The following is a 57,671-nucleotide window of genomic DNA, read 5'->3' on the forward strand; positions in this document are numbered from 1 at the left end:
GTATTACCTACTTTAGTACGCCAAGTGTTACCAGCCACGAAGCGTATGATCATTGGAACGGTAAATGGTTTCGTAAAACCAAAGCCTGTAACGATCCTGAATTTGCTATTGATGTTAGCCATAAAAACTTAAAGCACGGCTTGCTGTGTGAAGACGGTATTTGGCGCCAAATGCTCACTGTGCACGATGTGGTGAATTCAGGCTTTGACCGCATTGATATCAGTGTACTTGAAAACGAATACTCGCTAGATGAGTTTAATAACTTGTTTATGTGTAAGTTTATTGATGATGCACACAGCGCGTTTAACTTAAAACAATTAATGAACTGTGTAGGCGACTCAACCAAATGGACTGACTTTGATTTAGAGTATGAGCGCCCTTATGGTTTAAAACCTGTCGTTATTGGGTTTGATCCTGCCCGCTTTGGCGACAAAGCCAGTGTTGCCGTACTCAGTGCCCCCATGAAGCCAGGCGAAAAATTCCGCCTGCTTGAAGCAATCGATTTAAGCGGCAATGACTTTGAAGCCATGGCCGCTGAAATAAAGCTCCTCACCGAAAAATACAACGTGGTCCATATTGGCGTAGATACCACCGGCATAGGGTACGGCGTGTGGGAGCTTATCACTAAGTTTTACCCTAACGCAGAGCCTATTCATTACAACCCAATTATTAAAAACCGCATGGTGATCAAGGCAATCAACGTTATTCAAAACCGTCGCCTTGAGTTTGACCAGGACGCGGTAAATATTGCCAGCTCGTTTATTAATATTCGCCGCAAAGTGGTTGGCGATCAAATTACCTATGCCACAAACCGCACCGCCACCACCGGCCATGCCGATATTGCATGGGCAATTATGCACGCCATGTTATTTGAACCACTCGACGGCAACGCCCTTAACCGTCAAACCTCTGTAGGAATTGCAGCTTAATGACCAAACCACGATTACAAGTAAGTAACGGCCAAGCGCCTAACTACAATCAACGCACCGCAATGACCGATTCATTTAGCTTTGGTGATCCTGAGCCCTGTTTAGATAACCGGCTAACCGATTACGTTGGGGTATTTAGCGACAGCAACGGCATTTATGCACCGCCCATTAGTTTGCACGGCTTGGTTAAGTTGCTGCGAGTAAATGCCCAGCATGGGCCAATACTCTACTTTAAGCGCAACATGATCTTAAAGTGGTATAAACCAAACCCGCTATTGAGCCACCAAGCCCTTAGCAAGTTTGCGTTTGATTTACTGTGGAGCGGTAACGCGTATTTACAGATTATTAAAAACGCCTTTGGGCAAGTCATTAAACTGCGCCATTTGCCCGCCCTCACTATGCGCTATACAGATAAACGCGGGGTGTATGCGCAATTAAGTAACCAAAGCCATGAGCCTATTTATTTTAATGCCGGTGAAGTTATACACGTAAAAGAGTATGACCCCGCCCAAGGCATTTACGGCATGCCGCAATATTACGGTGGTATTCAATCAGCGTTACTCAATGAAGATGCCACGCTATTTCGCCGTCGCTATTACAAAAACGGCGCGCACATGGGCTTTATATTTTCAATGGCTGACCCGTTCATGAGCCTAGAAGATGAAAACGCACTAAAAAAAGCCATTCAAGACAGTAAAGGCGTGGGCAACTTTAGGAGTTTATTTTTAAACTTTAGGGGACAAAAAGCCGATGCTGAAAAGTCATTAAAAATAACCCCTGTGGGCGACATATCAACTAAAGACGAATTTGAGCGCATTAAAAAAATCACCCTAAACGACATGCTCAGTATGCACCGGGCACAAGAAGCACTAAGCGGCCAATCATCTGGCGACAGCCCCGGCTTTGGTGATTTAGACAAAATCACCCGCGCTTATTACAACAACGAAGTTGTGCCCCTGCAGCAAGATGTTTTAGGGATCAATAACTACTTGCCTACTGCACAGCACATTGATTTTAAAGAGCCTGAGTATTCAGACCTAAACCCAACACCTAAGGAAAGCGCATGAGCTGGATTGATGTTATCGAATTTATAAAACAATGGGGGCGATTACTTATGTTGAGTTTTTTAGCAGCCGCAATCCAAATGTATTTGAGCAAACGGCAATTTACGTTTTTTCATTACTTTATGAGTGTATTAATTGCGATATTTGCAGCCTACCTATCAGCCATGTTTTGTGAATGGCGCGGGTTTGATGAAAACCTAAAAACAGGCGTGATTGGGGTAACAGCCTACGCTGCCCCGCACTTGCTTGAAGGGTTCGACAAGCTAATAAAAGCCTTTAGTAAAGACCCTAAAGCGTTTATTAAATTGATCAGGGGGATAAAATAATGGGATGGTTAAAAACACTGGTTTCATTTATCACAGACCCAATAGCCGATTTAACCGGCGGCTATGTTGAGCGTAAACGCATAGCGGCTGAAATGGCCGCTGATGTAGCACGTGCTGAAAACAATTTCAAAATTGCCCAGTTTAATGCTAAAGCAAAGCGCTGCATGCAAGCCGAGCAAAACGACGCGGACTATGACTTGCTGGTGCTGAAGAACCGCGACAAAACCATCATGGATGAAGTGATCATTTTATTCTTTTTGGGTTTGTTTGTGTGCCATTTTATACCTGCCATGCAACCGTATATGCAAAAAGGCTGGCAAGCCATGGGCTATAACGGCGCGCCCTGGTACTTTGAATTTGTGATTGTCGGTATTGCCGTTTCAACGCTTGGGCTAATGCGGTTGTTTAGAGCGTTTTGGGGGAATCGGGATAAAAAGCAAAGCGCTACTAGTTAGCGCTTTTAAATATAATCCCCTTGAGTTATTTTTTCGGCAAAGTCTGATATAACTTCGCTATCCAAGAATCAAATTTTTTGCCTTGTTCATATAGCATCACATCATACATTTCAGGATTTAGTATTAAAAATGTCTCCTTAAACAAACTAAAATCAAGGTCATCCATTTTTTTATCTTTTTTTATTCTTAAAAATATTTTTGTGAAATCTTTTGATTCGTAACCAATATTTTTCTTCCCTAAAGATAATGGTCGCCCCTTTTTTTCTATACCAAACGACTGAGCCACTTTAAATGCCTCTTCCTTCACTTTAAATACTTTGTCGTGTAACGCAAGGCGAGTAATTACATCTATTGATTGTTGGCATTTAAAATGTTTTAAAGCTTGTAATGCTGAAAGGCGTTTTTTCCAATCATATTTACAATTAGCATTTTTAACTAACTCTTGTATGTTTGCTGGTGTTTTATTTTGTATTTCCATTTTATTCCTTTAAATTATATAGTTACTAAAAAGTTATATGCCTATTGATTAACCTAACCAAGCTCTTTCTTTCAACCTTTGGGGCAATCGCATTAAATAAGTCTGCGCTCTAAGCTATATTCGCATAGCATGAAAAATAAGCCTAATGAACGTAAGTAGCATCAATGTGACAACCAACTAAAGTTAAGGAGTTCAGTAACTCCCTTATAATTTTTCTGTCAGATGATTTGGGCTTTAGTATCGTAAAACTAATTTCATAAAAGTCACCTCTAACATCAGACTTTTCAAAAGATACTTCTGGTGAGGTGGTGTTTGCTCGATAGTTTTTAACGATCAATCCTTTTAACTCCTCTAACTCTTCTTCATTGGCTTGAATGTTATAAATGTTTACATCTAATTTAGCTTTTCCATCTAATGCATTATTCATTGTAACTCCTGTGATGTAATTGTTATTTACGCATATTAATAATAGCCTAACCGCTGGATATTAGGTAAAAATACTTAGTTGTAATTTGCGAATAAGGAGTAATTAGCTCCCTATATGTAACAGGCATTTACACAGTTTTTTTACATCCATCAAGTAACAATCTAGTCAAAATTTACTACTTATAAATTTCATAAAATATAAAATTAATTAGGGATTTGGCTTTTCCAATGTTCAAGCACGTCTATACAGTCGATAAATTTTTCATCTACTTGTTCATCTTTATTCTCTAAAATATTTAACGCATCGCCATATGCTTCAACCAAAAATAAATGCTCATTTTCAGTAGTGCGTTTACTTGTACCTATATGGTTTATTTCAAGTTTCAGTCTTTTAACTATCCTATCATTATGAGTCTCCCACTCTGCATCTGAAAAATCCTCATTAGGTAACAGTAGGTTTAACTCAACCAATAAAGCGTCGACTCTTTCTTTTATTAATTCTAATTTCATATCCTGCCTTTTTGAATACCATTCAATTTCTAATGCATGTTCAAATTTACCTGCAACAACTTCCAGTCGGTTAAGTGCCCTTGTGAAATTTGGCCCCTTCACACCATTAAGCGTTGCTGCATTGGTCTTGCTGATACCGCGAACCAAGTAATCACTGAGTGCCGCTTTTATATCTTCGCTGGTACTTTTACCAAACGATAAAAGTGCATCTAATCGCTCTTGGCTTTGTGAGCCTTTGTGTAAATATTTCATAATTTATTTATCACTTAACTGATAATAAATTAATGATATTTCAATATTAGGTAAATCACCAGCTATTTGATCTTTTTGTTGTCACTTTATTGTCAAACATTGTCACTTTTTGACAATGCGATCTTTTTAAAATCACTTACAGATCCTTTTACTGGGCTGGCTGGCGATTAATAGTATGTCACTGGGGTTGTCAATTTGACGCGTTTTTTGCACGAAAGCGGAAGGCGAGGAGGAGTGAATTTTTCGCCCTTTTGGTTCTCAGCAGCTGGCCTTTCGAGTCAACTAAATATAATGCTTTGTGCTTTAGAGCGGGACTAACCCGCTAATTAAATTAATGATGGATGAAGTCGTAAGGAATACTGAGGTTGATAGTAAAGCCTACAGTCAATTTAAACTATTTATAGGCATTTATTGTTCAATTCAACTATATGTTGCGTCTGAATTTATATGTGGCTTGTAGTCATAATGATATGTAATTATTTCACGCGCCACAGCAGGAAACTCTATAGCTTCATCTTTCTTTCCCATAAAACAAATTGCTGCTACTTTGCAGATATCTTTCTGTTGTCTTTGGATGTACACATCTGGTGGTTCAGAAATATTGCATTCACCTTCATCAGCCCAATCACCCTCAAGGCTTATTTTTTTTACATACACGTCAAAGCCCTTTTTCAAACCAAGAGCCTCACGAACTTTTAGTAAGCATATACCTTCCACTATCAGATATTTCGATTTTTCATTAATAGCTTGACTAAGGCTATCTAACTTTAAACTGCCAAAGTAAGAACCCTGATTCGGGACCAAGTAATCATCAACATGAATAACATTGTACTTTAATTTTTTTGCTAGCTCTGTTGCCAAATAACTCTTTCCTGAGCCATCCTTTCCATCAATCCAAATTATTGTAACTGCCGATAAATATCTAATATGCTTAATTAGATCTTCCATGCCTTACTCACTCATAAATATTGCTGCATAATGCTCCCTGCCACTAACTACCTTAGACACACTTAAAGTGAAGGGCCTGACTTACTATTTAATAATTTTCTTCTTCTAAATCAAGATTAATATTAATGTGTTTTGACTTATCAGGGTTAAACAAACCATCAGCAATATATTCACAATAGTCTGGCTGCCAATGGATTTGACCAGTTTTAACTCTTTCACCCCATTCATCCCATTTTTTCTTATTATCTGATGCATCATAAGCTTCACTAAAACTAATACCGTGAATTTCTTTAAATCGCTTGTTAAATTCGATGTTCAATAATCGCGCTTTATCATCTTCGAGTTTTCTAATTCGTTCATCTTTTGCACCAGAGTCTTTAACCGCTATATAAATAATTAAAACAATAAATCCAAAAACAACAGCTTCAATAATCCAACCCATATTTAGCCCTTTGAATTAATATAAATTATGCTCATATTTTACAGCTGCTTTATGGTTTGTCACAAACTAAATCACTGTATATAATAACAGTGTATTTTATTAACGATTGGTAGTTATTATGGCGCGGGTTACTTGTCCAAATTGTGAAGCTAAAGCAATAATTACGTCACGCGAAAAGCAAAGCGCGCATGTTGTTAATTTGTATTGCTCATGTACCAATACAAAAGAGTGCGGGGCTACGTTCCGCATTACCCAATCGTTTGATCACTTCTTGAACCCACCATGTAAAACTACTGCGCAACTTGCCGCGGCGCTTATTAAAAATTTACCTCGAGAACAACAATTAGAATTGATAGGACTTTAAATATTTTGTTTTCAATTGCTTATGCTTTAACAATGTAAACACCTAAAATTTAAGTTGCACAGCATAGACATCCAAAATATTCTAGTTTCAACATTGAAACAAAGCAGTAATACATCAATGGAAGGACTGCCCCATACATGCAATATGGGACAGTGAAGTCACTTGCTAAGATTTCAGCGAAGCGCTTATGTTTGCAAAAAAAGCTTAGCTGATTCTGGAATTTTGAGCAAGCCACATCTAAAAATTGGAGGATAATAAATTGAAAATCAATTTATCCTTAGAGATTTCAGATCGTGCAATTATTAATGTTACACACTTAATAATTGCAGTCAGTTCATTGTTCGCAATGTAATTAATTAGGGCTAAATTTATTTAGCCCTTTTTTTTTAATACTTTGCTAACTGATCACCTGCTTGGCCTAGTGGGGCTAAAAATCGAGTGTTGTCTGGTGTAGGGTGGCCGTAGAGTTGGGCGCGTTTTTTGGCGTTAAACTCGCGTATGTAGCCTTCTTTAATATCGGCGCCTAGGTTTAGGTCCATCATTAAAAAGGTTAGGCCGTCTTTGGTTATGTAAAAAACAAACTGGCCGCTGGTTATGTCCCCTATCAACTCCGCGCTAAAGTTGCTGTATTTAAAATCGGTTGAGCATTTTAAGTTACGTATTAAATCAATTATTTCATCATGTGGGCGGTCAAATATACGTGCCACGTTTAAAGAGCATGTGGCTATGGTGCTGCCCAGTTCTATGCAAGGATCTTTTATTGCCAGTGCTTTGGTGTGGTTAACATTGCTAAAAGCTACATCTGTATCAAAATATGGGTGTGGTGTATGTTGCGGCAGTGCTGGGGTAATTGGTTTTGTTGGTAGACCGTAGAGTTTATTAGCCATTTGGTTAAACGCATTTATGTAGGCCTCTTTAATCAGGGCTGCTTTTTTGCCCGTAAAACCCATGACCAAAAACATAAAGCCGTCTTTCGTCATTTGATACACTTTTGATTTACGCTTTACCGCGCCAGCCTGCACCGTTTCTACGTGGGCTGAAAAGTTAGCCGACGCAAATTTATCTGAACAATCTAAGTTTTCAATCTTTTGAATTACGTTTTTATGTAGTTTGCCAAACGCTTCTGCAACTTTACTAGACGCGGTTAATAACTGGTTATTTTCGTTAGTGATGGCATCACTAGGCAGAATATAAATATTAGTCATGGTATGACTCCTCGAGTAAAAATCGAAGTTCATCACCAACTTTCCACGATTGGTGGTGAACTGAACAAGGGTGGAAATACCGTACTCAAGGAAACGGCCCGCCGAAGCGGCCTCGCCCAGCTCACCATAATATAGGTATGCTAAAGCCACGCATTAAAAAACCAGCTAAAAAGCTGGCGACTATGCGCCTTGAGATATGCGGATTTCCACGTCCGGCACTGGATTTTGCCAGTGCCTTTTTACTATAGCCCCGCACAAGGCGCACTGTCAATTACAAAAATGCTCTGATCAAATACCAACAGCAAGCTTATGAATCATCTCTGCGTATTTTTTATGCTCTTCTTGTGACAAGTCATTATTGAAATGATAAGTCCTTCCTCTTATATTTATGGGAAGGAAGTCGTCTTCATTGTAAATATCAATTTGAGTTTGAGAAACAAAAATTATACCTTTAACATTATCTGCCATCTTTATTGGAGCTGGCATTTTTGAATAAATAACGGCTTCCATTTCAGACGTAAGATAACTCGATACAATTTTTTCAAAGTTCTTATCCGAAGCGATGCATTTCAAAATTGCCAGCGGATCATCAACTTTTTTATACATCAATTGATAATTCTGAATAAAACGTTTCACTAAGAAATCTGTAAAACTTAGTAATTTATCTTGGTTAATTAGTTCGGAAACATTCATAGCAACAAATCCAAACTTTGCTTCTTTATCGTCAACCCTTGTATTTATTTGTTTTGAAGCTTCTGAAAATCTGGTTTTCAATTTGTTTTTACTACTAATATACTTACACTCAATGGCAATTTTTTCATCAATAATTAAATCGCTTTTACCTATCATACTTATACTTTTAGTTTCTTCTAAACCTAAAGCGAAACTTAAGGCCGTAGTAAATTCGAATAAGTAATGGTTATACTTATGCTTACTATCTGAATCTTGACAATATGAGCCTCCAATAATCTCAATTAGGTCTTTTATCTCGTATTTAATTTTTATATTACTAATAAACATTTGATTTATTTGATTATATTTATAAATCAACTTAATTAGATAGAGCTGATTTTCATATTTCAGAGCCTGAAAATTATCTAAATCCTTTTTAATTTTCCACATTTTTGTTCTTCTAATATCAAAACCCTTTTCTTCTTCCTGAACCACTTTTTCTAAATTATTTAAGAGTGAATTAAAAGACTCTTTTAAACTTTCAAAAGTGTCGGTTTTGTTACTGGAGCTCATCATATTATTTTCCTTACATTAAAATGACTTATAAAACATCAAGCCATCATGTCCATTGCCCACCAGTCATTATCACTGATGGCCGTTGCTTCACCGCTCAATACTAATCGAGCTAAATCTAAATCACCAATAATGTCGGCGTGACCGTGTTTAAATTGAGTGCTTGATGGTGCGGTTCGGCCATCAATTTGAGCGTATGAATACGCTAAGTCGTAAAGTTCGCGCGCATAAGTAAAGTGCTGTTCGCTTACGATTACTTGTATTGTTTTTTGCGGCTTGGTTAAGTCGAGCTTTTCAAAGCTGTATAAGTCGTTGCCTTGCATGTGATACACGCGATCCCCCATAACCACTGTTCCGCCTTGGTTAAGGGTTTGGGTTTGCTGGGTGTTGAGGAGGTTAAACGCATGGTTACACTGTATTGATTCTTGCTCGCCCGCTAATTTGTACTGTTTTTGTGCCTCAGTGCGCGCTATTGACTCAATAGACTGGCGGCGATGCTCTTTAAGCTGTGCTTGGGCGTCCAGTATTAGCAATTTACCGTCTTGTATTAGGTAAATTTGGCCGTTTCGCCTGATCCTTTTACCTGCTATTAGATCCTTTTTAACGTTAATGATCTCTTTTTTAGAAAAACCGATCATGTCTAGCAATAATTCGTCTCTATGCCCCACGCTGCAAGGCGTACAATTATTCCCACTAGTCCAAGCTAGGTCAGCTGCGCTGACGGTGTTGGCATCCTGCCCATCAATTACAGCTGTGTCGCTATTTGCTGCGGTGCCTATGGTTTGCTTAGACCAGGTATGTAAACGAGTTACCAACGTGCAAAGGCCTGTTGTATCTTCAACGCCTTTTAAGCGTTTGGTAAATTCGGCATATTCGTTGCCGTATTCCGTACATTGATAAGCGGGTTTAAAACGGGCATCGCGGCCAATACCAAAGCCACCCATTAAGGTAACAAAGGTTTTAAAGTCGCCTTTGTCTGCCGCTTGGCGAACTTGCTCTAACTGCTCGTTGCCTTGCACTTCTTCGCGCACTCGGCGCAACTCGCGCCAAATGGTAATAGAGGGTGATTTTTGAAACTGGAATTGCCTAATGCCCCACGTGCTGGCCCATGCTTTAACCGGGTTAACTGCTTGGGTGAGTTTTTCGCCTGTTTCTGCGTCGTATTCGTTTGCCAGTGCAAAACCGTCAATATTCTTACTTACGTACTTGGCAACATAGGCCGCCGCCCCGCCCGACTTTTTGCCGTCTTTACCGACTTTTGCGGGTAGCATTTTAATGGCGGTATAGCGTGGGCTACTTGGGTTATAGTTTTTAATTGGCTCGCGGGTGTAAACACCTTTTGATTTATTTAAACCCCAAATACGGCGCGACTTTGTGTATTGCGCACGGTATTTTTTGCGGTTTTTAAATCGCTCAAAAAACACAGCGCGGTCATCGCGGGTAAAGTAGCGGCGTAGCAAGTGGTTAACTTTGTCGTAGTAACGGGTTGGCATCCATAAAAGCATGTGCCAGTGGGTGCAACCGTCGGCGTGTGGTTCGGCTACACGTATACCAAAATACGGTATTTCAAGGCGGTCTAACTTGGCGCGGGCTTGTGAATATAACCAGTTTAAATACTGGCTTGCCTCTTTGGGTGTTGAGCCGTCCCACGTTGGCGAATTTGCATGAAAACGACTTGGCGCAGTAATGTTATAAAAGCCACCTGTGTAGCCCATTTCGTCGGCGAGTTCTTCGGTTTCGCGTATGCGCAGCATTAGCTCGTTTCGCATATTTTCAGGGTTGGCAATACCTGCTTCAACCGCTTTCATTAGCGAGATCACATCGTTTTTTTCATTAACGAGTTCAAGGCTTTCTAGGTAGCGCTGGCCGCGTTCGCGGTTGGTGGTGTATTCAGCAAGGGCTTGTTTTGAGCAATAGGCGTTAATGCCACGGCGTTTATTTTTAGTGCCGTGTTTTTTATCGTGAGTGGCGAATAGATCTTTGCCTACTTCGCCGGTAGCTATTTCTAAATGTTCAAGGTAACGGCTGCGAATAGTTTTAAGCTTACGCGCCCACCATTTATGATCTTGTGCTTTTAAAAGCGCTACTTCGGCATCGGGGATTGTTAAGTATTCGGCCTTTTCTGCAAACTGGAGTTGTACGCCAAATTGCTCAGCAAACTCGCTTACTTTGTCGTAAAAGTCGGTTGCGTCCCATGTTGTTTGTTCAAGTGCAAGGTCGCCTAATATCTCGGTTACTTGGCGAGACAAAACACCTGCGTGTTTTTTGGTTTTGTCTGCATTGGCGAGTATGTGCCAAGGCAATGGCATATTATTTACAATTCGCTCGAGTATTTTTAGCCGTGGTTTTAATGTGTTTACAGTGCGGCGTAACCAGTCATTTGCGCCAAATTGGCTGCGTAAACTGGTGGTGTCGTATCTATCAATAAACCGTTTAGCTACGCGCATTTGCAATGGTTTAGGCACATTGCACAAGCACTTATAAACAAAGGCCACTTGCTCGGCGTCATCGATGGCAGTAATTACAGACATAGCCGCTTTTGAAACCTGACCATTTACCAGCTTTTGTAAAAGAGCGGTGTGATCGGCCTGCGGCTCGTCCTTCTTTTGCGCTAATACCTCGCGGTGCTTAGCGGTAAACTCTAACCCTTGGGCACATTGGCGAACAAAACTGGCTTGTATGCTGGGCGCGCGTTTACAGTCGATAATGTCTTTTACTATGTAATTATGGTGGTTGTTGTTATGCACTTTTTTAAGTGCCGACTTTGCCGATTTACTTAGTTTTAGGTCGGTAACATCTATGCGGTGTTCAATACTTTTAAGCGCATCATAAAACCAAATGTGGGCTTGCTCACTTGGGTTTATGGGCTCGTTTTTATACCAGGCATCATCAGCGGGCGTGATTTTAGCAAGGTACTGTTTAACCATTTTATATTGGGTATACGCAGTAAAACGGCTAAGGCCGCTTACTAAAAATGCTCTGTGCTCTGAGTCGTCAACGGCTTTAACCAAAGTTAAAGCCGCTGTGCATACGTCAAAGTGAGTTATGGGCCATAAGCTCACGGTTAATTAAACTCGATTATCGCACACTCAATCAACGCGGGTTCGCCGTGAACTTGGGCGGCATCAAGTGCTGTTGCCATTTGGTCATACACTGGCGCGTATTCAGTATGATCAACGACAATCATTTGTACCACTGGCATAAAGTCAGTAAGGCAGTTTTCACATTCCATGAGCATCGCAACTGTTGGGCGTTTGTTTAAATTGCGAATAGTAAAATTAACTTGGTCTACAGCGTGTAAAACAATCTTGATTAGTAATTGCTGATTTTTATATAGATCTTGGTCTTTGATAGTGTTCATTTTTAGTATTCCTTTGGGGTTAAAACGGAATGTCGTTTAATTCGTTGGGTAAGTGTATTTGGTGAAAAACTTCTACATGCTTGACGTTATGATGATCTTGAATCATGTATTCTTTATATGAATAGTTAAGCCAATTATCTTCACGCTCTGCCTCTTCTATTGATTGTGATGAGCCAATGCAATCAAACCGCGCTGATATTTCTGGCGCGTATTTTTCAAGTTCTTCGGTTGCTATCTTGTGATCAACAGAAAACAACTTTCCATAGTTCCACGTTTTCTCACAATCAACTAAATACCTAAGTGCCGCTTTTGCTTTTGGGTGTAGTTTCATTTTCAGCAGTTCCCAGCGTTAAATTACAAAAAGTTCAGGGGCGTGTTCATAGCCTTTGCAAAATACAAAGTGGGCGTATTCTGTTGAGTCGGTTTTACTTGGTTTTTTTGGGTCAAAGCCCGGGCGTTTACTGTGAACATAAACGGCCGCTAATGGCAGTTTTTGCCACATGGGCTTGCGTTTTTGGCTACCTAGCCAATTAAGGCGTTGCAGCATAATGACTAAACCGCCATCAAAAACCATTTCGAGTGCATGTTCGGTGAACTCTTGTGCTTTGTTGAAAGGTGGATTGGTGATGATCATGTCATAAGGTGCAAAAGGTTTAACTGCAAGGAAGTCGATACCCTTATCTTTTGCGCGTGAGTCTTCGCGAATATCCCAGCTATTAATATTAAAGCCGTGTTTTTCTAATACGGTTGGATAACTCATTGGGTATTTATCACACCCGCCCGCACTTGGGTCTAACACTAATGGGTATTCTTCTGGGTCAAAGCGAAAACGGCAGTTTTCACTAAACGCTGCTATAAAATCTTCAATTAGCCAATGCGGTGTTACGTAGTAATCATCTGCATTGCGCTGGGTTCCGCGATTAGTTGAACTCATGATCAATCCTTAGTGTGAACTAACAGTTAAGTGTGAATAGTCGGTGTTGGCATTTTCACGCGGGGCGTTTTGCACAAACTTAGCCGGTGCCATGGCGTTGGCATCGGTGAATGCTTTAACCAGTTCTTGTAACTGCAAAATGGCTTTGTGAATTTTTAAGCGGGTTTCGGCGCTAAAATTGGCAAAGCCTTTTTCAAGGTCATGGCGTTTTAGGCCTGCGGTAAAACACACTATTGTGCGCTCTTGCTCACTTAATACTTGAGTGTAAACATATTCAGGTGTGTGGCGTTCACTGCCCATAAGTGCTTTTATTTCAGCAAGGCCTTTAGGAATAGAACGACCTTCAACCGCTTTTAACAGCGTGCTTTTAGGTTGCTCTTTTTCTTTGGTAACACCACGATTTTTAATAATTTCTAGTGCTGTATTAGCCATGATTAACCTCCTAGTTTGCTTGTTGTTTGCCGTAGAACTCGTGGAACTTCTCAGCGCCTAGGCGCATCCACTCTTCAATATCTTCTTCAACCCATACCACACGGCCGCTTGATGCTTTGTGTGATTTAGGAAACTCGCCGCGTTCTATTAAGCGGTAGATTGTTGAACGGTGAATGCCGCATTTTTCTGCCACATCGGCTGGGCGTAAGTAACGGTCGTTAATAGTGATAACTTCACCGCGCAAATTTGTACGGTAGTGTTTTGATGCATCTACTTGGCTCATGCTGTTGCGCCTTCACCTAGTTTTTGTGCTTTAATTTGCTCGCCGTACTCGGCAAAGAAATGCTTAGTGTTCATTGAGCGCCATAAATTGATGTCTGATTCAAGCCAAACGGCACTGCGGTGTGATACACGCTGCGACTTAGGAAACATGCCTTTGTTCATTAGGTAGTACAGGTGAGAAAGTGAAATACCGCACATTTCTAGCACTTGTTTACGCTTTAAGAACTTTTCATCTGGGCCAACCACTTCACCCTGTAAGTTTTTTCTGTATTTTTCAGTATCCATAATTGACCTCTATCTTTATTTGTTTGGTTCCTAAACGGGCTATAATTGTGCTAATCTTTATTGTTAGGGCAGGTTATTAAGCCCAAACATATAGAAAGAACATTAAAAGAATCATTTGGTACACTATTGTATCTGAGCTAATAATAGGATCTTATAAGAACCATGTCAAACACTATTGGGCTTAAAATTAAAGCTATTCGTGAATCACTTCATTTAAGTCAGGCTAAGTTCTGCGAATTACTTGATATTGGGTTGAGTGGTTACAAGAAATATGAGTCAGGAATCTCTGAGCCTGGAGCTGGTAATTTAGAAAAAATTGCTAACCACCCACAGACAAAAATGTATTTAATGTGGTTGTTTACAGGTGAAACTAACCCAGCTGCTGGGCAAATTGCGCCAGGCGATCTAACCAGTCAACAAGGCATGTTGGATGAAGAAGAGTTTGAAAAAGAGTTTATTGATACTTCAATTAAATCGTTAATGATGTTCTTTCATCTTGATTGGTTTAAGGTAAACCCAGATAAAAAGATTGATATTAATGACTGCGGTAAATTACTGCTAAAAGACTTAAAACCAGTTATTGACGCACGCGCAACCAAACCCGCCAACAGCCAAAAAACAGCATAAAAAGTAGTCTTAAATAGTTTCATATGAGTCTTAAATAGTTTCATATAGTCTTATTTATAATTTCCTTATAACAAAATGGTATTGGCGGTGTGGTCAGTTATGCAATAGGATCGTTAATAGGGTGGTTACAGAGGTTGATTACTTATTGGTTATCTACTTCACCCCATTGCCATTTTGGTTAGCCCAGTTGCTACGCAAGAATGATCTGCCCCGCTTTATGCGGCTGAGGCCTCAAGCATTAATTTAATAATTAATGACTTGGGGCCGAATACTTTATACCTTCCAATTACCGTCTTGTCGCTTCTTTTGGTGCTTTTATATGCTTGGATTGTTCTTTCACATCTGTAGCAATTTTAAAAATAGAGCCACTTTTTCCCGGTTTATTTTTACTCATACTCTCTTCATCTAATACAAAAGCGCTTGTTACGTGAATTCTAGCAAGTCTATTCTCTTTAAATATGCATAAGCAGATTTTACACAATTGCTCTTTATCTTCGAGAACAATTTTAGATTCAAAAATGAAATGTTTATTTTGGGCGGTTTGGTAAATATCATAACCAGCATCAAGCTTTTCTATTATAGACCTTAAAGCTTTAGATAAAGTATATCGTTCAATGTTAAAGTCCCTTTCTTCATGACTGTCTGAAACTTTAAACGGTATAGAGTATTTCTGATCATTCTTAGCAAAGCAATGGAGCCCATAGGTAACTAAAAACCTAAAGTCCTCTTTTTTCCCTTTGAAAATCACTTCATGAACATCTAAATGTTTTAAACAAATATCTTGGCCATTAATTGAAACACTTTGCCAATATTGCCTTGCTTGTACGTGATATTTTTTCAAGCCAGCTTTGCTACTTATTAAATTAGTTTGTAAGAAATTAACATAATTATGATTGTGTTTAAAACAGTTAGGAATTTAAATGCAAATAAAAACCCGCAGTAGCGGGTTATTTAACAATTTTGAATACTGGCCGTTCTTGGCGTTGAGGGATTTCTGTTGGCTGTTTTAATGCTTGACGCCTAAAGCGAATTGCTCGCTTATGCATTACGACCATTGAGTCTATTTTATCAAAGTTGTCTGGCTGTGCTAACACTTCCCCTAAGTCCATTACAATTGAATGCGCAACACCATAATCATCTTGTTGTTTTATGTAGCGCTCTGGCAAGTAATGTTTGAGCTTATGCTTTAGCTTTGTTTCAATTGCGTTTGTGTTGTGACCGCGTAGCAGTGAAAATGCTGTTATGTAGAGCATCATTATCATGCATATACTCATTACAAATAATAACGACATTAGATTTCCTCTTTCCTTATTTTACTCACTATTGTTAGTGGGTAAACAGCAATGACGCCAAGTGATGCTATATTGAGTAGCACAACGGCAACACTGTAAAACGGTGATAGCGTGCTGTTATCTAACATGCCACGCATGACAAACTGCATCATTTGTAATGCGGCTTGTGCTATCGCTAAATACAAGCATATGCGCGCTACTTTTGAGAACGTACAACCACGAATAGTGTGCAAGAAAAATAGCGTTGCGGAAAATGCTACTGAGCAACTAAACATTGAGAAGTAAAAAAACTGCCTAAGCTCTAGTTTGCTCATTTCGATAGTTAAAATGTATTGCGATAAGTGTGAGCTGACAAAGTGAAACACCATGACTGTGAGTGCTGCAATAAAGCATGAATGCATTGTGTGATCATCTGTTGAATTTAAATTGCTTTGCCCGCCAAAAAAAAGAGCAAGCCGATGCTGTTTAAATAAATACAGTATGTTTAAAACAATGGCTAGTTCAAGTATACGGATAGTCCAGCTTGTTGCTGTAAAAAAATCAATCATGGCAATTCCTTTGGGTGTTATTAACCAGCGTAAACGCTGGTTAATTTGGTCTTATTCTGCTGATGGAGGCTCTACACCATCGCCACCGCCACCGTTGTCATCACCACCAATGAATGTAGATAATAATTGCAGTGCTTTTAGTGAGCGTGTGTTTTTCATGATATTTCCTTTTACTGATTTATAGGGTTTGGGTAAGCTTTGCATTGTAGTCACATGTAAATAATGCGGCAACAAACTACTGTATATTTATACAGTATAATTTAAGCTTTTCCTATAATCCTTTTTATTAACAGAATGGAAAGTATCATAATTTTATATGTTTGCAATAAAAACTTACTTTTTGTAAGTTTTTTAAAATTAATGGCTGTTTTAAAAATAAAACTCGTTTAGTATTAGGGCAGTTCAATAAGGATGATTAGATGCTAGGCAAAACGTTAACAGCAGAACAGCAACAGGTGAGTGATATTTTTAAGCGCTTACGTGATGCCTATGGTGTTAATAAAAATGCGGCACTTGAACGACACTTATCATTAAGCAATTCTTTTTGTACCAATACTATTAATCGTGGTTCTATCCCTTATCAACTAATACATCAAACTTGTTTGGCAACTAATTTTAGTTTTGATTATTTGCTTAATGGTACTGATGATCTTGATTTAGTGACTATTGAGAATGGGCTACTTAAAAGTTTGAGCGCATTAGCAGGCAGTGGTTTTATTAAAGGCGATAACAATAATGTTGGTGCGTTGCGCAAGCTTGCTAAAATTCAATGTGAATATGTTGAAAAGGAATTTGCTATACAAAAAGACAATAACTAATTAGTTATTGCCTTCGTTATATTTTTTGTAGATTTCAGCAATTTTATATTTTTTATCGTGCTGCTTTAGTAGCTGACCTAAGCTGAGTTCTTCAGTTTCTTCCTTGTTGTTTATTTCTTCTTTGTTATTTGTTACTTCTTCGCTTATTTCATAATGTGCCATTGCTGGATTTTTAAGCGTGATTGCCGCAACTTCATTTTTTAGTTTTTGGGCTGCTGCAAAGAAACTAAGTGACTTTTCAATGTCTGGTTCTTGCTCTGCTTGAATTGTTAGCCAGATTGCCTCTACTGATTTAGCTCTCACTTGCTCGGCAAATATATTTTTACGCGCTACTAACCAGGTGCTTAAAATAAGTAAAACAGCAAATACGGCTATGGCTATATAAATTAACTCAAACATCGCGATTCCTTGGCAAACTTAACGTGAATATACACCCAAACTTAGTGCTTAGAACATAGGGATAAATCATTATAACAGCCAATGCACCGCTGATATATAGAACAATAAAACTGTATAGGTAATGAAATTGTGAATATTCTTGCTGCAGGTTTAAGCCAACTAGTTTTACCCACAACGCAAAGTGAAAAATACTTAGTATTATAAATAATTTGTTTACTGCTACATACAATGGGGTAAATACATAACTGAGGATCACGTGGGCTTTGTACATTAAAAATAATGTTAAGACGTTGGCGATCACAAAACCTAGATACACATTTTGGGCGCTGGCGGCAGATTCGTGCCGTTGTACGTAATCTAATACGTATTCCATCATCAACGCTGTTAGCAGGTAGTTTGCACAAACAAATGCGATTGTTATGAAATTACTGAACAGCTCGTTTTGCTTTAATGCTTTACGTAGTGAGTTTACAAGTGCGATTAAAAATGCGGTGGCAATAATTGCTTGGGATGAAAAAACGCTGGTGTATGGTTTGATTACTAGCCATTTCTCATAGAGTTCTTGTATAAAATCCACTTTTAAAACCCTTTACTTTTTAAGACAATGCTAAACCTTTAGGCACAAAAAAACCAGCATTTAGCTGGCTTACTTTTGAGTGCATAACTATTTTGGCTTTTTTGGGTTTAGGATGATAATTCCGCCCGAGTTTTGTATTTTTTCTTTTTTCTTTGGATTTAGGATGATTATCCCACCTGAATTTTCTAGTTTTTGTACGCTTGGCGTTGGTGTTACATCGAAAGAAAGTGCGCTTAGTAATAAGATTGAAAGTGTCATTTTATTGCTCCTTGTAAATAAGAGCTACATTCAAGCAATATTTAAGCCAGATTAATAAATATTTTTAAATTATGGTTAAATCTAATATAAAGCTTTCCCATGTTTTAATGCTTACTTGCTTTTCTTTCATGTAATCATACCTGTCGTAATGTACGCTCGATACATCAAACTTGTTATGTTGCTGCAGTATGTCGCGGTTTATTTTATCGATACCCGCTTTACCCATAAGTGTTTTACACGTTCGGCGTAGGTCGCGTGGGTTAAAATTTGGCACGTCGTTTTTCCCGCACCAACGTAGTATTGCCATTCGTATTGTTGATACGTGAGCGGTGGCTGTTGGGTTGTCACGATGAGGGAACATTTGCCCTGCTTTTCCGCTATGTTGCATTAACTCTTGGATGATTGGTATTACGGTTTCACATAGTGGCACTATGTGATCGCCCCGCTGTTTTACCTTTATACGGTTTGCGGGTATGGTGAATGTTTTGTTCTCTATGTCAAAGTCACTTACGTACGAGCCATAAACTTCGTTGACTCGTTGACCACCGAGCAACAATGCAAGCTTTATATATTGCTGGGTGTAATAAGGTAGGTCGTCAGCATTCCATACTTTTTTAAGTTCAGCTTCATTTAACCAGCGTTCGCCTTTGTTTTTTGGCGTTTCAAAATTAATGTCTCTAATGAAATTGGTTTTAATATCGTAAAGGTTGGGCTTTTTGTATTGCTCTGGTGAGTTATCAAAATCTATGGCGAATTTTAATATACTCATTAATGTACTGCGAACCAGGCGCGATTGCTCTTTTGCTCCACGGTTGTATACGCGGTAAATAATGTCGCGGGCCATATCAATAGTAAACTCATCGGGCATTAAGTCGGTTGCTATAAATGGGGTGATGTTTCTTTTTATTAGTTTATCAGTTCGGCTTATTGTTGACTCAGCCCAGCGAGTACTTATAAATACATTAAATTCATCTAGCATTTCTAGCATTGTGCGTTTTGCTGATGATGCAAAATCTGTTTTTTGGGTTTCTAATCGGTGCTCTTGTGGGTCAATATCATCACTTAATAAAGCTGATATTTCAGCATGCTTGCCACGAGCTTTTTTTAAATCAACAATTGGGTAAGTACCAAGTCCTATAACTTTACGTTTACCATTTATGTGATATTGCACCCTAAATGTTTTAGCTCCTGACTCACTTACTCTTATTTGTAAACGCCCTTCCCCATAGTTGCCAGACTCTGTTAGTACATAGCGTTTATCTTGGGCTTTGAGCGCTTTTATTGATTTATCTGTGAAGTTCATAAAATGCCATTTAAAACTGTGACCACCACATAGGTCACAGTTTTGGTATCAGTTTGGTTTGCGATAACAATAACAGAATGAGACAGTATGAACAGCTTTAGAGTAGATAAATCGAGGGATTATCAGGCTTTGCGACAAGTTAAGATTATATGAAAGCTAAAAAACGGACATCCCAAGCAACTCACACATAAAATAAATTAACCTTTAAAATTAACTTGTTAATAGCTTATAGATCTAAGCTGTACATCCGATTATTTTAGAAATTAAAAAGTACACTCACAATCGGCTCACACTGTAACACTAAGTATTGTTAAGCATTAGCAAGTGCAAGGCAAGCTTATGTTTGAGGCCTTGAGTTATACTCGTTACAAACATGTGACTAAACTCACATTATTCTCATTTAGCCACTTGATAATTAACTAATCTAACGCTACTCTAACAGAGGTGGTCTGACCTCTATTAAGGATTGAATACATGACACTCATATTTACACTTGGTTTAATCGTGCTGCTTAGCATTGCGAGTTACCACAGAGCGAGCTGGAATACTGCCCTTGGCGTTTCTATCGCAACACTTGTCATTGGTACCTTTGCAGGTGCGTTTGGCGCAATTAGCTGGTTGATCTTTTTGATCATCGCAGTGCCATTATCTGTTACTGGCATTCGTCAGCAATATATTATTAAACCTGTTTTTGCCATGTTCAAAAAAGTAACCCCTACAATGTCTGAAACTGAAAAGTCAGCCATTGATGCAGGTACTACATGGTGGGAAGCCGATCTTTTTTGCGGTCGCCCAGACTGGGATAAGTTACACCAATATCCAATGCCAAAACTAACTATCGAAGAGCAAGCCTTTATCGATGGCCCAGTTGAAGTGGTATGTGGCATGTTGGACGATTGGGAAGCAACTCACGAGTTAACCGACTTACCGCAAGATGTATGGCAATACCTTAAAGATAATAAATTCTTTGCCATGATCATCAAAAAAGAATATGGCGGTTTACAATTTTCTGCGTTTGCACAGTCATGTGTATTACAAAAGCTAACCAGTAAATCGACTCTACTTTCGTCTATTGTTGGTGTCCCTAATTCATTAGGCCCAGGCGAGTTATTACAGCACTATGGTACAAAAGAACAAAAAGATCATTACTTACCACGTCTTGCAAGTGGTAAAGAGATCCCATGTTTTGCCCTAACGTCACCAGAAGCCGGCTCTGATGCCAGTGCAATTCCAGATTATGGCGTTGTCTGTAAAGGTATGTGGGAAGGCGAGGAAGTCATTGGCTTGAGCTTAACGTGGAATAAACGTTATATCACCCTTGCGCCTGTTGCGACAGTACTTGGGCTTGCATTTAAAATGCAAGATCCCGACGGTTTATTAGGCGACACTAAAGATTTAGGCATTACCTGTGCATTGATCCCAACGGATATGCCGGGTGTTGAAATTGGCCGTCGCCACTTTCCACTGAACGTGCCGTTTCAAAATGGCCCGACTCAAGGCAAAGACATTTTTGTACCGCTTGATTACATTATTGGTGGCCCAGAAATGGCAGGCCAAGGCTGGCGTATGCTCGTTGAGTGTTTATCGGTTGGCCGTGCAATTACATTACCATCAAACTCAACCGGTGGTATTAAAACAATTGCGCTTGCCAGTGGCGCTTATAGTCGTATTCGTCGTCAATTCCGTTTACCTATTGGCCAAATGGAAGGTGTTGAAGAGTCACTTGCTAAACTTGCAGGATATGCGTACAGCTCCGATGCTGCCGTTAGCATGTCTACCGGTGCTGTTGATTTAGGTGAAAAACCATCGGTTGTATCTGCAATCATTAAATACCATTTAACCGAACAAATGCGTGACTCTACCAACTATGCGATGGATGTTCACGGCGGTAAAGGTATTATGCTTGGGCCAAATAACTATTTAGGTCGTGGCTATCAAGGTGCACCGATTGCCATTACCGTTGAAGGTGCAAATATCTTGACCCGTAATATGATTATTTATGGTCAAGGGGCTATCCGCTGTCACCCATTTGTTCTGACTGAATTGGGTGCCTGCGCAATTGAAGATCGTGAAGAAGCACTTGCGGTATTTGATAAAGCATTAATGGGTCATATTGGCTTTACACTGTCTAACCTAGTACGTACTAAGTGGATGACCTTTACTGGTGCACGCTTTGCAACTACACCATTTAAAGACGAAACAGCTGAGTTTTATCGTACCGCGTCACGCTTTAGTGCATCACTTGCACTAATGTCTGATATCAGTATGGCTGTATTTGGTGGCTCATTAAAACGTAAAGAACGTATCTCTGCTCGTTTAGGTGATTTACTTAGTTACTTATATTTAGTGTCTGCAACGCTTAAACGTTATAACGACGAAGGCCGTAAAAAAGAAGACTTACCGCTTGTACAATGGAGCTGTCAAGATCATCTTTACCACTGCCAACGTGCGCTGGCTGATTTAATTAATAACATGCCATCTGCCCCGCTACGCGCGGCACTTAAGCTTCTGTTATTCCCGTTTGGTCGCCCGGTTCGTAAACCTACCGACAAACTGGAGCATAAATTGGCACAAATACTCCAAGTACCAAGCGAAACGCGTAATCGTTTAGCAAGCTACGTATACTTGAAAAATGAGCCGCTTAACTTAGTAGGGCGTCAAGAACAAACGCTTAAAGACGTACTTGCAGTTGAGCCGTTATTTGACAAAGTATGTCGTGAAAAAGGCCTTAAACTGCCATTCTTCCAACTTGATAAAGTTGCACAAATGGGACTTGAAGCCGGTATTTTAACGCAAGCCGAAGCTGACAAGCTGGCAAGCGTTGAAAAAGCGCGCTTAGATGTTATTAACGTTGATGACTTTGACCCTGCTGATTTACTTGCAGGTAAAGCGGCACGTAACAGTGCCGCTAAAAAAGCAGATGCTGCTTAACCTTTTAAATTAAAAAGCAAGTAGTAACGCAGTTACACATATCCAAACCAGCGCATAATGCGCTGGTTTTTTTTTCGCTGCAAAGAGCTGCAAGCCACACCATATTAAACTCATAATCAGCAATACATAATTTTCTTGCTTAGATAAAGCCATAAACCCAGCCAGCGCTATGCTAAAAAATATCATGCCAGGAACGAACTGGCTTATAAAGAAACGCCTTGCTTGGTTATTCGCTTTAAAAAATAGCTGGTACTTTTCATGCAGTTTACCGCAATCAAATTGCAAAGAACTGGTAAATAACACAATAAAAGCCAGAGCTAGAATAGTGAATATCTCCGCTAAATCAGGCCGCTCATGCAATAATGTACTTGATGACATAAATACACACAGTAAAAGCGCACATCGCCATACTAAAACCCATGTATGGTTAACAAAGAACATCACCCAAAAGCTCAGTAATGAACTGACAGATAACCGAGCTCCTAGCGCTACCTGAGGGATAAATAAACTCAACGTAAATAGTAAAACAAACCCGAGATGATAAATCAGTGGCTGTATTTCAACAGGAACACATACTAAAATAGCACTCAATAAAAAACCGATCGTCAATGCCCGAGAGTTATATAAGCATAAAATCCCTAAACCAAATTGTAGCGACATAAACAGTATGAAGTGCGGGGCTTTTAACCACTGTGTAAGGGTTAAATCAAACGCAATAACCGCGCTTGCTACCAACCACCCATTACTTAATAGTAATAACTTAATATCCATTAACTTAAGCCAGCCAGGCTTTACAATCGTTCGCTGAAATAGCCGTTGTTGACTATTTTTAATAGCGGATTTCATCGCACTAAGCATCACACTTTGCAATAGTAAGTACAGCCACGCCATTTGTGCACCGTGTTGCGGCGCATCAGCACTGTCGATGATTTTGCCCAGTCCTAAAAATAGTAGCAGTATCATACCAAGCATGGCCGATCCCAACACCACAAAAAATAATAAGCCAAAATTTTTAAGTTGCACTAACAATTGCGCAAGTTCATTTTTATAGGCCTGATAGCGATAATCCATAAATGCGTGATATTGAGTAATTGTTTGCTTAATAGTTATGCTACTCATAAAGACATACACTCAAAGCCATGTTCGATAAACACTTCGGGTTCATGGCAGGTAATAATTATTTGCCCATCTGGTTTATCGAGTAAATAATCATCAAGTAAAGTTAATAAATAATGGATACTCGTTTGGTCAAGCGCTGCACTGGGCTCATCGAGTAATAAATAAGGTGCGCCACGCATTAAAGCCAATATCAACTGACATTTTTTTTGGTTACCCGATGACAACACATCAAAGCGAGTATTTAAAAATTCATTGAAGTTAAAACCGCTAATAAGTGCTGAAGGCCAATCACACCTCAGTGCACTCACAGATAAATTAATAATCTGTTTAGCTGTTAAAAAGTCAGGTAACGCAATTCTGTCACTGGCGATCGCAACCTGATTATGAGGGTCATTGAGCGTATTTCCGGAAAATAAAAACTCACCACTTTGCCTGCCTTCAAGCCCCGCTAACATCATCAGTAGCGTGGTTTTACCTTGTCCATTAGGTGCTTCAATACACACTCGTGGGGCTGTAAATGTAATGCTGTAGTCACTATATAGCGCGTTGGTTGTAAATTGTTTATTTAAGCCAATGACTTCAATCATAAATAGTTCCTTTTGTATGAGTAAGCATTATATCGCTAGCCGTATTTAAAACGATACAACCTTTGTAACACTTTGTTGCAGTTAACAATCATTAATCACTTGCGTTTAAAAAGTGTTCAGGTAAGACTAAAAACGTCATAACAATAAATCAAGGAATGTAACCATGAAACAATCTTTAAAATTCGCAACGGTTGCCTGTGCAATAACACTTGCATTGGGCGGGTGTAGTCAATCGACTCCATCAAATAGCGCCGTAAGTACACAAGCTCCGCAAGTTCAATCTATTAAAACGTATAATGCTGACACCTTTTTTGATACGACTTCAATCAGGGGCAATAGTTTTTCCTCAACAGGCGACAAAATTTTAGTTAGTAGTGATGAAAGTGGTATTTATAGCCTATACGAAGTAAACGCTACAACTGGCGATAAAACCCGTTTAACTAATTTTGAAGACAGCACCTACCCTGTGCGTTACTTCCCAAATGATGATCGGGTATTATTTACCAAAGATTCAGGCGGTAACGAACGCTACCACGTGTACGTACGCGAAGCTGATGGCACAGTCAAAGATTTAACGCCAGGGGATGAAACCCGCGCAAGTTTTGCAGGTTTTACTAAAGATGGCAGCCAATTTTTTATCACCAGTAATAAACGCGACGCGAAGTTTATGGACTTGTACCGCGTTGATAGCAAAACATATAAAATAACGCCTGTTTATCAAAACACATTAGGCCTAAACGTAGGTGCAATTAGCCCCGACGGTCGCTATATCGCTTTATCTAAAAGTAATACCAATAAAGACAGCGATACCTTTATTCTTGATACCTATAAAAAGTCACTCAAACCGCAATTAATTTCAAAGCATGACACACCAGCACAGTACAGCCCTGACACCTTCTCTGTTGACAGCAAATATTTATATTACTCAACAGACGCTAAAGGTGAGTTTTCACAGGTATGGCGTTATGACTTAGCCACCGGTGAACATAGCGCTGCATTAAAAGATGATTGGGATGTGAGTTTTATTTATTTCTCTAAATCAGGCCGTTATCAAGTAAGTGGTGTAAATGCTGACGCGAGCACCAAAGTAACCGTGATCGATACCCAAACAGGCAAAGAAATTGCGATGCCGACATTACCCGCAGGCAACTTGCGCAGCGTTAACTTTTCAAGCGATGAAAAAACGATGGCGTTTTATCTAAACTCAGATACGTCGCCAAGTAATTTATTTGTGTGGCAAGTTGGCAGCAATCAAGCAAAACAGCTTACAAATACGCTAAGTAAAGAAATTAACCAAAACGACTTAGTTGAAAGCACAATCGTTCGCTTTAAAAGTTTTGATGGCCTTGAAATACCTGGCGTTTTATACAAACCAAAACAAGCAAGCAGCACAAACAAAGTTCCTGCGCTTATTTGGGTGCACGGCGGACCAGGTGGGCAAAGCCGCACCGGTTACAGTGCTATGCAGCAACATTTAGTGAATCATGGTTACGCCATTTTTGCCGTTAATAACCGTGGCAGCTCAGGCTATGGTAAAACATTTTTCCACCTAGATGATAAAAAACACGGCACCGACGACTTACAAGATATTGTATTTGGTAAGCAGCACTTACAAGGTCTGGATTGGGTTGATGCTGATAGAATCGGTATTATGGGCGGCAGCTATGGCGGCTTTATGACCGCAGCAGCACTGGCTTTTGAACCGGAAGAATTTAAAGTCGGCATTAATATTTTTGGCGTTACAAACTGGGTACGTACCCTAAATTCTATTCCGCCTTGGTGGGAAAGCTTTAAAAAGTCACTGTACGATGAAATGGGCGATCCAGCGACTGACGGTGAACGTCATCGTGCTATTTCGCCATTATTTCACGCTAAGAATATCACCAAACCATTGATGGTTATTCAAGGTGCGAACGATCCTCGCGTTTTACAAGTAGAAAGTGATGAACTGGTTGCTGCGGTAAAAGCCAATGGCGTACCCGTAGAATATGTGTTGTTTGATGATGAAGGCCATGGTTTTAGTAAAAAAGAAAACCGTATTACGGCTTCTAACGCTTACTTAAACTTTTTAGATACCTATTTAAAATAGCGCGTTAGCCCATACAAGTATGGGCTAAATTTAAAATAAAGGCTGTGTGCTTGTTAGCATGCAGCTTTTTATTGGTGGCGTGTTAACTTTGGTTCAAATAACGCAAGCGCTAAACCAAACACAACTGCAAATAGTCCAATAAATTCAAGCCAGCTATTACCTGCATGTGAGATGAAGCGTGGGATAGCATCTGTTGTGTAAACACGTTTACCACTAGTCACTTCTTCAACAAATGATTCGCCAATATACTCATCCATTAATTTAAAAAGCTCAACACGCCTAGCAAGCATCTCTTTAAGTTTTTCTGCACGCTTTTCAGCACTGGGATCTATTATATAATTTTTCCAATGATTGAAAACATTGAGTGGTTCATCAGCTTTAATAATTCCAATAGAGCGATACTCATAAAAGCGTTCATTAAACACATAATTTTTATGACCTACATAAAATAATGCACAACCAAACGAAATTAAAAACATGACTAAATAAATCAGTGTTCGTTGTTTAACTGAAGTATTAACAGCTTGTTTTTTAAGCCACTGTTCAACATCTGCTATTTGTATTAACCTCGCTTTATCATGACTAGCTGCAAGCGGTTTCATAAATTCATCAATAGAGATATCTAATGCCAAAAGCAAAGATCTGAAAATGTCGTTAGAAGGAATTGATTTATCATTTTCTAGTTTTGATAAGTAACTTTGCTCTATACCCACTTGCTCTGCAAATTCAGGTTGGCTCAATTTTTTATTATTTCTTAACTGCTTTAGTTGTTGACCTAATGTGCTCATCTTAGTGCTTCCTTTTTAAAGTGAGACTAGATTCTTAGCTATTCATACAGATATAAGAAGCTGAATAATGAAGAATAATAAGGAATATTAACAGGTTAGTATAAAAGAGTCGATCTGATAGCTGATAGCTGATAGCTGATAGCTGATAGCTGATAGCTGATAGCTGATAGCTGATAGCTGATAGCTGATAGCTGATAGCTGATAGCTGATAGCTGATAGCTGATAGCTGATAGCTGATAGCCAAAGTATGTTTTATTAAAAGATTTATACAAGGATTTTATAAACTTGTTATTGAGGAAATAACAAGTGGCGGAGTGGACGGGACTCGAACCCGCGACCCCCGGCGTGACAGGCCGGTATTCTAACCAACTGAACTACCACTCCGCAGTGGTATGTGCATGGGGTAATGCACTTACTAATTTTATTCATGATATCAAGTGGCGGAGTGGACGGGACTCGAACCCGCGACCCCCGGCGTGACAGGCCGGTATTCTAACCAACTGAACTACCACTCCGCAGAGATATCATTATACTTGTTATTACTTAATTTGTTGGCGGAGTGGACGGGACTCGAACCCGCGACCCCCGGCGTGACAGGCCGGTATTCTAACCAACTGAACTACCACTCCAGCATACAAATTTTGTAATATAACATTGTTTAAATAGTTGGCGGAGTGGACGGGACTCGAACCCGCGACCCCCGGCGTGACAGGCCGGTATTCTAACCAACTGAACTACCACTCCAGCGCATATTTAAACTGTTATTTTTCTTATTGGCGGAGTGGACGGGACTCGAACCCGCGACCCCCGGCGTGACAGGCCGGTATTCTAACCAACTGAACTACCACTCCATAATAAGAATATGTTTTACAACCATATGTTGTGTAAGCGTTGGCGGAGTGGACGGGACTCGAACCCGCGACCCCCGGCGTGACAGGCCGGTATTCTAACCAACTGAACTACCACTCCAGCTTTACTTACAAGTTTTCGAAAATTGGCGGAGTGGACGGGACTCGAACCCGCGACCCCCGGCGTGACAGGCCGGTATTCTAACCAACTGAACTACCACTCCTTATTTTCGTTGCTGTCTAGGTCTCCCTTGGCAGCGGCGTGAATAATACGAACCAACACCTATTTCGTCAAGGGCTTTTTTGTTTTTTTACAGCCTTTTTAGTCATCCGACATCGAAAGGTTTAAAATTTCACCTGATTTGTCATTTTTTGAACCATTTTCACCAACTTCTTTTTTTTCATTACTTTGCGGCGTTGGATCCACTGCTGATTTTTTCTTCAAAAACGGTAAATTGATTTTTGGCAAAATTGATTTTTTCTGTACAAATACACGAATTGCTAACCCGCCTAGTAATAAAACCAGTAAATTCCCGCCAATAATTAAACTAATTAGCGTCATAGTCGACATTGCTTCGGCTTCTTTTGCCGCTTTTTCGATTTCTTGTAGCTGGGCTGCTGTCATAACCGGCTTTTCAATTTCTGGTACGGCTTCAATTGGTCGCTCTATTTCAAATTTATATGTAGGTAGAGTCGCCATAAATTCTCGGCCATTAATATTTGTACCAAAAACAGAAAGCTCAATACTGTATCGCCCCCAGTCATAATTTTTTATTGCAAGCTCTCGTGTTAATGTTTTATTGGCATCAAGCGTGAACATTTGCTCTTCATTATTGGGGTAATAAATTTTCCCTTGGATCAACACCGTCTCTGGTTGCACTATTTGGTTATCAAGGGTAATTGTTAATTGATGTTCTTGCAGATCATCTTCAGCTAACGCGATTGTATAGTTAAAAGGTGGCTCTTTTACTTCTATCATATCTTGTACAACGGTGCGTTTTAATAATGGGGTTTCAATATACAGCTCGGGTTGCCATTGCCCTGCTGGAAATACTAATTTGAATTCGCCAGTAAAAATACCATCTTTAGGGCGTTCGTCAAAACCACGCCCGTCATCTTTAAATTCTGCAACAGCTTGTGTTCCGGCACCAAAATTTGCGTAATCACTATTATTAGTACTTATAAAGTCTACATGTAAACTAACCACATCACGAAACAGGCCAACTTTAATAGGTTCACCATCATTGAGAACCTTTCCTGTGACTTTGACTGTTTCACCACGAAACAACAGCGACGGTAATGGATCAACCTGCAACTCAATTTCACCGAGCACCACTATACGGCTATTAGGTAAAATACTGCCAACCACTTGCCAAGGCCCAGCCATTGGCTGCTTAATCGTGATCAAATCATAGCTAAGTTCATCAAACCATTCTAGGTTTGCGTCATTGCGCGGCGACGTTGAATAGTATTTACTACCATCGGGTCTAACTAGTACAACAGCAGGTGAGCCGGGCTTACGAAAAAACAATAATGTTATTTCATCAATTTTGTGATCAATGCGAAAACGATTTTCAAGCAATGGAATTTCATTTTGCTGCCCATCGCGCTGTAATAGCGTAATTTTATCTTCACTTGTTGCATTACCAGTGTTCGGTAGCATGAATGCTAAACACACAGCTAACAGTATACTTCTCATGTTTTGCCTTATTCGGCGCGCCATACGCATTGGCCGCCAGCTTTATTGACTATATCTAGTCGCTCGTTATGAGCGAGCTGCTCATCGTGGGTCGCGTGTAATACAACTAAAGGGGCTCGGTTTGGGTCTAAGCGACGAATTTCTTTTTGCTGCTGTTCGCTGCCCTGATTTTTATTTTGATTTAGGTTGAGCTTTACTTGCCCACCCGTCATCGCTAAATAAACATCCGCTAAGATCTCAGAATCCAGTAGCGCGCCGTGTAACGTACGCTTAGCGTTATCGACATCATAACGACGACATAACGCATCTAGGTTATTCTTCTGTCCTGGATGCAAGTCACGCGCCATTTTGAGGGTGTCGAGAACTTGGCAGTAATCATGGGTTTTTTGATGGCCCTGATTAAGCAAGGCAAATTCATTATCCATATGACCAACATCGAACGGTGCATTATGGATAACTAGCTCAGCCCCTTTAATATAGTCTAAAAATTCTTGAGCTATTTGATGAAACAACGGTTTATCGCGTAAAAACTCATTGGTGATACCGTGAACATCAATAGCTTCTTCTTCACTTTTTCGCTGTGGGTTAATATATACATGAAAGTTATTCCCCGTAAGGCGGCGATTCACTAATTCCACGCACCCTATTTCTATAATGCGGTGCCCTTGTTTAGGGTCGATGCCGGTGGTTTCTGTATCTAAAACTATTTGTCTACGTGCCATATCGAATTTAGCCTGACTCTGGTATCTTTCTATAATCACTTTATTGTACATAAGATCAAGGGAAAACAGTGCAAAAAACCGTAGAGATTTACACCGATGGCTCATGTTTAGGTAATCCGGGCCCCGGCGGTTATGGTATTTTTATGTTTTATAATGACCACGAAAAAAAATTAAGCCAAGGCTACACCCTCACGACCAATAATCGCATGGAAATGCTGGCAGCCATTGTTGCACTTGAAAGTCTAAACCGCCCTTGCGATATAAATCTTACTACCGATAGCCAATACGTAAAGCAAGGTATTGAGTCATGGGTTGCAAACTGGAAAAAGCGTGGCTGGAAAACTGCCGCCAAAAAGCCGGTGAAAAATGTTGATTTATGGAAACGTCTTGATGAGGCCTGTGCCCGCCATAACGTTACGTGGAAGTGGGTAAAAGGCCATAGTGGCAATAAATACAATGAAATTGTTGATGATTTAGCCCGTGATGCCGCAGGCAGCAAAGATTTATTGGTCGATGAAGGTTATAACCCTGAATAATACCAGGTGGTAATTCATCGCACACTATTTTACAACTTGGTTATATGATATAAGATTTGGATATATCATATAGTGGAGTTGTAAAATGTCTATCTCAGTCGAGTCTTTTTTTCATCAACAAAGTGCTACATTTACGTATTTAGTCTATTGCCTAACGACTAAAACAGCCATGTTGATCGATGCCCCCGCTGATTTTGACGCGGCGAACGGTACATTAAGCTTTGAAACTGCTGATGACATCATTGCTCACATCAACCGTAAGCAACTGACATTAGAATGGATATTAGAAACACACGCTCATGCTGATCATATTACTGCTGCAAGTTACATAAAACAGCAGTTAGGTGCATATAATCCCTGCAAATTAGCTACCGGTAAAAATATAGTCCAAGTACAAGCTCATTTTAGCCGCCTTTACAATATTGATATGCCATGCGATGGAGTCCCTTTTAACTTACTTTTTAGTGATAACGACTGCTTTACGCTGGGCGAGCATACTGTGCAAGTACTAGCAACACCTGGTCACACACCTGATAGCGTCAGCTTTTTTATTGCCGGTAATTTATTTGTAGGCGATACCTTTTTTATGCCAGATAGTGGCACGGCGCGATGTGATTTCCCTGGTGGCAGTGCTGAGCAACTATATCAGTCGTTGCAACGCATTTTAGCTTTACCAAATGAAACGATTTTATGGATGTGCCATGACTACCAACCTAATGGCCGCGCACTTGCTAATAAAACATCTGTAAAAGAGCAACGTATTAGCAATATACACTTACAAACCACCGAACAGGATTATATTGCAACGCGTAATAACCGTGATGCAACACTCAGCGCGCCAAAATTACTACATTCGGCAATACAAATGAATATTCGCGCAGGCCAGTTGCCGCAACCTCAACAAAATAGGCAACGATATTTAACGATCCCGCTCACGGTGCTGCTTTGAGGTTTGGCGAAGGCCCGCTCCTTTTACAGGTGAAAACTGTGGCCGTGCATGCCATTTAGGTTTTATCGGGGTCAGTGGTGTAACACGTTTGCGTGCTACGATCATATAAACACTCCCCATTGGCTTTAGGTATTGTTTTGTAAAGCGTCGCCATGGTGCAAACCGAGACAACCGATTACCACGCGCCAGTGAAGAATAAATAAAACGCTCATCGCTGACAATTTCAAATCCCAGTAGATTAAGCCAATCTTTTACCCGTGCAGGTGTAAAAAAGCGCCCAGTCCATGGCAATTTTTGGCCACTAAAAGGTAATAACTGCGCAAGCCCACATAAACTAAATGGGTTAAAGCCGGTGATAACCATATAACCACCAGGGATCAAGGTACGATGTGCTTCGCGTAATATATGGTGTGGATCTGAATGATATTCTAAGCAATGGCTTAAAATACATGCATCAACGCTGTGCTCATAAAATGGCAGTTCATCTATATCAGCAACCACCCCTGTAAATGGTCCAGATTCAGCGACGCAAACTTGGTGTTTAATAGTGCTTTCACTGGTATTGAGTTCACCACTTAAATTACCAAGCTTGAGCATGTGATAGCCAAACATACGCGGCAACCACTTCCCCATTTTTCGCTCTATATCGCAACGTAAGTAGTCACCATGAGGAAACTCTTGCCACGACAGTGGTTTGGGTCCTTCTTGAAAACTAAGGGCTGGTTTCATGCGCTAAGCTCGTTATAATGTTTAATATCGTCACTTTATAGAGCAATGCCACATGGTGCAAGTCAAAGCAATTAAAGCCTTTTCTGATAATTATATTTGGTGCCTAAGTCGAGCTGAATGTGATCAAGTTTGGGTTGTCGATCCTGGTCAAGCAGAGCCTGTATTAGCACATTTAGCAAAACATGGTTTAACCCTCGCAGGAATTCTAATCACGCATCATCATTATGATCACACTGATGGCATAGCCACTTTGTGCGAGGAATTTAATTATATTGACGTATATGGCCCACACAACAGTCCATTTAAAGGAATAACTAAGCCGCTCAAGGATAACGATAGTTTAACGGTTCTGGGGACTCAATTTACTATTATGACAACACCTGGACATACGCTGGATCATATTTGCTATACCCATCCCACTTTAGCTTTTACTGGAGATACGTTATTTAGTGGTGGATGTGGACGCTTATTTGAAGGCACGGCGCAGCAAATGTATCACTCTTTCGATAAACTAAAAACGCTACCCGATGACTGTAAAATTTATTGCACTCATGAATACACCCAAGCCAACCTAGCATTTGCATTGGCTGTAGAACCTAACAATCCAGATCTGATTTATTACAATGACTGGGTGAGGGCAAAGCGTCAGAAAAATGAAATCACGCTGCCAAGCACATTAAAACAAGAGCGAAAAATAAACCCATTTATGCGCAGTGATTTGTCATCAATAACAGAGTACTTACCAAAGAAATTTTGCGTAATGGCAACACAACTAAAACAAAATAATGAACCTTGGCAACGCTTTGCAAGTCTTAGAGCGTGGAAAGATCATTTTTAGTGTAAAAAATCTAAACAGATTATTTAGTTAGCTGATAAACAGCCCATTATTGCATATTTAAAACGGTCATAAAGTGGTAATACCGTGTCATAACGGGTAGTATTTGCCGAGTTTTTTACCTGATGTATTGGTATTTATGAAGAAATCCCCCCTCGTTTTAGCCTTGGCACTAACGCTAAGTGGTTGTCAGACATTGACATCAACACAATCTGATGACGTTATTGTCAATCAACAAGAGCAGCAGCTTAATGGCGCAAGCCCTAACGACATCAGCGAAGCATTAATGATTAATGCGCAATATCAACAAGTCAACGAACTTGATGAAGCGCCGCCTATTTTTGATGATGTGTGGGAACGAATCCGTTACCAATTATCGATTGAAGTGCCACAAAATCGACCTGTTGTTACTGAGCGTAATTACTATGCCCGTCATCAATCATATTTAGATCGCATTTCGAAACGAGCCGAGCCGTACCTGCATTTTATTGTTGAAGAAGTTGAAAAACGTGAAATGCCAATTGAAATTGCGCTATTACCCATTGTTGAAAGTGCTTTCGACCCATTTGGTTACTCACACCGTACAGCTTCTGGTATTTGGCAATTCATGCCACAAACAGGGGAACGTTTTGATTTAAAACAAAACTGGTGGTACGACGGCCGTCGTGACATTGTACAATCAACCCGTGCGGCACTTGATTATTTGTCGTATTTGCATAAAACCCTTGAAGGTGACTGGCTCAACGCTATAGCAGCATACAACTCAGGTGAAGGTCGCTTATTACGCGCAATTAAAAAGAACCGTAAAAAGCATTTGCCAACTGACTTTTGGTCTCTTGATTTACCCAGTGAAACCACTGCGTATGTACCAAAGCTATTAGCCTTGTCTGACTTATTAAAACGTCAAGAAGAATTTGGTCTTAAATGGGATCCGATCATTAATGCACAAGTTGTCGAAGTCGTTGATATTGGCTCACAAATTGACTTAGCACTCGCCGCAGATATGGCCGATATTAGCTTAACTGAGTTGTATCGTTTAAATCCGGGCTTTAACCGCTGGGCAACAGATCCTAATGGCCCACACTTTTTATTATTACCCTCTGATAAAGTAGAACAATTTCAGCAGTTACTCGCAAAAACTGACTTAAAAGATCGCTTACGCTGGCAGCAGTATATTGTCGCCAATGGTGATAGCTTATCGGTTATTGCTAATAAATTCTCAACCAGCGCCGCTGCAATTAAGTCACTGAATAAACTTAAATCAAATACAATTCGTGTTGGTCAACAGTTACTCGTGCCATTAAGTGATGGTGCGATTAATAGCGCGCACTTACCCAAACAAGTACGCATGGCCGTGAATAAAAGCACGAAAAAGAAGCTCTCTCACACGGTTAAAAGTGGTGATACGTTATGGGATATAAGTCGAGAATACGATGTAACCATTAATGAGCTCGCTAAATGGAACAAACTTAAAAAGAATAGCGTATTACGTTTAGGCCAAAAGCTAACTGTGTATAAAAGTGCTAAGAACACCCAAACAGCATTAATTAGCACCAACCGTACGATTATCTATAAAGTCCGTCGCGGTGACTCACTCGCGCGCATTGCATCTAAGTTTAACCTAACGATCAACGATATTATTAAATGGAATGATCTCTCAGGGCAAAAATACTTACAACCCGGGCAAAAGTTAAAGCTAAAAGTTGATGTAAAAAGCACATAACGTAAGCTAAAACATAACTAATAAAAAGAGCGCTCATGCGCTCTTTTTACTTACTCTGGAAGCTTCGTTAACCACAGCTTTAGCCAAGGCTCTGTTACTGGCCATGGCTCAAAGTTTTCACTGGCATCTATTTCTAAGCGATTACCAACAGGCTTTGCTTGTAAGTCGCGTAATAACTCATCAAAGCTTCTCCCTGCTCCACAAAATGTTTCACCATAGCACCTATCTCCCATCGCTATCACGCCAAAAGGTTTGCCTGTCAACATAGGGGAAGTGCTATTCATAGCAAAATATAACCCCGCTAAATTACTTGGCACATCACCTTGCCCTGTAGTTGAGGTAACAATTAAAATATGCGAGGCATTTTTTATATCATCAAGTGATGCTTCAGTAATTACAACGGCTGTATGACCCACTTGCTCAATTGTTTTTGCAATATCATCGCTTAAACGTTCTGCGCCGCCATTAACACTGCCTACAAAAATACTAATATGTGCCATTAATAATCCTTTTCTGTATTTGGCCAGCCAAGTTGTTGGCAAATAGTAAGCATTGCCTCACCTAACGGCGCTTTAATATTGATCAGTTGTTGAGTATAAGGGTGCACAAAATTAAGCTCCGTTGCAAATAACATTAATCGACGTAATTCAAAATGCTCTCTAAAAAACTGGTTATGCTGATTATCACCGTGATTTACATCACCAATAATTGGCAATGATAAGTGTTTTAAGTGACGGCGAATTTGATGTTTTCGCCCCGTTTTAGGAAAGCATTCCACCAGCGAATAACGTACAGTGGGGTATTTACCAATCGGGATCGGCAACGTAGCTTGATGTAAACAGTTAAACTGGGTTTGCGCCTCTTGTGGCTCCTTATTTTGATCTGCAAACTTATCAGCTATTTTATCAAGCTCTTCTTTAAGTGGCTTGTCTAAAAATACCGACTCTGGTGCAAAACCACGTACTAACGCTAAATACCGTTTAGATATTTGACCATCAATAAAAAGCTGATTTATATCACGCGCAGCTTCAGAGCTTAATGCAAAAAGCAATATACCCGAGGTAGGCCTATCTAAACGATGCACTGGAAAAACATGCTGACCTATTTGGTCTCGTAACATTTGCATTGCAAACTGTGTTTCATGCTTATCTAAAAATGAACGATGAACCAGCAGACCTGATGGTTTGTTAATAGCAATATAGTTTTCATCGCGATATAAAACCTCTAATTCACCAAATTCAATTGGCTCAGGGCGTTCATTCATGACCACTTCCTAAAATGTTATCAAGCTCAGAGAGTAATGCAGTGATGGCTGCCGCACCGGTTTTTTTTGTCAGCATTAGCTCGGCTATCGGCGCAATTGAAAAATTACTTGGTAATGGATGTTGATGAGTGACTAACATTTGCATTTTTTCAATAAATACAAATTGTAACCACTGCTCAAACGCCATTGTATCGTGACAAAAAGGCATTGTTGAGTCTAACGCTTGAACATCAATAGGTTCATTTTGCCAAAGTTGATGCTGCTTTAATAAAGCTTTAAGTTGCGTTAAATAGGTTTGGGTTAATTGGTACATAACCACCCTCTTTGATAAATATTGGTTAATTATACCCTGTTCCCTCATGGCCTGCTATGACGTATAATTTAACTAATTTTGCAGTAAAAAATCATTGGATCATTATGACCGAGCAGATCGCAACCTTAGGGCAATTACTTGATGGCGCAGGCACAAATTGGCGCGTTTTTGATATTGGTAGACATATTACCAAACTAGATAAAAAGCAATTTTTAGCTATTGAGCAAGCACAGATCCCCTATCCTTTTCCATTGGCAGGCCATGCATGGTTAGCCATTCAATTTTGGGATCGTAAAGCCAGCAGTGAACCTTATGTGTGGTTTTTAAAGTTTCCAGTTGATGAACAAAGCAAACTTGTTTGCGCAAGTCGCGATCATTTTGCCAATATGGTCATAGAAGCACTAGGTAATGACTTAACAGGCGCACACGCTGACGGCAAACTTGATAACAACCCTTATGTATTCACACCCAATGCGAATAAACTTGCTGCGTTCAATGCGCTGTTAAAAGTATTATTAAAACAACCTGCATCACAATATTACGAATATACACAACTTTATTTTAGTGGAAAATTAGGTTTTGAAAATTGGCAAAGTGTTGCGATACAAGGTATTGCTGATTTTGCACTGCGTTTAAATGACGGTAAAAACCAAGCTGCATTACAACAAGCATGGGAGCATCTGCCAGCCGATGTATTACAACCACTCAGCGCGATGCTTGAACACGTAGAAATACCACCCGCTTTTAGCGAGCAACTACTGAGCTATGCTCAGCATGCTATTGCGCAAAAAGATACTCTAGCGTTATGCTGCGCATTACGTGCGATGTCAAAAGCACAAGCCCAAACACTCACCGCACAATTAGTCGATAGCATTTTACAATCAGACATTTCCACCGAGTCGGATGTTTTATTAACTATTGCTGGACGCTGTTTTAACTTACTTACCGACGCAGAGCGCTTACATATTTTTATGGACAACTGCGCCCACCACCAAGAAATAGCAGAGCTTTTCCCAAGTATTTTTGCTGATTTAGTTGCAATACCAAGTGTTAGACCACACTTATTAGGTTTACTACGTAAAGAAAATCGCAGCGAAACCCTCGCGCGAGCAATTGGAAGGTTATTTTCTTAAATGGCAAGTTTGTGGACATTCATTCTTATTGGCAGTGTAATTTATTTTTTTTGGCTAAATCGTAAAGTTGCCGAAGCCGCTAACGCGCATGCAAAACGTCAAAGTGAGCAACTCCAAGTGCAATTAATGAGTGTCGCGTGTACTAAACGCCGCTTTGGGCTTTTAAAAAGCGGCAAACCAGGGATCAAAAGCGAGTTTACTTTTGAATTCTCCAGTGATGGTGAAAACGCTTATCAAGGTGTTTTATTTATGGAAAACGAAATGCTGCAGAGCGTTTTAGTGCCACCGCACAAGATCTAGTTAGAAAATAATCAGGAATATTTTGAGGTTTAATAGTTTGACATGAAACACAAAAAACTAAGGCGTAACATATAGTTACGCCTAAATCTTACTTCATCCATAATAAGGCATCCATACCTAAGCCGAAGCACCCTTTTTATCTTTCCCCTGAACGGGTATACATCCTCATACACCCTCACGTTGCATCAATGCAATATCCTACACATCCTAGTGTTATCCTCTTGCCACCTTGGCCATCCTGCGTCTCCAAACGCTCCTATTACTTCCTGTAATATAATCCTTTGGGTTATCCTTATCATTAGCTCCGCTAATGTTCCGCATCCTCGCGGTGTCCTAACTCATCCTTGCATCCGTGTTAACTTGTCCGTTTGCTTCCTGCTAAGCATCTTGCTTAATTGCCGTAATCCGTTTCCTTGGCACCAGCTCAATCATTGAGTCTGTATCGTCTTGATGAAGTAAAGTTTAAAGCAAACGGGACTTAACGATAGTGGCAAATAATAATTATTTTCATGTAACATTTTTGCAAAAAACACAAAGTACATTAAAAACAATGAATTAAATAAAAACAACAATACAGATACGTAAAATTAACTGATAAAGCGCACACCACTGTAAGATATATCCTACACGCAAACTTCCATTATGGCCGTTTTAATTGGGTCAATGTTATTGAGCCGATTTAAATAACAGCTCACCTTGTACGCTGTTAAAGGTAAGCGTCTGTAAACACGTGAAGCCTTCACTTTTGAAAAAAGCCGTATGCTTTCCTTGCGTTACAAACACTGCCATTCCACTTGACTCTTTATTACTTTTTACAAGGTCATCTAAACCGCGCAGCAAATAACGGCCGAGCCCTTGACCATGAAAATGCGGATCAACCGCAATAAAGGCTAAAAAGTAATAGTTACCTTGCTCAACTAAGGCATCACGAATCGTTTGCTCTTTATCAATCAACTGATTCGTTTGTAAATAGCCAGCACTGAGCATTAACTTTAAGCGCCAATGCCAATATCGTTGCGCCTGTAGTTGGCTTTGTGATTCAAAAACACTGGCTACTGCTTTTAATCGTTCATTTTTATATAAACCTATCAAGGGTTGTTTTTCTTGCCAAAATGTATTGAGTTCTTCGCGAATTAAAGAACGTAGTTTTTTCTCATAGGGCCCTTTGGCTGCTTCACTGTAATTAAGCATTTTCTGTAAAACAGGATCATCATGATAGGCTTGATAAATTAAGCTCGCTGCGATACTGATATCTTCGGCAGCAATGTATTGCACTCGAAATGTCTCACTTTGTGTTTCGACGGTCATCGTTAATCCTTATTAGCGTTTGCTTATTTTAATTTTTATACATTAAGTACTATAGGTATATTCCTATGCGCTTTAAAAGGCAAATTCAGCGGGAGTTAAACTCTAATAACTCATTATAAAGTTCTATCACTGGTTTAACGTAACCATCAAGGAGTATGATATAAATACGATACGGCACTACATATCATTACAAAAGCGACTTTAGGAAGAAGCACACCACTATTTTATGACGACACCTTTAGAACAAAACGCTCACTGGAGCGAAGTGGTTGATGAGCTAAATGTACGTTTACGCCAACAGTAAATTGTTTGGCTAGAGCCAACTTACTGTTATTATAGTCCGGTATTACACAGCACTGTGTAACGCCCTATTTAAAGAGTTTATAAACCGAATGAATGCTGTTGTTTTTGATGCGATTAAAGCCCTTCTAGATGAAGGAAAAACCCCGACTGTTGCTTTGACAAAAAGCAAACTGACACAAACGATCCCTTTACCCGTTATTATTGCTGCGGTGAGTCAATATAAAAACAACCCTGAGTCTATTCATAATTTAGCAAAACAACCTCAACAAAAAGTAGAGGCTGTAAATAATTCAAGTCAACTTGATCGCCTTGAAGCAAAGCTCGACCGATTACTGGCATTACTAGAAAATAAATAATTTGAGACCCCACCATGTTTGTTGTTGATTTAACGTTTGATTGTTACCAAGATACGACCCTTGAAAATGCTGAGCAAGCAATTAATCGCTTAGTAAATGCACTTCGTTTTAACGGTCAAATAATGGGGGAAGAGTTTCCAACCGTTTTAAAAGACGGTTATTTCATAACGCGCGTGATGTGCCCTACTAATGATGCAATGCATCCACTCAATAATAGTCCGTTTGTAAAACACAGTATTGATAAATTACACGCCGCAGGCTTGCTTGCACCAAAAGTAAAAGTGATAGGCCAAGATATCCACTCTAATGGCGCTGATGAATGCCATGAGCCATCGAGTTATATTTTATACACGACCTATGTTCACACTTGTAGCCCGCTGTATTGTGGTGATGATTTTTTACCTGTCCCCTTGTTTAAGATCCCCGCTATTGCTAACGGAGATTATAAAACACTAATCAAGTGGCAAGAAGATTGGCAAGCCTGTGACCAAATTCAAATTAATGGTGCAACACGCTGTGAGTTTCCTGCATTGGATGAAATATCAAATCTGGATAGCGACCTTTCTCGTCGTGGTAAAGACATAGCAAAACGGGTCACCTGTTTAACTAAAAAACCAGTGTATTATTATTTATATCGTGTCGGTGGCACAGATAAAGCATCTGAACTTGCGCGTAAATGCCCTAGCTGTAACAGCGATTGGAAATTACCTGAGTCATGGTTTGGTTTATTTGATTTTAAATGTGAGCCGTGTGGATTAGTCTCTAATATATCGTGGGATTTTCAATAACATTAGGGTCATTGAAAGTCGAATATACCCAAGCCACCTCAAGATGCATAATTCACATATTGAGGTGGCTTGGGTATAAACAATGCGGAGTAAATCTAACTCCGCGAATATCTATACTTTAAACTACAAGTGCTTCAATAAATGCAGCTAGGTTAGGAGCCAATATATGATGTGGCTTTTTACCTACATATTCTAAGCATACTTCACCCGTCGTAATTAACACTGAGACGAGTAAATCCTCTTGATCTGTTAAGCCTATAAATACAGTTGGGTCTTGCTTAAGCTTGCGCTTCATCAATACATGCCCGGTAATATTTTGCTGAAGTAGATCAAAATCTTCAATACTCCACGCTTGCAGTAGCTCTACTTCGTGTTCGTCTATTTTTGCAGTAATGCATCCCGCGAAAAACGTTCCATAATACTCATTCAGCGCATCTGGAAATTTAACATCAAGCGCATTAGCTAAATCAGTTAAAGAGCCTTTGGGGCTACGACATACCGCTTGCCATTGGATCAACCCTTTTGCATCAGCAGTACCAACCTCGCACGGACTTGGCCAATCACTATCGTGTTCAATGCGTGGTAATAATTGCGTCTGCTCTAACTGTCGTTTAGCAAAACATTGGTGAAGTTGCTCTAATTGTGAGGTGATAGACATACTGCGAAACTCATAAGCTTTAGGTATAATAGCGCTATTGTAACTACAAAAGAGCTAACATGACAGATTACAGCAACTCACCTGAATTAAAAGACAGTGTACTTGGCCAATCAACAGAATATGTAGATACCTACACACCTAGTTTATTGTTTCCTATTGCACGTAAACTTAATCGTGATGCACTTGATATAAATGAAGCTGCTCTCCCATTTAAAGGCCAAGATATTTGGACCGGATATGAGCTTTCTTGGTTAAATACTAAAGGTAAACCCGTCGTTGCAGTCGCAAGCTTTATATTTCCTTGTCAAAGCAGTCATATCATTGAATCAAAGTCTTTTAAACTATATTTAAATAGCTTTAATCAAACGCGCTTTGATTCGATTGAAGACGTAAAAGCTATTTTAATTGCCGATTTATCTGCTGGCGTTTCAATGCCTATCGATGTCGTTTTGTATAGCCCTAATGATTATAATTGCTTACCGTGCACACCATTACCTGGTGAATGTATTGATGAGTTAGATATTCAAATCGATAGTTATCATTTGGATGCATATTCTCTTAAACCAGCCTCCACTAATACGGTGAGTGAAACATTGCACAGCCATTTACTTAAGTCTAATTGCTTAATTACTTCGCAACCCGATTGGGCAAGTATTATTATTCGTTATACTGGTGAGCAAGTATGTAAAGAATCTTTGCTGCGTTATTTGATTTCGTTTCGAACCCACAATGAGTTTCATGAGCAATGCGTAGAGCGGATATATTGTGATTTAATGGCGCAATTAAACATCACTGAACTTGAAGTGTATGCTCGCTATACACGCCGTGGAGGTCTTGATATCAATCCATATCGCTCAACTTCTCACGATAATGTGCCGTTTGCAGTGAAAATAAACCGACAGTAATGTTTACGGGGCAATCAGAAGTTCTGGTGGCTGCATAATGATTGCACTTAATACTTGAATTCAAGAACCTAAACCCCGAGCTAGTTCGGGGTTTAGTGTCCTCAATTAGCTCTTCAATCGTTTTGTCGGAATTGGCATACCACATACGTCAACATAATCTGGGGTTTCAACAAACCATTCTTCACTGCGATTTTGGCGCGCTTTAATAAGTGACTTAAAGGCATTCGAATCCGTTTTTAACACTTTAAATTGACTTGTATCGTGTTTTGCAATGTCAGCTAAAACGTGTATATCTGCAATTGGGTTAAAGAGTTCACCTTCTATTGGTGTTCGAGATAAACGATTAAAGTGTTCCATTCCTTCAAGAACGCGTCCAAACACAGTAATGTTTCTATCTAAATAGCGCGGCCCATGACCGATAGTGACATAAAACTCTGTTCCACCACTGTTAATGTTGTTATCACGAGCCATCGCGAATACACCATTACAGTGCACTTGCCAAGTTTGTGTTTGAGCCTCATTTTGCGCAACAGCAAATCCTTTTAAAAAACCGGTTAGCGGCGCATAGCCATCGGTGATATCAAGTTCAGTTATGTTAAGTGCCGTTGCTGTAGTAAGGTAAAATTCTGCAGGGAGTGATTTGCTTGCATTTTTTATTGCTTTTTTACCGCTTGCATCACCACCTTGCGCAACAAAGCCTTCTACAAAACGATAAACACTTAGCCCTTTATAAAATCCATCACGCGCAAGTTGCTTTATATTCTCAGCATGTTTAGGAGCAAGTAAGGGGTTGAGCTCGATATATGCAGATCCCGTTGGTAACGTGATTTTTAGTATATTGTCAGCATCAACTATTCGCCACTCTTGTGCGCTGGCGCTGTTTATAACACTACTCGCTGTTGGCTGCGCAGCTGTTTTCGCAACACTGGTTTGACTTAGTATTAGTGCAACTGCAGCTAAGCATGATTTTTTCAACATATCCCACAACTTATTTTATTTTTTGTGGTGCTACATTATTTGGTTAACGCTTTTTTATCAAGCCAAAAATGTGGTTGGTGAATTGGTGCACTTAGCGGGAGTAAAGGATTTGCAAGTTCAATAATTCGGCGGTTTTTCAGATCTGCCAGTTCGATAGTTTTAGCAAAATAACGATTAAATAACTCATCAAAGGATCCATCGGCAATCGCTGCTAATAAGCCCGATTTAATTTGCTCATATAAAATGGCATCTTTATTCGCAACAAAAAAGTAAAGCGCTGATGGGTAACGTATTGCTATATATTTGTCATGAACAATATCATCACCATAATTTTGTGCTAAATCAAAAATATCATAAGGTAATGCGTCGATTCGCCTCGCTTTTAGCATTTCAATAGGATCTGCACCTTGACCATAAATTTGCGTGTGTAACTCGTTATTAATAAAAATTGCGGTATCTGGCCAGTCTTCTCTCAAACCAAATAGAAAAGTTCGTAATTGCCCTGAGTGAGTTACATTAGCAAATAATTCTTTATCTTTAATATTAACTAAAGGGATACGATAACCAAGTAACCCTTTATCTATCGGGATTAAAATTGCCTTTGCTTGCTTTTCCCACGTTGAACTTGTTGCGCCCCAAAATACGTCGATACCATTTTTTTCACCTAATAAACGTATTGCACGTGTTTGTGTAGGAATACTACCGATCTCTTCAGGTAACATCTTTATTTCTGACTTGCCCAATGCTAGCTTTAATAATTCAATCGGATACGGATGGCTTCCCGCAGAAAAGCGCACTGTTTGCTCAGTATTCGATCTAACATTAAATGTAAATAGTAAGCATACTAGTACCAGCTTTAGCATCGCGCCTTTTTACTCCCAGTCAAATTTATAAAGAATATCAACGTTCTGGTTTATATTGCTCGTAATTTCAATATATAACTGTGACATTAGTTGATAACGCATTGCAACCTCACTTAATGAGTCAAAAATCCCAACACTGTATTTAACTTTAATATCGGGTGCTAAATACCCCGATATTTCAACTTTAGTGTTATCTCCACTGCCTTTAGAGCTTAAGCTAACATCAGAAAAACCAAAACTTTCACCAACTTTAGATACAACCCCTTCGCTTCGGCTTACACCTTGTGAAAGCAAAAGTTGAGCTAACATTGCATCTGATGAGCTGTTGCCTTCATCCAATGGCTGACCATTTAGTAGATACGCTAATGATTGCGCTTGATCCATTGCAGGTTCCGAGAAAACCTTTAAAGAAGGATGCTCTACATTCCCTGTTAACGTCACACCTGCGATTACGCCATTAGCTGTGTTTTCAGGATGACGTATTGCCTTAATATTAAGATAAGGCTTTTCAATCGAACCGCTAAAACCAATTTGCCCTGTTCGAATGATCAAATCTTGGCCAAATGTTCGATAAGTGCCTTGGCGTAAGTTCAACTCACCCGTTGCTATCATTGGCGTTTGTTGATTTAAACTAATTGCTAAGTCCCCTTCTATTTTTGATTCTAGGCCAAATGAATCAATCCGCACATCATTTTCAACAATCAACTTCAAGTTTATATCATAATTGAAGGGCACAACATCGGCTTGCTCAACTTGCTTATCTACAATTATTTCATCATCACTAACTTGCACAGCCCCTTCGGGTAACTCTTCGATCTTTATACGCCCATAGGGTACAACAACTTGACCTGCTAGTTTAAAAGTATCATCTGCCAAGCTAATTTTTAAATCCGGCGATACTTTAAATAACACACCTTGCTGCGCGCGGACATAAAATTGCTTGCCTAATACACTTAAATTAACCGCTGGTTTTTCTCCTTGCCAATCAATATCACCCGTTAAATCAAGTGAGCCGCCATCACCATCCTTTAATTTTCCTTTTAACACAGCAGTCGTTTTATCAAATGCTATATTTACATTTGAATCAACTAACGAAACAGGTAGCTGTTCCCCCTGTAAATTAACCCCAGTTACATCAAGCTCTCCACTTAATAACGGTGAGTTTGTCGTCCCAGCGATTGCAACTTGACCACTAATAGCACCTTTTAACTGTTCAAGCGTCCCAATAAGTGGCTGTAAATCAGTGAGTAAGACTTTATCGATATCTAACGTTCCCGACATATTTTGCGCGTCTGTTAAATCGGTTACCTGTAAGTCTGCATTAATGTTGCCAATCACACTTGAGTTTAAACGTGCATTAAACTGCGCAGTCTGTGCATCCGCAATTGCGTTTATGGTGAATGTCTCTAGCGGTAGACGATAACGGTTTTCTTCATTGATCAATGTAGTTACTAAATCATGAGAATTGATCGTGGCTGTTAAGGCGCTTAATTCACGCCCTTGCCAGTTAGCGTTAATATGACCATTCAAGTCACCTTGTGTAATTACATTCTCTGGTAATAAATATTTGATCTGTGATAAATCAAAGTTAACCAACTTCGCACTTAGTTTACCTTGTTGATTTTTTTGATTTAACTCATCAATACATAATTTACTATTTTCACTTTGCCAACAGTGCTGCTTTACTAAAAAATCACCATTGTCGGTATTAATATTAATTGCAATAGCAGGTTTAGCACGAAAGCGTAGAACATTATCGGTTAATAGCACATCCTTTAAATTACCCTGCCATTCTTTATTTATGAATTTTCCAGCAAGTTCAAACTGCGCCTTCCCTTGCAAAGCATCTAGATCAAGTTGGAGTTGGTGGTCAGTTTTATCACCCGCGGCATTTATCGCTAAGGTTTGAATTTTATGCCCCAACACATTGGCGTTTTCAACCTTTAAACTTGCATTAGTTTGCCAATCAGCAGCGTAATTAAAATCTGTTTTTAAAACTAACTGCTCTATTGCTATGTCTGAAAAATTTAAATCACGCATTGCAATGTTTAAATTAACAATCGGTTCTAAACGCTCTCCAGCGATCACTAAGCTACCATCGCCCACCCCTGTGATTGGTAATTTATCTGGGATCGTATTATTTAAGTGAAGTTTCCCTTTAATATTCCATCGCTTTGTCACATCGCCACTTAAGGCCAATGTGTTTTCGCCGCTAGAGAGTTCAAACTTATTGATTCGGGCATGGAGTGAGTTATTTATGTCAAAGTCAGATGCAAAGGTAAATGCCATATCATTCAAGGTGCCAGTGAGCTGTGTATCATTCATCACCAACTGCCAGTTTTCTTGCTCTATATTAAATGCCCCTTTTAATTGCCCTGATACATCACTCGTGAGCGTATCAGTAAGATACTGTGCCTTTAAGTTTTTAAGATAGCCAGTAAACTGTCCTTTAATGCCGTCGTTCCAGCTTGCTGATGCAGTCATGGTTGCTTTACTATCATTTGCAAGCAGGGCTAAATCATCAACTTTGATATGGGTTAGCCCCCCTTTTAAAACTGACTTGATTTGTACTTTTGGATAGGCGGCCAATTGGCTTTGTGCAATTAAATTAATAGCGTAGTCATCAGCGTTACCCTTACCAGATAATTGCACATCATTAATCTTTAACGTGTTATGTTCCACATCAAGCAGCCATTGTTGGATACTTGCATTGATTGAAAATGGAAAGTTCTCCGTTTTTAAATCAGCTTCAAGCTGTGCGTTCAATGGGTATTCACCCTGAGTTTGTATATCCAGTGCTAAACTATGCAAATCGCCAGATACATCCAATGCAATATGGTGTGCGGGATGATCTAGGCTAATTGTAGCCGTTATAGGTGTCTTTTCGGTTAATGTTGCATTTAACTGACTCGCGAGTTGCCACTGTAAATAATCAGCACTTAAAGACGTTAATTCAATACGTGGACCATCAATTGAAAATGCTCCATTAATATTATTAATATCATGACTGCTTTGTTCTTGAACAATATTGACATTGCTCACATCAAACCGCTCAACGACCATATTCAACGCTGAAGTAAAGTGAATATCCGGCAGTGCTGCAAGTGCAACTAAAGGTTCGCTGGGTGTTGGCTCCACTGATTTTAATATAACCTTTACTTTCGCCACACTAAGGTTATTTAACACAACAGTTGATTGTGCCGCCGAAGCTGCCAATATAAAGTTATTAACCGTTACATCAGCACTTGGGTGTTTTAATGTAAATGTAGGAACAGCTATTCTCTTCACGTAAATATCAATGGGTAGCTCAATGGTGTTGCTTTGCTCGAGCTGCACGTCTTCTGAGATTTTTGGTAATGGCTCTGTACTTGCGGCTAAAGAAACATTGATAGTTTGCGCGCTGATATTTTCAATGCATAACCCCTCACAACGCCACCAGTATAAATCCAGTTTTAGTTGCTTGGCTGTGAAATCTATACTTTCATTTTTAAATTTAACATCGAATGGGTCATTGTATAAAAATCGACCTTTTTTAATATCTATCTTTAATCCATCCACCATGTTGTTTGCACTATATGCAATTAACTGGTTACCTGGCGCGGTAAAAAGCAAACAAAAAACCACTGCAACAAGAGTGCATAAAAGAGCGGTTAAGACGGCTGTAACTTTTTTCGTAATTGACATTAAATTTCTGGCCCTATAGTAATACTTAAACGCGTACTTTTACTTTCTTTCGTAAGTCCCCATGCGTGGTCAATTCGAATTGGCCCTACTGGCGTTAAATAACGAAAACCAAATCCAGCCCCCACTTCTACCCGATCAGAAAAGTCATTCGTAGCTGTACCGCTATCAACAAATAAGGCTACACGCCAGTTTTGTGCAAATTGATAATTATATTCCACGGTGCTTGAGAGTAAGTACTTGGCGCCAATCAAGCGCCCTTCTTCATCTTCTGGTGATATTGATTGATATGAAAAACCACGTACGCTTTGATCGCCACCAGCAAAAAAACGTAACGACAAGGGTACATTATTAATATCATCCACAAGCATTGCCCCTACATTTGCCCGTAAATATACAAGGTGTTTGTTAAGGTAAGTACGTAACCATGCAGTTTGAAATTGCACCCTAGCGATATTCGTTGTAGACAACACATCCTCAAGCGCAAACTCTGCTGATACCAGCCATTGCTCACCCCAATAAGGTGTTGTTCCACCTTTTGTCTCTTTTTTTGCGTAACTAATACCCGGCATAAACATTTTTGAGTTTTGTTGCTGTTCGTCACCAATTCGGTAAGTTTCATGATCTCGACGAAGAAATACTGTACGTACCCAATCATCCTCTGTTAGCCACTGCCTTTGTAATTGACCAGTCAAAATCCTACTGTAGATGTCTTCAGTCACTTCATCTTCTAATTTATAGCCCGCAGAAAAACGCCAAAGATCATCATTAGGATCATCAACCGGCACCGTATAACTAAAAGATATGTCTTGCTGTTTTGCTGAAAGGTTTAAATTGCTCTCTAAAAAATGGCCATCGTCAGTGATCCATGGTTTTGACCATTTAAACCGAACTTTAGGCCCAAAATCCGTATTAAAGCCACCACCAATTTCATAACTATTCGCTGGTTTGTGTAACACATCCACATTAATTGGCACTTGGTTATTTGCACGGTTAGCAATATCAGCATAAACCCGGACACTGGTAAAATATGGCGTACTTGAAAGGGCTAAGTTATAATCTGCAACCTTGGTTGCTTTATAGCTGCCCCCTTGAGAAAATTTTGCAAGTGAACGAATGTATTTTTCTGCAGGCGTGTTTTTTGTAATTATCAGATCGCCAAATTGATAACGCTCACCGGTATCGATTGTTAGCACGACGTCAGCACTATTACTTTTTAACGAGATAGCGAGTTTATGCGCTTGCCATTTCATATCAAAATAACCAAGTTCGAGAAGTTGTGCTTCTAGAGTTTTACGCGCAGTATCGTAATCGCTATGATTTAAAATATCGCCTTGTTTTATTTTTATACTTTCAATCGTACTTGCAAGTAAGCGGTCTGTTCTACCCGCTCCATTTATTGTGATATTAACATTACTTATACGAGTAACAGGGCCACGCTCAATAGTTGCAATGAGTTTTTGTGACCCGTGGTCAAAGTTTAATTTAACCGCAGGCTTATAGTACCCAAGCGCTCTTAGGCTTCGCTCAACTTGTTTTTTTGCATGGTTAAGCAGCGCACGATTAGCCTTTTCGCCCTCTAACTGCTTTAAATAAAGCGCTACATTATTCTTAAGATCACCATTGATCCCATTTATTTCATAATCATTAACGACTAATGAAGCCGCAAAAATATGTGTAGTTATACAAAAACAAACAATAAAAACAATGCGTGTTACGATCCGAATCGGCAAGTAATACCCCTACTTAAAAACAATCAACCATCAAGGTTGAAATAGTAACATATCGATATGCTTGGGCGCAGTAACTCAAATGTGAAAATTAGTACGCTAAAGCGCTTAATTTTAGTTACAATGGCACTAACTAATTTGAATTATTTTTACTGGGTTTTTAAATGCACTTTCCTGATGATGACAATGGCCAACTTTTAACAGAAATAGCGGCTGCTGGTATTGATTTAGCACGCATGCACAAAATTGATTTTTATATTTTATTTGAACAAAAGAGCGATGCTGAAACATTCGCCACAGCCATAGCTGAAGATGAGCTCGCCCCTGCAACCGAATTAGTACAGTGTGAAGACACGGGTATTTGGGAAGTAATTACACAAGTTGAAATGGTGCCAGATCACACTCTACTAGGCCAAACAGAGCAGTATTTAGAAAGTATCGCCAATGGCTATAAAGGTTATGGGGATGGTTGGGGATTAATGGATGGTAATGATTAGTACGTTAGTATAATTACGAATAACCCCCTCCAAGTGTAAACTTAGATCGGTCATAAAATCAGTTAAGTGAATTAACGACTTAACTGATTCGCTTTTCTAAAGCTGCCTTGATAATCAAACAATTTATCTGCGACTTTCCAGCCATATTTTTTACTTTTTCGGGCAATCACAAAATCGGGCGCTACCAATAATGTTTCATTTTCGATGACTTGTTCGGCCAGTTTATAATCAACCGGTGTTTGCCCATTATTAGTACGTTTACCAAATTGCTTATTAAAAATGTAGCGCGCCCCCGGTTTTGAAAAATCATATATTTCATCGCAACTTGCACCATCTTCGTCAAAGTAAGTTAGCTTAATAATCTGCGTATGGTTTACCAAAGTAGATACGCTTAAGCCACTGCAACGCAGTACTAGCGCATCTTTTAAGTTCAGTGCTGCTCGCAGCTTGTCATCAGGATCTGCCATTATAGCATGGCAAGAATGGCATTCTCTGGCAGCAATATCATTTTGTGTTCCACAGTTGTCGCATTCCTTAAAACGAAACCGATAATCGCATTGCTCTTTATAGCCATGTTCATCTTCAAGCAAGCCTTTACAGCGACGACCAAAATGTTCAATGACTTTTCCTGCGCCGTCTATTTTGCCCCAAAAAATATTAGCAAACCCACACCCAGGACAAAGTACCTGCACAGGCTCATTATCACTATTACCTTTTTTACTGCCAACTTCAGGATGAAAAAGATCAAAGCCATTACCCGCATAATCAATAACTAAGCAATCACTTTTCCCTGATGATAAACGCAGCCCCCTCCCAACTATTTGCTGATAAAGGCTAACCGATTCAGTGGGCCTTAAAATAGCAATAAAGTCAACGTGGGGGGCATCAAAACCAGTAGTAAGCACTGACACATTCACTAAAAATTTCAATTGTCTTTGCTTAAATTTTGCAATTATTTTATCTCGCTCACTATGACCGGTATCTCCCGTGATCAGTGCACAGCTTTGTCCATGTAAATAACCAACAACTTCTTGCGCATGGCGAACCGTCGCAGCAAAAATCATGACACCTTCACGGTTTTCACTGTGTTTTACTATATCTTCACAGATCGTTTGTGTAGCGCGAGTATTCGCTTGCAATAATTGATTTAAATCTTGCTGACTATATTGACCAAATGCATTGCTCGATAACGACGAAAAATCATAATGACTGATTGCCGCATCAAGCTCTTTCGGTGGTGTTAAAAATTGGTGTTTAATCATGTAACGAAGCGGCAATTCAAAAATGCACTCTTTAAATGGACTCTCAGCATTCCCTCGCACAAAACCATGGTAATGACGATGATATACCCACCCGATCCCCAAGCGATAAGGAGTCGCGGTTAAGCCTAATATTTTTAACTTTGCATTATGACGTTTTAACGCATCAATTACTTTAGCATATTGGCTTTTATCATCACCACTGACTCGGTGACATTCATCAATAATTACTAATGAATAATGTTCATTGAGTTGATTTAAATTACGAGAAAGCGATTGGATACTTGCAAAAGTAACTTGCTCAGATAAGGATTTTTGTTTTAACCCAGCAGAAAAAACACTCGCTGCTAGGCCAAAGCTTTCATACTTTTGCGCATTCTGTTCAACGAGTTCTTTTACATGCGCTAATACGAGTATTTTCTGTTTAGCAATACGAGCAAGCTCGGCAATGACTAAACTTTTGCCTGCACCAGTGGGGAGAACAATTAAAGCAGGAGAATCTGTCTTTCTAAAAAAGGCAACAGTACGTGCAACAGCCTCTTGTTGGTAAGGCCTTAATACATAACTCATTTAATGACTGCAACTAATGAATAAGAAAGAAAACTAATATGGGAGGCACTCGGCCTCCCAAAACATTAAGCTAGGTGTTTGGTTAAATCAACATCTTGAAATGCTTTAGGACGCTTACCTCTACCGGTCCACTCAACTATTTTACCTTCATGTTCAATACGGTACTTCGGTAAGACTTTGGTACGCTTATCGCCAACGATATCTTGCAAATCCTCAAGAGTTAAACCTTTTTCTTTTAACAGGTCTAGTACGTCTTGTTTTGCTTGTTGTTGCTCAGTATGTTTTGCTATTGCAGCACCTAGTAATGCTTGTGCTTTTTCTAGCTCAATAAGGCTAGCTGATTTAATAAATGCTTTAACTTCTTTCATTTTTTACTCACTAAATTGTTAAGTTATAAAATTAGATAGATGATTCAATTAAATTATAAGCTTATTTTATATATTAGGCCAAGATGAACCCAGTATTTAATCCACTTTGTCTAACCAACTAGCAACCATGTTATTTAATATCGTTAATTCACTTATTAATGTTACAGATTTATTGTTTTTAGTAATACCTTCTTCAGCTAGCTGTATTTCACATGCCTTTATCTTACTCGCAAGTGTTTTTATTTTAACCATCACTATTGAGCCTTTTATTCGATGGAGTACTTTTTCATATTGTTTGGCATCGTTTATCGCACACGCATGGTTTAAATCAATGAGATCCTTTTTCAACGTATCATGGAAAACATGTGCCATCGCAAGTGCATCTTGCTTATTGCCAAATACCGTTACCCAGTGCGACAATGAAACCTCGTCACTGAGAGAGTCTTTAAGCTGTTCCTCACGGCTGTTTAATAATACGTATGGTGGTAGATATTCAACAAGCGTTTCGTACAGTTGAGCTAGTGAATAGGGCTTAAATATCACACAGTCCATTCCACCTGTAAGCGCTTTATTAATTATCTCTTTTGAATCATCTGCGGTCATCCCAATTATTGGAATACACTTCACTGCAACGTCGCGGTGCTGTCTAATTTTTGAGGTTAATTGAAAGCCATCTAAAATCGGCATATTGCAATCAGTGATTACCATTTGGAATGGTTCAGTATTTAGTAATTCAAACGCGGTCTTTCCGTTATCTGCAAGTGTTACTTTTAAACCAAAACTTTCGAACTGTTTTTGTATTAATAACTGATTAACTTGATTATCCTCTGCAACTAAAATATTGCCACTGAGTTTTCGTGGAAGATCTTTTTTATTCTTTTTCTGTATACCCTGAGCAAGCATTTTAAATGCTTCTTTAAGTGTCACTACATTGATTGATTCATAAGATATTTTAATTAAATTATTTTGCAAATGATAAATATCATCTTTATTTTTAGTAATTACAATTATTCGACCAGAAAATTCAGCTAATTTCCTTACTTTATCACAGCCTAAATAAACATCTAAATCATCTTCACAGACTATAATAAATACCGGCTTTTTAAATTCGTCTTTAAAGTCTTTTATATTTCGTTGTTGATAACTAACCTGGCACATATCTAGTAAATTAATTAATTTTTCATCATCTAAAAATACGTGCCATAGGTCACCTTTTTCATCAATAGCTTTATTTTTATTCAGATTTACATTGTTTTTCCGTTGTAATTTTTCTGTGATATCAAATAGTATTGCATGCCATGAAGCCCCTTCATCTTCAGGTAGTGACTGAGGGTTTACAATTGCAATAAAACGGCATCGACGGATTTCATTCTTAGATTTATAACGAAACTGGCAATCGATATTTTCTCCCTTGCTCGCGCCTTCTTTAAACGCTTTAGCAATTGTTACACGGTCTTGATCAACAATCGATGGTGAAATGCACCCAACAACACCTCGATGATTAATATAGTCGTCAGCGAGCCCTAATATTTTTTGGGCTCCTAGAGAAAGATAAGTAAACCTCCCCTCTGCGTTATTAAAGTATTCAAGTTGACAAAATCCACCAGGTATATTTTCAACTAGTTGAGGTAAATACTGATGAATGAGATCATTTTGAGTAAACGCTTCTTCAACTTCAGAAACCTGTGTTATTAAGGTCATCACTCCTGTTACACCTCCCTCTAAATCAAGGTATGGTTGCTTTACATAAAATATATTTACCAACTTACTATTATTATCAATAAGCTGAATGTTATATTCGCGGCAAACTTGAGAGTGTAATACCTCATTATTCTGTGTAATAAAAACATCAGCAATTAAAGAGTTAGTATTATAAGCTCGATTATTTTCATCCCATTGCTTACTAAATGCATTCTCAAAAGACTCATTCCACATTAAACGTTGATGATATTTATCTTCAACAACTATCATCAGCGGCATATCATCTATCATTTTTTGCGTATTATTGAGCTGAGTTAATTGCTTATGGTCTTCATGTTGACTGCTAGATAGAAGTTTTCTCACCGTTATTTTTTTAACTATAAGGTAAGTGGTCACAGCGGTGGTCAATATTAGTAAAAAACTAAAAATCATTAAAGTCACTTATATTATAAAAGAAGTCGTAATTGAAATACCTTTAACAATCCTAGCACTCAAATCTTATTTAAATGAAATAATAATTTATTTAGATATACATAATTGAGATCATAAAGGCGTTCAGTCATGTATTTCTTTGTAATTACAGACAATTATCTAAACACCAGTGTCTTCAAGATTAAGAACTGTGGACTCATCACACTTTATATTAGTTAAGCTGTTTAAGGTTACTTAATGCATAAGTTTTTCCTTTGAGATTATTCGTGTTTAATTGAATCTCAAGTGAATATCCTTATATTTCTCGCTAACACCTCCGCATGTGCTTTATGATTTTTTATAATGAGGTACGCGTCAGTTGCAAGGGGGTAAACTCAGCTGAAGCACTTTTTATGAGCTTATTAATAAAACCCACTAGGGTTTTTAACGTAGTTTGAACTCACCCCTTAATTCAACAGTACTTAAGACGCTTAGCAATATCGGCTATTCTATTAAATATAGCGATAAACTAAAAACGCATTCTATTTTTTACAACGTTAGTATTTTTGGATAAAGAAAATCTAGTTTCATCAATAAATAGTTGTAACTTGCTAGGTTAACTTAGGATAGTAAAATTTATTACGCCTAATATAATATGTAAAAAAGATAAATGTATCTAATGTTATTTTTCTTGCTAAGAAAATACTTACCAACTTAAATCAACAAAAAAAGGGGGGGAGTAATTATAAAGCTATGAATAAATTAATGTTATTACTTAACTTGAAGTGTCAAAAATAAATGGATATTAATAAAAAGGTTTGCTTGCTTTAATTAAAGAGCAAGCAAACCATTATATAATTAAACTTTAGTATCTAAAAATATTAGAAGTTAAAGTTAAAGCCTGCATAAGCTACACGGCCTTGAATGCTATATACATCAGCACTGAATTTTGACTGTGTGATTGGATCTTGGAACTCAGGTGTTTCGTCTGTTAGGTTACGAACACCTACAGAAACTTTAAGATCATCGCTAACATTGTAAGCATATGATAGATCTAGTTCTGTATGTGAATCTACATAAGTCGCAACATTATCAGTATCGCTAGCATCAGGATCTACAGTGTAACACTTACAATCTGCATTATACTCAGAGTCATTTAGCTGTGAGTCAATATATTTTGCAACTAATGTTACGTTATGATCTGAGATATTATAACCAAATGTTGCAGTCCAACGATCTTGAGGACGGTCTCTTAAACCAATCAGGTCTACTAGGTTATTTGCATCGCCATTATATGGTGACAAGTACTCAAAAATGTGGCTATAAGCTAATTTAGCTGAGAATGTACCTAAATCAGTCTCAAAACGACTGTTGATATTAAAATCAAGACCTGTCTGTTTTGTTTGACCATCATTTACATAGCTGACGAAGAAACGTTCTGGTGAACCTGACGCATTAAACTCTACGCCATTTGGTGCCGGTGGAACATTTCCGTCTTCAATATCATCTAAGATTCTATAACGATCGTAAGATGTTACTTCATTCTCAAGTTTAATACTGTAGTAATCAAGTGTGAATGAAACGCCATCAGTAATTTCACCAATCAAACCAATATTGAATGTTTCTGATTCTTCTGCTTCAAGGTCTTTATTACCAATTGAATTTTGTTCAATTTGAGACCAACCTTCACCTTCAACATAAGTCCATGGGAAACCTTGACTCTTTGTGAATAATGCGCCAAATGTCGGTGCAGCAAAACCTTTGCCCCAGCTAGAACGTACAGCCCAACCTTCCATGAAGTCATACTTCACACCGATTTGAGGTGACACTTTTGAACCGAAATCAGAGTAACTATCATAACGTGCAGCTAAAGTAATATCTAAATTATCAAGCACAGGTAATGAAGCTTCAACAGCTACTGCTCTACTTATTCTATCACCGATAGTTGAACCACCAGCCGAACCAATAACCGCATTAGCATCACTTAGAGGATCAACTGTGCGCTTAAAGTTTGTGCTCATAAATTCACCATGAATATATAAGCCTAAATCACCACCAGGTAATTCAGCTAAGCTATCGAAACCAACACCAGCAAACGCGCTTGTGTAGTCTGATTTATTATCAATGATGATTGTATGCTGCATTAAAGCAATTGAAGTCGGGTCTGTTAAAGTACCTTCTTTAGCAAATTGCTCTGCAAAAATCTTGTTAACATAGCCAGAACCATGTTGGTTAATACGGTTAAGGTTACGTTGGAAACCTGTAGTCCAGTTACCCCAATCGGTAATACCGTCGAGACCAATTTTAAAGTCAATCATTAACTCTTCTGTACGGCCATCGCGATTACCGTTATCAGCAAAACGCCAATTAGCTTTTGCAGCAGTAACTTCATCACCTGCGGCTAGTTGGATACTATCTGCAGCAAGATCTGTACCTGTTACATTAAATGAACCAGCGGCTGGAGCAAAACGTCCAAATGATGCTTTACGTGTCGCTAATGATGAAATTGAAAGTTCAATATCATCCGTTAGGCTATAACGACCAAATGTATATAGATTGGTACGTTCAAGTTTAGATGTTTGTGCTGAAAATTTAGTATGATCGAATGGACATACTGTAGAGTCAGGATATCTCTCACCACCATGTGGCATTACACCAACAAAACGGTCATCACATAAGCTAACGCCTGCAAGTTGTGCCGGGCGGTATTCTGTACGGAATTCTCCAGCAGCATTCTTAACAGTGTACTCAATATTACGAGCACTCATACTTACGCCAGTCGAGTCTTCAAAGTTATCAGCGATGTTAGCTGATAAATAATCTCTGTCACGAGTATAGATGATGTCTTTAACATCATGCTCTAAGCTCATGATGATATTACCTTTCTCGTTTGATGTACCGAATGTGAAAGATACAGACTCTTGATCGCCACCTTCATTTGAAGGTCTTTGAGCCTGAGCAGTTACATTA

The 57,671-nt window shown here is 39.2% G+C and carries 59 protein-coding genes and 7 tRNA genes (1 of these 66 running past the window's edge); 19 read left to right on the forward strand and 47 right to left on the reverse strand.

Annotated features, from left to right (window positions below; genetic code table 11):
- The 4 genes from A7967_RS12765 to A7967_RS12780 all read left to right on the forward strand — a co-directional run.
- Positions 1-929, forward strand: a 929-nt coding sequence (locus tag A7967_RS12765) for a phage terminase large subunit family protein (protein WP_209438565.1), incomplete at its 5' end; no start/stop codon positions are given.
- Positions 929-1,996, forward strand: coding sequence for a phage portal protein (locus A7967_RS12770; protein ID WP_064435749.1), 1,068 nt, complete (start codon positions 929-931; stop codon positions 1,994-1,996). The genes A7967_RS12765 and A7967_RS12770, both read left to right, overlap by 1 nt.
- Positions 1,993-2,319 carry a phage holin family protein gene (locus tag A7967_RS12775; RefSeq protein WP_064435750.1) on the forward strand — a complete coding sequence of 109 codons (327 nt, stop codon included), beginning with the start codon at positions 1,993-1,995 and terminating at the stop codon, positions 2,317-2,319. Before A7967_RS12770 ends, A7967_RS12775 begins: the two co-directional genes overlap by 4 nt.
- On the forward strand, positions 2,319-2,774 hold the full coding sequence (locus A7967_RS12780) for a hypothetical protein (protein WP_064435751.1): 456 nt from the start codon (positions 2,319-2,321) through the stop codon (positions 2,772-2,774). The genes A7967_RS12775 and A7967_RS12780 overlap by 1 nt, the downstream gene beginning before the upstream one ends.
- Before the next feature lie 25 nt (positions 2,775-2,799).
- Here A7967_RS12780 and A7967_RS12785 read toward each other — a convergent pair whose 3' ends face one another.
- The 5 genes from A7967_RS12785 to A7967_RS12805 form a co-directional block, all read right to left on the reverse strand.
- A complete protein-coding gene (locus A7967_RS12785) occupies positions 2,800-3,252 on the reverse strand; it encodes a hypothetical protein (protein ID WP_064435752.1) in 453 nt (150 codons plus the stop codon).
- Between the two features lie 142 nt (positions 3,253-3,394).
- A complete protein-coding gene (locus A7967_RS12790; RefSeq protein ID WP_064435753.1) occupies positions 3,395-3,679 on the reverse strand; it encodes a hypothetical protein in 285 nt (94 codons plus the stop codon).
- A gap of 203 nt (positions 3,680-3,882) precedes the next feature.
- Entirely contained in the window at positions 3,883-4,440 is a 558-nt protein-coding gene (locus tag A7967_RS23370) for a hypothetical protein (protein WP_244507100.1), read from the reverse strand.
- A gap of 420 nt (positions 4,441-4,860) precedes the next feature.
- A complete protein-coding gene (locus tag A7967_RS12800; RefSeq protein ID WP_064435754.1) occupies positions 4,861-5,388 on the reverse strand; it encodes a hypothetical protein in 528 nt (175 codons plus the stop codon).
- An 88-nt stretch (positions 5,389-5,476) separates the two neighbouring features.
- Entirely contained in the window at positions 5,477-5,830 is a 354-nt protein-coding gene (locus tag A7967_RS12805) for a hypothetical protein (RefSeq protein ID WP_064435755.1), read from the reverse strand.
- Positions 5,831-5,948: 118 nt separating this feature from the next.
- Here A7967_RS12805 and A7967_RS12810 point away from each other — a divergent pair, with 118 nt between their 5' ends.
- Positions 5,949-6,194 carry an ogr/Delta-like zinc finger family protein gene (locus A7967_RS12810; protein ID WP_064435756.1) on the forward strand — a complete coding sequence of 82 codons (246 nt, stop codon included), beginning with the start codon at positions 5,949-5,951 and terminating at the stop codon, positions 6,192-6,194.
- A gap of 386 nt (positions 6,195-6,580) precedes the next feature.
- Here the strand turns inward: A7967_RS12810 and A7967_RS22395 are convergent, their stop codons facing one another.
- The 9 genes from A7967_RS22395 to A7967_RS12855 form a co-directional block, all read right to left on the reverse strand.
- On the reverse strand, positions 6,581-7,399 hold the full coding sequence (locus A7967_RS22395; RefSeq protein ID WP_082916333.1) for a Rha family transcriptional regulator: 819 nt from the start codon (positions 7,397-7,399) through the stop codon (positions 6,581-6,583).
- 288 nt (positions 7,400-7,687) lie between these two features.
- A complete protein-coding gene (locus A7967_RS12820) occupies positions 7,688-8,647 on the reverse strand; it encodes a hypothetical protein (protein WP_064435757.1) in 960 nt (319 codons plus the stop codon).
- 35 nt (positions 8,648-8,682) lie between these two features.
- Positions 8,683-11,706: a replication endonuclease gene (locus tag A7967_RS12825; protein WP_064435758.1), complete on the reverse strand. Its 3,024-nt coding sequence runs from the start codon at positions 11,704-11,706 to the stop codon at positions 8,683-8,685.
- A gap of 2 nt (positions 11,707-11,708) precedes the next feature.
- On the reverse strand, positions 11,709-12,005 hold the full coding sequence (locus tag A7967_RS12830; RefSeq protein ID WP_064435759.1) for a hypothetical protein: 297 nt from the start codon (positions 12,003-12,005) through the stop codon (positions 11,709-11,711).
- A gap of 19 nt (positions 12,006-12,024) precedes the next feature.
- A complete protein-coding gene (locus tag A7967_RS12835) occupies positions 12,025-12,336 on the reverse strand; it encodes a hypothetical protein (protein WP_064435760.1) in 312 nt (103 codons plus the stop codon).
- An 18-nt stretch (positions 12,337-12,354) separates the two neighbouring features.
- Positions 12,355-12,939, reverse strand: a complete 585-nt coding sequence (locus tag A7967_RS12840; protein ID WP_064435761.1) for a hypothetical protein — start codon at positions 12,937-12,939, stop codon at positions 12,355-12,357.
- 9 nt (positions 12,940-12,948) lie between these two features.
- Entirely contained in the window at positions 12,949-13,371 is a 423-nt protein-coding gene (locus tag A7967_RS12845) for a hypothetical protein (protein WP_064435762.1), read from the reverse strand.
- A 10-nt stretch (positions 13,372-13,381) separates the two neighbouring features.
- A complete protein-coding gene (locus A7967_RS12850; protein WP_064435763.1) occupies positions 13,382-13,654 on the reverse strand; it encodes a helix-turn-helix transcriptional regulator in 273 nt (90 codons plus the stop codon).
- Positions 13,651-13,938 carry a helix-turn-helix transcriptional regulator gene (locus A7967_RS12855; protein ID WP_064435764.1) on the reverse strand — a complete coding sequence of 96 codons (288 nt, stop codon included), beginning with the start codon at positions 13,936-13,938 and terminating at the stop codon, positions 13,651-13,653. Before A7967_RS12855 ends, A7967_RS12850 begins: the two co-directional genes overlap by 4 nt.
- A gap of 162 nt (positions 13,939-14,100) precedes the next feature.
- On the opposite strand from A7967_RS12855, the gene A7967_RS12860 reads away from it, so the two are divergent.
- Positions 14,101-14,565, forward strand: coding sequence for a helix-turn-helix domain-containing protein (locus tag A7967_RS12860; protein WP_064435765.1), 465 nt, complete (start codon positions 14,101-14,103; stop codon positions 14,563-14,565).
- A gap of 286 nt (positions 14,566-14,851) precedes the next feature.
- Here the strand turns inward: A7967_RS12860 and A7967_RS12865 are convergent, their stop codons facing one another.
- From A7967_RS12865 to A7967_RS12875, 3 genes are all read right to left on the reverse strand, one after another.
- On the reverse strand, positions 14,852-15,406 hold the full coding sequence (locus A7967_RS12865; RefSeq protein WP_064435766.1) for a YjaZ family protein: 555 nt from the start codon (positions 15,404-15,406) through the stop codon (positions 14,852-14,854).
- A gap of 106 nt (positions 15,407-15,512) precedes the next feature.
- On the reverse strand, positions 15,513-15,857 hold the full coding sequence (locus A7967_RS12870; protein WP_064435767.1) for a hypothetical protein: 345 nt from the start codon (positions 15,855-15,857) through the stop codon (positions 15,513-15,515).
- The gene (locus A7967_RS12875; protein WP_064435768.1) at positions 15,857-16,405 is read right to left on the reverse strand and encodes a hypothetical protein; all 549 of its coding nucleotides are present in this window, start codon (positions 16,403-16,405) and stop codon (positions 15,857-15,859) included. The genes A7967_RS12870 and A7967_RS12875 overlap by 1 nt, the downstream gene beginning before the upstream one ends.
- Before the next feature lie 419 nt (positions 16,406-16,824).
- Here A7967_RS12875 and A7967_RS12880 point away from each other — a divergent pair, with 419 nt between their 5' ends.
- The gene (locus A7967_RS12880; RefSeq protein ID WP_064435769.1) at positions 16,825-17,223 is read left to right on the forward strand and encodes a helix-turn-helix domain-containing protein; all 399 of its coding nucleotides are present in this window, start codon (positions 16,825-16,827) and stop codon (positions 17,221-17,223) included.
- On the opposite strand, the gene A7967_RS12885 is transcribed toward A7967_RS12880, so the two are convergent.
- From A7967_RS12885 to A7967_RS12895, 4 genes are all read right to left on the reverse strand, one after another.
- The gene (locus A7967_RS12885; RefSeq protein WP_064435770.1) at positions 17,224-17,622 is read right to left on the reverse strand and encodes a hypothetical protein; all 399 of its coding nucleotides are present in this window, start codon (positions 17,620-17,622) and stop codon (positions 17,224-17,226) included.
- Positions 17,615-18,199 carry a hypothetical protein gene (locus tag A7967_RS12890; RefSeq protein ID WP_064435771.1) on the reverse strand — a complete coding sequence of 195 codons (585 nt, stop codon included), beginning with the start codon at positions 18,197-18,199 and terminating at the stop codon, positions 17,615-17,617. The genes A7967_RS12885 and A7967_RS12890 overlap by 8 nt, the downstream gene beginning before the upstream one ends.
- 87 nt (positions 18,200-18,286) lie before the next feature.
- Positions 18,287-18,457: a hypothetical protein gene (locus tag A7967_RS23020; protein WP_157756412.1), complete on the reverse strand. Its 171-nt coding sequence runs from the start codon at positions 18,455-18,457 to the stop codon at positions 18,287-18,289.
- 64 nt (positions 18,458-18,521) lie between these two features.
- The gene (locus A7967_RS12895; RefSeq protein WP_064435772.1) at positions 18,522-19,760 is read right to left on the reverse strand and encodes a tyrosine-type recombinase/integrase; all 1,239 of its coding nucleotides are present in this window, start codon (positions 19,758-19,760) and stop codon (positions 18,522-18,524) included.
- Positions 19,761-20,234: 474 nt separating this feature from the next.
- On the opposite strand from A7967_RS12895, the gene fadE reads away from it, so the two are divergent.
- On the forward strand, positions 20,235-22,691 hold the full coding sequence (fadE, locus tag A7967_RS12900) for an acyl-CoA dehydrogenase FadE (RefSeq protein WP_054454223.1): 2,457 nt from the start codon (positions 20,235-20,237) through the stop codon (positions 22,689-22,691).
- 9 nt (positions 22,692-22,700) lie between these two features.
- Here the strand turns inward: fadE and A7967_RS12905 are convergent, their stop codons facing one another.
- Positions 22,701-23,810, reverse strand: coding sequence for a DUF6136 family protein (locus A7967_RS12905; RefSeq protein ID WP_054454222.1), 1,110 nt, complete (start codon positions 23,808-23,810; stop codon positions 22,701-22,703).
- Entirely contained in the window at positions 23,807-24,397 is a 591-nt protein-coding gene (locus A7967_RS12910; protein WP_054205622.1) for an ATP-binding cassette domain-containing protein, read from the reverse strand. Before A7967_RS12910 ends, A7967_RS12905 begins: the two co-directional genes overlap by 4 nt.
- 163 nt (positions 24,398-24,560) lie before the next feature.
- On the opposite strand from A7967_RS12910, the gene A7967_RS12915 reads away from it, so the two are divergent.
- The gene (locus A7967_RS12915) at positions 24,561-26,486 is read left to right on the forward strand and encodes a S9 family peptidase (protein ID WP_054205621.1); all 1,926 of its coding nucleotides are present in this window, start codon (positions 24,561-24,563) and stop codon (positions 26,484-26,486) included.
- Positions 26,487-26,554: 68 nt separating this feature from the next.
- Here A7967_RS12915 and A7967_RS12920 read toward each other — a convergent pair whose 3' ends face one another.
- The 10 genes from A7967_RS12920 to dnaQ all read right to left on the reverse strand — a co-directional run bounded on the left by A7967_RS12920 (position 26,555) and on the right by dnaQ (position 30,543).
- A complete protein-coding gene (locus tag A7967_RS12920) occupies positions 26,555-27,274 on the reverse strand; it encodes a helix-turn-helix domain-containing protein (protein ID WP_064435773.1) in 720 nt (239 codons plus the stop codon).
- Between the two features lie 307 nt (positions 27,275-27,581).
- A tRNA-Asp gene (locus tag A7967_RS12925) sits at positions 27,582-27,658 on the reverse strand.
- A gap of 54 nt (positions 27,659-27,712) precedes the next feature.
- A tRNA-Asp gene (locus tag A7967_RS12930) sits at positions 27,713-27,789 on the reverse strand.
- Positions 27,790-27,826: 37 nt separating this feature from the next.
- Positions 27,827-27,903: transfer RNA gene (locus A7967_RS12935), tRNA-Asp, on the reverse strand.
- 38 nt (positions 27,904-27,941) lie between these two features.
- Positions 27,942-28,018 (reverse strand) — tRNA-Asp (locus tag A7967_RS12940).
- Positions 28,019-28,048: 30 nt separating this feature from the next.
- Positions 28,049-28,125, reverse strand: a tRNA-Asp gene (locus A7967_RS12945).
- A 41-nt stretch (positions 28,126-28,166) separates the two neighbouring features.
- Positions 28,167-28,243 (reverse strand) — tRNA-Asp (locus A7967_RS12950).
- Between the two features lie 26 nt (positions 28,244-28,269).
- Positions 28,270-28,346, reverse strand: a tRNA-Asp gene (locus A7967_RS12955).
- Between the two features lie 98 nt (positions 28,347-28,444).
- Positions 28,445-29,821, reverse strand: a complete 1,377-nt coding sequence (locus A7967_RS12960) for a TIGR03503 family protein (protein WP_054205436.1) — start codon at positions 29,819-29,821, stop codon at positions 28,445-28,447.
- Between the two features lie 8 nt (positions 29,822-29,829).
- Positions 29,830-30,543 carry a DNA polymerase III subunit epsilon gene (dnaQ, locus tag A7967_RS12965; RefSeq protein WP_064435774.1) on the reverse strand — a complete coding sequence of 238 codons (714 nt, stop codon included), beginning with the start codon at positions 30,541-30,543 and terminating at the stop codon, positions 29,830-29,832.
- Between the two features lie 68 nt (positions 30,544-30,611).
- Here dnaQ and rnhA point away from each other — a divergent pair, with 68 nt between their 5' ends.
- Positions 30,612-31,079: a ribonuclease HI gene (gene rnhA, locus A7967_RS12970; protein ID WP_054205438.1), complete on the forward strand. Its 468-nt coding sequence runs from the start codon at positions 30,612-30,614 to the stop codon at positions 31,077-31,079.
- Between the two features lie 85 nt (positions 31,080-31,164).
- Positions 31,165-32,028: an MBL fold metallo-hydrolase gene (locus A7967_RS12975; protein WP_064435775.1), complete on the forward strand. Its 864-nt coding sequence runs from the start codon at positions 31,165-31,167 to the stop codon at positions 32,026-32,028.
- On the opposite strand, the gene A7967_RS12980 is transcribed toward A7967_RS12975, so the two are convergent.
- On the reverse strand, positions 31,999-32,757 hold the full coding sequence (locus A7967_RS12980) for a class I SAM-dependent methyltransferase (protein WP_054205440.1): 759 nt from the start codon (positions 32,755-32,757) through the stop codon (positions 31,999-32,001). The genes A7967_RS12975 and A7967_RS12980 overlap by 30 nt on opposite strands.
- A gap of 52 nt (positions 32,758-32,809) precedes the next feature.
- Here A7967_RS12980 and gloB point away from each other — a divergent pair, with 52 nt between their 5' ends.
- Complete coding sequence (gene gloB / locus A7967_RS12985) at positions 32,810-33,595, forward strand: hydroxyacylglutathione hydrolase (protein WP_054454208.1); 786 nt, start codon at positions 32,810-32,812, stop codon at positions 33,593-33,595.
- A 136-nt stretch (positions 33,596-33,731) separates the two neighbouring features.
- Entirely contained in the window at positions 33,732-35,315 is a 1,584-nt protein-coding gene (locus A7967_RS12990; RefSeq protein WP_054454206.1) for a LysM peptidoglycan-binding domain-containing protein, read from the forward strand.
- Between the two features lie 50 nt (positions 35,316-35,365).
- Here A7967_RS12990 and A7967_RS12995 read toward each other — a convergent pair whose 3' ends face one another.
- Genes A7967_RS12995 through A7967_RS13005 form a run of 3 tightly spaced genes read right to left on the reverse strand, consistent with a single transcriptional unit; the run spans position 35,366 to position 36,892 of the window.
- Positions 35,366-35,815, reverse strand: coding sequence for a flavodoxin (locus tag A7967_RS12995; RefSeq protein ID WP_054205443.1), 450 nt, complete (start codon positions 35,813-35,815; stop codon positions 35,366-35,368).
- Positions 35,815-36,579, reverse strand: coding sequence for a tRNA pseudouridine(65) synthase TruC (gene truC, locus A7967_RS13000; protein WP_054205444.1), 765 nt, complete (start codon positions 36,577-36,579; stop codon positions 35,815-35,817). Before truC ends, A7967_RS12995 begins: the two co-directional genes overlap by 1 nt.
- Complete coding sequence (locus A7967_RS13005) at positions 36,572-36,892, reverse strand: YqcC family protein (RefSeq protein ID WP_054205445.1); 321 nt, start codon at positions 36,890-36,892, stop codon at positions 36,572-36,574. The genes truC and A7967_RS13005 overlap by 8 nt, the downstream gene beginning before the upstream one ends.
- Positions 36,893-36,996: 104 nt before the next feature.
- On the opposite strand from A7967_RS13005, the gene A7967_RS13010 reads away from it, so the two are divergent.
- Positions 36,997-38,025, forward strand: coding sequence for a DUF3549 family protein (locus A7967_RS13010; RefSeq protein ID WP_054205525.1), 1,029 nt, complete (start codon positions 36,997-36,999; stop codon positions 38,023-38,025).
- Positions 38,026-38,325, forward strand: coding sequence for a DUF3301 domain-containing protein (locus tag A7967_RS13015; protein WP_054205446.1), 300 nt, complete (start codon positions 38,026-38,028; stop codon positions 38,323-38,325).
- Positions 38,326-38,991: 666 nt separating this feature from the next.
- Here the strand turns inward: A7967_RS13015 and A7967_RS13020 are convergent.
- Positions 38,992-39,633, reverse strand: a complete 642-nt coding sequence (locus tag A7967_RS13020; protein WP_054205447.1) for a GNAT family N-acetyltransferase — start codon at positions 39,631-39,633, stop codon at positions 38,992-38,994.
- 392 nt (positions 39,634-40,025) lie between these two features.
- Here A7967_RS13020 and A7967_RS13025 point away from each other — a divergent pair, with 392 nt between their 5' ends.
- A complete protein-coding gene (locus A7967_RS13025; RefSeq protein WP_054205448.1) occupies positions 40,026-40,292 on the forward strand; it encodes a hypothetical protein in 267 nt (88 codons plus the stop codon).
- Positions 40,293-40,306: 14 nt separating this feature from the next.
- The gene (locus tag A7967_RS13030; RefSeq protein WP_054205449.1) at positions 40,307-41,080 is read left to right on the forward strand and encodes a Zn-ribbon-containing protein; all 774 of its coding nucleotides are present in this window, start codon (positions 40,307-40,309) and stop codon (positions 41,078-41,080) included.
- Between the two features lie 118 nt (positions 41,081-41,198).
- Here the strand turns inward: A7967_RS13030 and syd are convergent, their stop codons facing one another.
- On the reverse strand, positions 41,199-41,738 hold the full coding sequence (syd, locus tag A7967_RS13035; RefSeq protein WP_054205450.1) for a SecY-interacting protein: 540 nt from the start codon (positions 41,736-41,738) through the stop codon (positions 41,199-41,201).
- Between the two features lie 59 nt (positions 41,739-41,797).
- Between syd and queF the strand changes: the two genes are divergently transcribed.
- Positions 41,798-42,643: an NADPH-dependent 7-cyano-7-deazaguanine reductase QueF gene (queF, locus tag A7967_RS13040; RefSeq protein ID WP_054205451.1), complete on the forward strand. Its 846-nt coding sequence runs from the start codon at positions 41,798-41,800 to the stop codon at positions 42,641-42,643.
- Positions 42,644-42,748: 105 nt separating this feature from the next.
- Here queF and A7967_RS13045 read toward each other — a convergent pair whose 3' ends face one another.
- The 4 genes from A7967_RS13045 to A7967_RS13060 are packed head-to-tail and all read right to left on the reverse strand — an operon-like array spanning position 42,749 to position 49,898.
- Entirely contained in the window at positions 42,749-43,621 is an 873-nt protein-coding gene (locus A7967_RS13045) for a peptidylprolyl isomerase (RefSeq protein ID WP_082355656.1), read from the reverse strand.
- Between the two features lie 35 nt (positions 43,622-43,656).
- Positions 43,657-44,484: a transporter substrate-binding domain-containing protein gene (locus tag A7967_RS13050; RefSeq protein ID WP_054205452.1), complete on the reverse strand. Its 828-nt coding sequence runs from the start codon at positions 44,482-44,484 to the stop codon at positions 43,657-43,659.
- A 9-nt stretch (positions 44,485-44,493) separates the two neighbouring features.
- Positions 44,494-48,168 (reverse strand): autotransporter assembly complex protein TamB, encoded by a 3,675-nt coding sequence (gene tamB / locus A7967_RS13055; protein WP_054205453.1) that lies wholly within the window; start codon positions 48,166-48,168, stop codon positions 44,494-44,496.
- Positions 48,168-49,898, reverse strand: a complete 1,731-nt coding sequence (locus A7967_RS13060) for an autotransporter assembly complex protein TamA (protein ID WP_082355655.1) — start codon at positions 49,896-49,898, stop codon at positions 48,168-48,170. Before A7967_RS13060 ends, tamB begins: the two co-directional genes overlap by 1 nt.
- Before the next feature lie 161 nt (positions 49,899-50,059).
- On the opposite strand from A7967_RS13060, the gene A7967_RS13065 reads away from it, so the two are divergent.
- Positions 50,060-50,392 carry a ribonuclease E inhibitor RraB gene (locus A7967_RS13065; RefSeq protein WP_054205454.1) on the forward strand — a complete coding sequence of 111 codons (333 nt, stop codon included), beginning with the start codon at positions 50,060-50,062 and terminating at the stop codon, positions 50,390-50,392.
- A gap of 71 nt (positions 50,393-50,463) precedes the next feature.
- Here the strand turns inward: A7967_RS13065 and radD are convergent, their stop codons facing one another.
- The 4 genes from radD to A7967_RS13085 form a co-directional block, all read right to left on the reverse strand.
- The gene (radD, locus tag A7967_RS13070; RefSeq protein ID WP_054205455.1) at positions 50,464-52,221 is read right to left on the reverse strand and encodes a DNA repair helicase RadD; all 1,758 of its coding nucleotides are present in this window, start codon (positions 52,219-52,221) and stop codon (positions 50,464-50,466) included.
- A gap of 65 nt (positions 52,222-52,286) precedes the next feature.
- On the reverse strand, positions 52,287-52,589 hold the full coding sequence (locus A7967_RS13075; protein ID WP_054205456.1) for an H-NS family nucleoid-associated regulatory protein: 303 nt from the start codon (positions 52,587-52,589) through the stop codon (positions 52,287-52,289).
- A 96-nt stretch (positions 52,590-52,685) separates the two neighbouring features.
- Positions 52,686-54,722, reverse strand: a complete 2,037-nt coding sequence (locus A7967_RS13080; RefSeq protein ID WP_054205457.1) for a response regulator — start codon at positions 54,720-54,722, stop codon at positions 52,686-52,688.
- Positions 54,723-55,582: 860 nt separating this feature from the next.
- A protein-coding gene (locus A7967_RS13085) for a TonB-dependent receptor plug domain-containing protein (RefSeq protein ID WP_054205458.1) crosses the window boundary here: on the reverse strand, positions 55,583-57,671 show its 3' portion. 542 nt of this gene lie beyond the right edge of the window; only the last 2,089 of its 2,631 coding nucleotides appear in the window; its start codon lies off the right edge, out of view; its stop codon occupies positions 55,583-55,585.

It is taken from the genome of Pseudoalteromonas neustonica, from assembly GCF_001653135.1.
Classification (GTDB): Bacteria; Pseudomonadota; Gammaproteobacteria; order Enterobacterales; family Alteromonadaceae; genus Pseudoalteromonas; species Pseudoalteromonas neustonica.

What these genes read in the sequence shown, in the direction of transcription:
- A7967_RS12905 (WP_054454222.1), bottom strand. Translation starts at nt 23,810, where the DNA reads ATGAGTAGCATAACTATTAAGCAAACAATTACTCAATATCACGCATTT.
- A7967_RS12910 (WP_054205622.1), bottom strand. Translation starts at nt 24,397, where the DNA reads ATGATTGAAGTCATTGGCTTAAATAAACAATTTACAACCAACGCGCTA.
- radD (WP_054205455.1), bottom strand. Translation starts at nt 52,221, where the DNA reads ATGAGTTATGTATTAAGGCCTTACCAACAAGAGGCTGTTGCACGTACT.
- A7967_RS12840 (WP_064435761.1), bottom strand. Translation starts at nt 12,939, where the DNA reads ATGAGTTCAACTAATCGCGGAACCCAGCGCAATGCAGATGATTACTAC.
- A7967_RS12895 (WP_064435772.1), bottom strand. Translation starts at nt 19,760, where the DNA reads ATGAACTTCACAGATAAATCAATAAAAGCGCTCAAAGCCCAAGATAAA.
- A7967_RS12920 (WP_064435773.1), bottom strand. Translation starts at nt 27,274, where the DNA reads ATGAGCACATTAGGTCAACAACTAAAGCAGTTAAGAAATAATAAAAAA.
- queF (WP_054205451.1), top strand. Translation starts at nt 41,798, where the DNA reads ATGACAGATTACAGCAACTCACCTGAATTAAAAGACAGTGTACTTGGC.
- A7967_RS13045 (WP_082355656.1), bottom strand. Translation starts at nt 43,621, where the DNA reads ATGTTGAAAAAATCATGCTTAGCTGCAGTTGCACTAATACTAAGTCAA.
- syd (WP_054205450.1), bottom strand. Translation starts at nt 41,738, where the DNA reads ATGTCTATCACCTCACAATTAGAGCAACTTCACCAATGTTTTGCTAAA.
- truC (WP_054205444.1), bottom strand. Translation starts at nt 36,579, where the DNA reads ATGAATGAACGCCCTGAGCCAATTGAATTTGGTGAATTAGAGGTTTTA.
- A7967_RS23020 (WP_157756412.1), bottom strand. Translation starts at nt 18,457, where the DNA reads ATGACACTTTCAATCTTATTACTAAGCGCACTTTCTTTCGATGTAACA.
- A7967_RS13075 (WP_054205456.1), bottom strand. Translation starts at nt 52,589, where the DNA reads ATGAAAGAAGTTAAAGCATTTATTAAATCAGCTAGCCTTATTGAGCTA.
- A7967_RS12785 (WP_064435752.1), bottom strand. Translation starts at nt 3,252, where the DNA reads ATGGAAATACAAAATAAAACACCAGCAAACATACAAGAGTTAGTTAAA.
- fadE (WP_054454223.1), top strand. Translation starts at nt 20,235, where the DNA reads ATGACACTCATATTTACACTTGGTTTAATCGTGCTGCTTAGCATTGCG.
- A7967_RS12780 (WP_064435751.1), top strand. Translation starts at nt 2,319, where the DNA reads ATGGGATGGTTAAAAACACTGGTTTCATTTATCACAGACCCAATAGCC.
- A7967_RS13080 (WP_054205457.1), bottom strand. Translation starts at nt 54,722, where the DNA reads ATGATTTTTAGTTTTTTACTAATATTGACCACCGCTGTGACCACTTAC.
- A7967_RS12810 (WP_064435756.1), top strand. Translation starts at nt 5,949, where the DNA reads ATGGCGCGGGTTACTTGTCCAAATTGTGAAGCTAAAGCAATAATTACG.
- A7967_RS12990 (WP_054454206.1), top strand. Translation starts at nt 33,732, where the DNA reads ATGAAGAAATCCCCCCTCGTTTTAGCCTTGGCACTAACGCTAAGTGGT.
- A7967_RS12845 (WP_064435762.1), bottom strand. Translation starts at nt 13,371, where the DNA reads ATGGCTAATACAGCACTAGAAATTATTAAAAATCGTGGTGTTACCAAA.
- A7967_RS13065 (WP_054205454.1), top strand. Translation starts at nt 50,060, where the DNA reads ATGCACTTTCCTGATGATGACAATGGCCAACTTTTAACAGAAATAGCG.
- A7967_RS12820 (WP_064435757.1), bottom strand. Translation starts at nt 8,647, where the DNA reads ATGATGAGCTCCAGTAACAAAACCGACACTTTTGAAAGTTTAAAAGAG.
- A7967_RS12805 (WP_064435755.1), bottom strand. Translation starts at nt 5,830, where the DNA reads ATGGGTTGGATTATTGAAGCTGTTGTTTTTGGATTTATTGTTTTAATT.
- A7967_RS12885 (WP_064435770.1), bottom strand. Translation starts at nt 17,622, where the DNA reads ATGTTTGAGTTAATTTATATAGCCATAGCCGTATTTGCTGTTTTACTT.
- A7967_RS12860 (WP_064435765.1), top strand. Translation starts at nt 14,101, where the DNA reads ATGTCAAACACTATTGGGCTTAAAATTAAAGCTATTCGTGAATCACTT.
- A7967_RS12880 (WP_064435769.1), top strand. Translation starts at nt 16,825, where the DNA reads ATGCTAGGCAAAACGTTAACAGCAGAACAGCAACAGGTGAGTGATATT.
- A7967_RS23370 (WP_244507100.1), bottom strand. Translation starts at nt 4,440, where the DNA reads ATGAAATATTTACACAAAGGCTCACAAAGCCAAGAGCGATTAGATGCA.
- A7967_RS12775 (WP_064435750.1), top strand. Translation starts at nt 1,993, where the DNA reads ATGAGCTGGATTGATGTTATCGAATTTATAAAACAATGGGGGCGATTA.
- A7967_RS12850 (WP_064435763.1), bottom strand. Translation starts at nt 13,654, where the DNA reads ATGAGCCAAGTAGATGCATCAAAACACTACCGTACAAATTTGCGCGGT.
- A7967_RS13005 (WP_054205445.1), bottom strand. Translation starts at nt 36,892, where the DNA reads ATGTACCAATTAACCCAAACCTATTTAACGCAACTTAAAGCTTTATTA.
- gloB (WP_054454208.1), top strand. Translation starts at nt 32,810, where the DNA reads ATGGTGCAAGTCAAAGCAATTAAAGCCTTTTCTGATAATTATATTTGG.
- A7967_RS12800 (WP_064435754.1), bottom strand. Translation starts at nt 5,388, where the DNA reads ATGGAAGATCTAATTAAGCATATTAGATATTTATCGGCAGTTACAATA.
- A7967_RS13025 (WP_054205448.1), top strand. Translation starts at nt 40,026, where the DNA reads ATGAATGCTGTTGTTTTTGATGCGATTAAAGCCCTTCTAGATGAAGGA.
- A7967_RS13015 (WP_054205446.1), top strand. Translation starts at nt 38,026, where the DNA reads ATGGCAAGTTTGTGGACATTCATTCTTATTGGCAGTGTAATTTATTTT.
- dnaQ (WP_064435774.1), bottom strand. Translation starts at nt 30,543, where the DNA reads ATGGCACGTAGACAAATAGTTTTAGATACAGAAACCACCGGCATCGAC.
- A7967_RS12855 (WP_064435764.1), bottom strand. Translation starts at nt 13,938, where the DNA reads ATGGATACTGAAAAATACAGAAAAAACTTACAGGGTGAAGTGGTTGGC.
- A7967_RS12835 (WP_064435760.1), bottom strand. Translation starts at nt 12,336, where the DNA reads ATGAAACTACACCCAAAAGCAAAAGCGGCACTTAGGTATTTAGTTGAT.
- A7967_RS12980 (WP_054205440.1), bottom strand. Translation starts at nt 32,757, where the DNA reads ATGAAACCAGCCCTTAGTTTTCAAGAAGGACCCAAACCACTGTCGTGG.
- A7967_RS22395 (WP_082916333.1), bottom strand. Translation starts at nt 7,399, where the DNA reads ATGACTAATATTTATATTCTGCCTAGTGATGCCATCACTAACGAAAAT.
- A7967_RS12790 (WP_064435753.1), bottom strand. Translation starts at nt 3,679, where the DNA reads ATGAATAATGCATTAGATGGAAAAGCTAAATTAGATGTAAACATTTAT.
- A7967_RS12830 (WP_064435759.1), bottom strand. Translation starts at nt 12,005, where the DNA reads ATGAACACTATCAAAGACCAAGATCTATATAAAAATCAGCAATTACTA.
- A7967_RS13030 (WP_054205449.1), top strand. Translation starts at nt 40,307, where the DNA reads ATGTTTGTTGTTGATTTAACGTTTGATTGTTACCAAGATACGACCCTT.
- A7967_RS12875 (WP_064435768.1), bottom strand. Translation starts at nt 16,405, where the DNA reads ATGATTGATTTTTTTACAGCAACAAGCTGGACTATCCGTATACTTGAA.
- A7967_RS13050 (WP_054205452.1), bottom strand. Translation starts at nt 44,484, where the DNA reads ATGCTAAAGCTGGTACTAGTATGCTTACTATTTACATTTAATGTTAGA.
- A7967_RS12870 (WP_064435767.1), bottom strand. Translation starts at nt 15,857, where the DNA reads ATGTCGTTATTATTTGTAATGAGTATATGCATGATAATGATGCTCTAC.
- A7967_RS12975 (WP_064435775.1), top strand. Translation starts at nt 31,165, where the DNA reads ATGTCTATCTCAGTCGAGTCTTTTTTTCATCAACAAAGTGCTACATTT.
- A7967_RS12960 (WP_054205436.1), bottom strand. Translation starts at nt 29,821, where the DNA reads ATGAGAAGTATACTGTTAGCTGTGTGTTTAGCATTCATGCTACCGAAC.
- A7967_RS13020 (WP_054205447.1), bottom strand. Translation starts at nt 39,633, where the DNA reads ATGACCGTCGAAACACAAAGTGAGACATTTCGAGTGCAATACATTGCT.
- A7967_RS13010 (WP_054205525.1), top strand. Translation starts at nt 36,997, where the DNA reads ATGACCGAGCAGATCGCAACCTTAGGGCAATTACTTGATGGCGCAGGC.
- A7967_RS12915 (WP_054205621.1), top strand. Translation starts at nt 24,561, where the DNA reads ATGAAACAATCTTTAAAATTCGCAACGGTTGCCTGTGCAATAACACTT.
- A7967_RS12995 (WP_054205443.1), bottom strand. Translation starts at nt 35,815, where the DNA reads ATGGCACATATTAGTATTTTTGTAGGCAGTGTTAATGGCGGCGCAGAA.
- A7967_RS12770 (WP_064435749.1), top strand. Translation starts at nt 929, where the DNA reads ATGACCAAACCACGATTACAAGTAAGTAACGGCCAAGCGCCTAACTAC.
- tamB (WP_054205453.1), bottom strand. Translation starts at nt 48,168, where the DNA reads ATGTCAATTACGAAAAAAGTTACAGCCGTCTTAACCGCTCTTTTATGC.